Raw genomic sequence first — 44696 nt, forward strand, 5'->3', positions numbered from 1 at the left:
CGCATTTGTGATGACCCAGGATAACCAGATTATCTCGCTCAGCACCGAAGATGGCAGTAATTTATGGCAGGAATCGGGCTCTACCGCGCAAGCGGGCGTGTTTGGCGTGGCTGCCCCTGCCGCAGGTCAAGGGACCGTTATCGCCGGTTATAGTTCCGGGGAGCTGGCCGCATATCGCTATGAAAATGGCCGGACTTTGTGGTCGGATGCTCTGGCACGCACCTCGATCTCGACATCGGTGGGCGCGCTGACCGATATTGATGCCGATCCGATCATCGACCAGGGCCGGGTCTATGCGCTGGGCCAGGGCGGCCGGATGGCAGCCTATGAGCTGATTACGGGACAGCGCATCTGGGAAATTACCGTCGCGGGCATTTCAACACCGGCAATCGCTGGCGAGTGGATTTTCGCATTGACAGATGATGCACGGATGCTGGCGATCGCGCGTTCCACCGGCAAAATCCGCTGGATTACACAATTGCAGCGTTATGAGGATGTAAAAGACAGCGAGGGGCCGATTTTCTGGACCGGCCCCGTGCTCGCGGGCAATACGCTGTGGGCAGCCAGCACGGAGGGCGAAATTCACCGCTTGAGCGTGGGCGAGGGGTCAAGCAGTCTGTTTATGGATTTGAAGGAACCCGTGTCGCTCGCGCCGTTGGTGGCCAACCAGACCATGTATATACTCGATGATAGCGGGCGCATCACTGCGCTGCGTTGATATAGCCGGGTCGAGGGGCAGTCAGCCTCAATAGTACCGGTATTACCGATGCATTAACCGTTATCGGGTATGCGACAGGGCATGAGCCAGTCAGCACACCCCGCCCCGGCAACCGCTGCTTCGCGGCCTTCGCATAGCGGCTTGCCAGAAAGCGATGTATCGGCCGTTGTCGGTTTTGTCGGGCTGTTTGGTCTGATCCTATGGCTGCTATTCTGCCGTAATTACGCGCCGATCGCTGAAATGCTCGATCTGCCGGGACCGCGTGAACCGCTGTCTGGCCCCTATGCCTCGCTTGCGGCTTTGCTGTTTTCTGCCGGTCCGATGATCGCGTGGTCAATATGTGTAGACAAGGTCCATCGCCGCCCGTCCACCGGGATCGATTGGGACAATCCGCGCCCGATTGCGGCAATTAAAGACGTCACACTGGTCAAGATCACCGGATTGTGGGCGACCTGGGGAATTATCGGTTTCCTGTACGGCGCGGGGCGCTGGTATTGGGACGGGTCCTATCTGTTCGCGATGGACGTCATTGGCGCGGCGGCGATACCGCTATTTGTGCTGTCTATTCCTTACGTGCTGTGGATCGACCGTGTGATGATCAATCCGCGCGACCATGTGTGGCATTTCGGCGCAATGTTGCTCGGCCGCGAGGCGTATGATCCCGGCGAAGTGAAAAAGCACTGGCGGGCATGGATTATCAAAGGCTTTTTCTCCGCCTTTATGATTTCGATCCTGCCGGGCGGTTTTGCCTATGCGGTAACTGTCGATACGGCCGGAATCATCAGCGATCCGGTACGCTTTGGTCTGTTGATGATCCAGCTTCTGTTCCTGATCGATGTGCAGATCGGCACGGTCGGTTATCTGGTCACCATGCGCCCGCTTGACGCGCATATCCGCAGCGGCAACCCGTTTCTGGCGGGCTGGATGGCGGCGCTGATGTGCTATCCGCCGGTTGCCTATGCTTTCATGTCGGGCGGGATGATCGCTTATGAGATCAATACGCCCGGCTGGACCCACTGGCTCGCGGGCAATACCCCGCTGCTTTATATCTGGGCTGCGTGGCTCACGGCACTGACTGCGTTTTATGCGTGGGCGACGGTGGCGTTCGGCCTTCGTTTTTCCAACCTGACCTATCGCGGCGTTCTGACCAACGGGCCCTATCGCTATACCCGGCACCCTGCCTATCTGTCGAAAAACACCTTTTGGTGGTTTGCGACATTGCCGTTTTTGGTAACCAGCCATTCGATGGTCGATGTCATCCGCAACACATTCTTCCTCGGCTGCGTTAGCGCAATTTATTATTGGCGCGCCAAAACAGAAGAAGCGCATCTGCTGCAAGAGGATGCGAAATACCGCGAATATCACGCCTGGATGGAAGTCAATGGACCGATCACCAGCCGCCTCGCCAGAATGAAACGCATATTCCGCCCGCGCGGACCCGTGATCCAGCACCAACCGGCAGAATAAAGTCGCGGCGGGTCAGAAGCTGTATTTATAGACCCGCTTGACATCGCCGCCCCATTCGCCGTGATAGCGGTCGAGCAGACGCTGTGCCGGCGATTTGCCGGTTGAAACAATTTCATCAAGCGTTTCGAGGAAACCGGTTTCATTGTCTCCGCTGGTGTTCAGGCGCGCACGCGCCGACAGGCCTGCCCGCGCTATGCTGAGGACGTCCGCGCCAAGATCGCGCAATTTTCCGCCGCCGGGAACCGGCGTAGCCAAGCCGTCTTTCGGCACAGCGTTACGCAGTGCCTCGCGCTCCTCCATCGTCCAGTGCTTGACCAGATCCCACGCTGCATCCAGCGCCGCCTGATCGTATAGAATGCCGACCCAGAAAGCGGGCAGAGCACAGATCCGGCTCCACGGTCCGCCATCCGCGCCGCGCATTTCGAGAAAGCTTTTCAGTCGTACTTCCGGAAATGCGGTGGACAGGTGATCCCACCAATCGCTTTCGCGCGGCAGCTCGCCCGGCAGAACCGCCAATCGGCCGTTCATAAAGTCGCGAAAGCTATGCCCTGCCGCATCAATATATTTCCCGTCCCGAAATACAAAATACATCGGCACATCAAGCATGTAATCGACATAGCGGTCATATCCGAACCCGTCATCGAATACGAATGGCAGCATGCCGGTACGATGCGGATCAGTATCTGACCAGATATGGCTGCGATAAGAGAGGTATCCGTTGGGTTTGCCTTCGGTGAAGGGCGAGTTGGCAAACAGCGCAGTGGCGAGCGGTTGCAGCGCCAGGCTGGTGCGGAATTTCTTGGCCATATCGGCCTCTGATGCGTAATCCAGATTGACCTGAATGGTGCAGGTCCGCAGCATCATATCGAGGCCCAGATCACCGACCCTGGGCATATGGCGCAGCATGATGGCATAACGCCCCTTGGGCATGATCGGCAATTCCGCACGGGTTTTATCAGGCCACATGCCAAGGCCCAGAAAGCCAACCCCGCATTTCTCGCCAACCGCTTTCACTTGTTCCAGATGGCGGCCTGTCTCGGCGCAGGTTTCATGCAAATTATCCAGCGGCGCACCGGATAGTTCGAGCTGGCCCGCCGGTTCCAGGCTGACGGTCCCATCGGGCCCGCGCATGGCGATCACTTCGCCATTTTCCTCAACCGGCTCCCAGCCATAATCGGCCAGCGCCAGCAGCAGGTCGCGAATGCCGCCGCTCTCATTGTGCGACGGGGCGCGCAAATCATCGCGTTTGAAGACCAGCTTTTCATGTTCGGTGCCGATCCGCCAGTCGCTCTTTGGCTTCTCACCCGCTTGCATGGGCGCGGCCAACTGGTCGCGGTGTTCGATGAAGGGATCGGCGGCCCCGGATGCGTCTCGCGTGCTCATCCCTCCGCGTTAGGCAACCCAGCGCAAACTGACCAGAAAATTTGCGGCTCGGGCGAAATTTTGCCCCGTTATGGTGGCGGCTGCGATGGCATCGATCATTGAGGCTACCAATCGCCAGCCACGCCCATCCACAATGCGGTCGCCGCGATAGCAGCGGTTTCACCGCGCAGAATGCGCGGGCCTAGCGTAATCGGTTTAACCTCAGGATGGGCGAGTAACAGCGCACGTTCAGCATCATCAAATCCGCCTTCCGGCCCGGTTAACAATGCAGCGGGGCCGCGCGTATTACGAAACGTTTGATCCGCCGGTGCGCCGCCATTCTCATCGGCGAAAAACAGCGTCCGGCCTGCGGGCCAGCGTGCCAGAAATATGCTGAGTTTCTCAACCGGGGCCAGAGCAGGCAAGGCGGTCCGCGCGCATTGTTCCGCGGCCTCCGTTATGATCGACACCGCGCGGTCGGTGTTGAGTTTATCTGCAACGCAGCGGCGGGCAATAACCGGGCGGATTGCGCGAACGCCCAGTTCGGTCGCCTTTTCCAGCACCAGATCGAAGCGGTCTTTCTTAAGCAGGGCCGGACATAGCCAGAAATCGGGCACCTGTTCGCGCGGGCGCAATTGCTGCGTGACAGCCAGCGTCACGTCGCGTTTGCCAATGGAGGTAATGTCTGCCGCCCATTCGCCGGTCTGGTTATCACACAATATGACGATATCGCCCATTGTGACGCGCATCACACGCGACAGGTAATGCGCCGCGCTACCAGACAGTTCGACCAGGCTGCCGGGGTTCAATTGCTCCGTGACGAATAGTCGCGGCGCGCTTTTCGGGGGCCATGTCGGGGTTTTGGGCATTCTGCTCGCTCTTTATTTACACACAGCGCGCGAATTGGGCGCTTAGGAGGACACATATGCGTAGCGTATTTCTAGCACTAGCAGGCACAACTGCAATCTGCATCAGCGCCCCCGCAATGGCACAGGCCATCCCGCAAGGCACCTATGTCAATCAAGATGATAGCGCAAAATGGGTGTTCGGAGCGCGCACCGGCTCATTTATACAGTACAAATCAATCAACGGTAATCCCGGTGTAATCACGATTGAGTTCGAATATTCGGTGTCAGGCGGTATGATGACATATCGCCAAACGCGCATCTCTTTGACCGATCACCCGATGGCGCGTACGCAAACTCTGGACAAGACATCTACTGAACAGATTGAGATACGGCCGGATGCTATTGTTATTGGCGGGGCAATTTACCGCCGCTCCTAAACTCTAGTGTAGGGCGTATGGACAATGTATGGCGCCGCCATGAGCGATACGCCGCATTCTGATACGCCAGAGGGAATTGTCCCCGATACGCAGCATCGCGGGCTGATTGCGCGTTTGCCGCAAATGCCGCGTGATCTGGCGCAATTGGCCCGGTTTGATCGGCCGATTGGCTGGTGGCTGCTATTCTGGCCGTGTGTGTGGGGGGTATGGCTCACCGGAACGGGGCTGCAATGGCAATTGCTGTTGTGGTTTCTGCTGGGCAGTATCGCCATGCGCGGGGCGGGCTGCGTCTATAATGACATCGTTGATGCCGATCTGGACCGGCAAGTGGCGCGCACGGCGGCGCGGCCTGTGGCGAGCGGGCGGGTGAGCAAAAAAACCGCTTGGGCGTGGCTGCTCGCCTTATGTTTGATCGGGCTGGCAGTGTTATTACAGCTGCGGCTTGAGGCGCAAATTGTCGCTTTGGCTAGCGTCGCTCTGGTCGCGGCCTATCCGTTTATGAAGCGCATTACATGGTGGCCGCAGGCGTGGCTGGGCATGGTGTTCACATGGGGCTTGCTGACCGGGTGGAGCGCCATGCGCAGCGACCACCTGGATGCGCTCGCGGCGCTGTATGTCGGCTCTGCCCTGTGGGTGATCGGCTTTGATACGATCTATGCCTTGCAGGACCGGGAGGATGATGCGCTGGTCGGTATCCGGTCCAGCGCATTGCGATTGGGCGGCAAAGTGCGCGGCGGTGTGGCGTTATTTTATGGCGGGGCTGCTGGCCTATGGGCGCTGGCATTCTGGCTGCTTAGGCCTGACCCCGTTGCATTGCTGGCGCTGCTACCGGTTGCTGTGCATTTGTGCTGGCAAGTGATCACGCTGGATACCGAGGATGCGGCCAATCCGCTGGACCGGTTCCGGTCGAATCGTTTTGCGGGCGCTTTGATGGCTGCGGCGTGTTTTGTGGTGGGCAATGCGGGCGCCTGACAGGTTGTTCAAATAGCGGGCGACGCAGGATGATCTCATTCATAGCTGACCACCTCGAATTCGATCCCGTCCCAATCGTAGAAGTAGAACGTGCTCGGGCCTGGGTCATAGGTGCCATCATTGAAAGGCTCCAAAGCGGCATCCACCACCGTCTGCCGGGCTAGGTCGAGGTCAGTCACTTGAATGGCGATATGGTTAAGTGGTTGTCCCTTGGTGAAGCCACCGTGTGCCGCATCATTGGTATATAGAGCAAGATAATGTGTCTCGCTGCCGACATGGATCGTGTAACCGTCATTCATAGAAGGCCCCTCCCAGCGGATATGCCAACCGCATGATTTTTCAAAAAATGCTGCGCTGCGTTTGGGGTCGCTGACAGTGATATTGGCGTGCTCTAGTTTGGCGATTTGCATGGTGTTTCCTCTGGTTTAGCCGTGAGCGCATGATCAGCTGATCGCACTATGTGACGGCTGCGAATCATATCGCTCGCCAATTTTGCAACCTTAAGCTAAGGTGAGGTCAAGATATTTATTGATAAGGTCGAAACCGTGTCTGAAACATTGCCTAAAGCGCCAAGCGCAAGAGACTTTCTGCCAATCGGGGAACTTGCACGGCGGACGGGATTATCGGTTTCTGCGATCCGTTTTTATGAGGAAAAAGGATTGGTGCAGTCCATCCGTAGCAGCGGTAACCAGAGGCGTTTTTTGCGTGCTGACTTACGCCGGTTGAGCTTCATTCTGATTGCGCAAAAGCTGGGTCTGGCCTTGGGCGAGATTGAGTACGAGCTTGCCAAACTGCCACAAGGGCGCAATCCGACAGTGCGTGATTGGGCAAAGATCAGTGCCTCAATCCGCGCTCAGCTTGATGCAAAAATAGCTCTTTTGGAGCGGACCCGTGACCGGTTGGACGGATGCATTGGGTGCGGCTGCCTCAGTCTGAAAAAATGCCAGATATATAATAAGGCGGATAGTGCTGCTGAGAAGGGAGCAGGGCCGCAGCACGTTCTGTCGTGATTATTCCCTAATAATCAGGGCCCAGTTCAGGATCCAGATCGCGCGGGCGTTTGAAATGGACCAGCTTGCCGCAATCGGGTTTCAGATCCGCCCAATCATCAATATCCAGTTCAAACACTGCAAAGCTGGCAGTGGGATATTTGGTCGCTGCTGCGTCAAACAATGCGTTTTCCTGAGAGGGCGGCACCAGCATATAGAGCATCTCCTGCAAACAGGGATTATGCCCGGCCACCAATACCGTATCCGCGCCAGCCGCCAATTCGTGAATCACGTCAACAATCGTATCGGTGCTGGCCAGATAAAGCCGTTTATCGAACACCGGTTTTGCATCGGGCAGGGCAGCCTCTAGCGTGCGCTGCACCCGTTCGGCCGAACTCGCGACCAGCACATCCCAATTGAGCCCATATTCGCGAATATGCCGCCCGATCAGCTTGGCCCCTTTGCGCCCGCGATCATTCAGACCGCGGTCAAAATCGCGCGTGCCGATATCGTCCCAATCGGACTTGGCGTGGCGGAGGAGAGCAAGTTTTTTCAAAACGGAATCGAATCCTCATCAATATCAACCGCGCCAAAGGGCTGCGCGGGCTTGGCTGTACTGGAGACACCTTCTGCGACCCGTTGTAAAGCCTCCTCCAGCGTCAAACGTATGACAGGCGTGCCTTTGGGGAAAGCGGATAGCAGCCTGCTGGGGAAAGCGGAGGACAATACGATGAAGTGCCCGCGATCTTCCTTGGTACGGATCAGCCGCCCGAAAGCCTGCGCCAATCGCGCGCGGATCATCCGGTCATCATAGGCGCTGCCGCCATTTGCTGCCCGCCGCGCGCGGTGCAAAATGCTCGGCTTGGGCCACGGAACACCCTCCATCACTACGCAGCGCAGCGAATCGCCTGGCACATCGACCCCATCACGCAGGGCATCCGTGCCGAGCAGAGATGTACGCGCATCGTCGCGGAAAATGTCCACCAATGTGCCGGTATCAATGGGGTCGACATGCTGCGCGAATAGCGGCAGCCCCGCGCGCGCCAGCCGGTCTGCGATGCGCCCGTGGACCACCCGCAGCCGCCGGATTGCAGTGAACAGGCCGAGCACGCCTCCGCCTGCCGCCTCTATCAGCCGTGCATAGGCACCCGCCAATGCCGCCAGATCGCCGCGCTTTATGTCGGTTACGATCAATACCTCGGCGCGGTTGGCATAATCGAACGGGCTTTCTGCGGCAGAGAGGCGCGGCTGCACTTCGATATGCGGCGTTCCGCTTTGGGCAATCGCGCTGTCCCAGTCCTCACCATCGCGCAAAGTGGCGGAGGTCAGCATCACCCCGTGCGCGGGTTCCAGCACGACTTTGGCAAATGGCTTCATCGGGTCGAGCCAGCGCCGGTGGATCCCGATATCAAATTCGCGCGCATCACCGCGATCCACCGCCAGCCAATCGACAAATTCAGGATCAGCGGGGCCGCCCATTCGGCTTAGAAGCGATTCCCAGGCTGCGAGCAAATCGACCCGCCAGCCAAGCGACTGGCGCGCCCCCTCGATCCGCGCGCGGCCTTGCTGGTCGAGCCAGTCGGGGGAATCCTGCACCACAGCTTCCAGGCGCAGCCCCAGCTTGACCAAAGGCTGGCGTATCGCGGCCAAAGCCGTCTCCGCCTTGCCCGCCAATTCGATGAATTCGCCCGGCATTTGCGCGATTTCTGTTTCGATGCCGTAGCCCGCATCCTGCGCGCTCGATCCATTGGCGCTCTCATCGCGCGCATAGGTTACCGCGCGTACTGACGCGAGTAAACGTTCGAGCGGGCCGGACGGCTCCCCGTCATGCAGACGCTGGAGCCACCCGTCAGAGGGCAAAGCCTGTGCTGCCTCAATCGCCGCTTCGATCGCCGCTCCGCCATCATCATCGTAACTCGCCACATCGGCTAAACGCGCGGCAAGGCCCCGCCTGCGGCCCTTATTCTTGCGCTCTGGCCCAACAATCCAGCGGCGCAGTTCAATCGCTTCCTGTCCGGTCAGCGTGGCTGCAAAGGTTGAATCCGCGGCCTGGAAAACATGATGGCCCTCATCAAAAATAACCCGCGTGGGGCGCGGCGCATGGTCGCGCCCCCCGCCAAAACCAGATCGGGCAGCATTGACCATCACCAGCGCATGATTGGCAATGACCAGATCGGCCTGAGCAGAGGCGCGCGCGGAGCGTTCAATGAAGCATTTGCGGTAATGCGGGCACCCGGCATAGACGCATTCACCGCGCTGATCGGTCAGCGCCGCAATTCCGCGCTTGCGAAACAGAGTAGCCAGCCAGCCGGGCAAATCGCCGCCAATCATATCGCCGTCACGGGTAAAGCTGGCCCAGCGCGCCACCAATTGCGCCAATATTGCCGCGCGTCCACCAAACCCGCCTTGCAGCGCATCCTCCAGATTGAGCAGACAAAGGTAGTTCTCGCGCCCCTTGCGCACCACCACAGGCCGGGTGCCATCGGCGCGTGTATCAGGCCAGGCTTTGCCGCTTTCCGATTTTAACTGACGCTGGAGGTTTTTGGTAAAGGTGCTGACCCATACTGTCCCTTGCGCGGTGGCCGACCACAAGGACGCTGGTGCGAGATAGCCCAATGTCTTGCCAATACCGGTCCCGGCCTGGGCGAGCAGAACATGCGGCCGGCGCTGCGCATCGCGCGGGGCAAATACGCCGCCCACCGCTGTTGCATAGTGTTGCTGCCCGTCACGCGTTTCCGCGTGGATGCCGGTGAGATGATCGAGCTGGCCGATGATGGCCGCATCATCAATCTGTATTTGCGCGGGTTGCGGGCGGTCGGGCGCTTCTTCCCATTCAGGCAATTTGGCAAACAGCCACCGCTCTGCTTTATCGGGCCGCTTGATGTGGGGGCTCAGCACCTGCGCCCAGGGCCAACGCATTTTTGCCAGCGATTGCAGCGATGACCACGCACCGTCACGCTGGTGCCAATCATCACTCTCGCAGCGAAGCAGCATCGCCGCAGCCGCCGATTGCAGCAGCGCGGGTATTGTATTGTCACTTTCAGGCGCGGGCAGACCCAGCGCATCGGCCAATCCCTTGGGTGTGGGCACGCAAAACTGCGCAGGGTAAATGAACGCAAACAGTTCCAGAAGATCGAGCCCCGACAGATCAGGATAGCCCAGCCGTGTCGCCACCAGTGGCGCGTTGAGCATCAATACCGGCGTATCGGCCGCTGCCATGATGGCCTCGCCCTTGGAAAGCCCGCGCGTTGCGCCGGACCCATCACGCAGCCACGTTCCGGCATGGCTGGCATGCAATGCGGGCAGCGTGGAGGGGGCAGTATGAGCGGGGGGCGATGCCATCAGGAAAGCTATGGGAAGGGCGAAGCGGAAAGTAAATGAAGGGCAGGCTGCGGGTACACAATTGCTTCCCAATTTTCCTACTTGGCGACCAAATGATAGCGGCTAGCCCGATGAACTACCTGCGCATATTCTTCAAGATGATGGTCTATTGTCTCGGGCGCGCGGCCTGTTGGATCCAAAAGTCACACATTCGATTGAGGTTTCTTTCGCAATTGTCTGAATTGCATGGGGAAAATGCCAAAGGTCACATGTTAGGAAAAAGGTCTGATCGTCCCATTCCTACAGATGACGGTTTGGTTCTTCGCGCTTGCAACATTGGCCGAAGCGCGCAAAAGGCTCCTATATGACTGACACAGCATTGATCGACGCCGCCCGCAATTCCAAAGCATGGCCATTTCAGGAGGCGCAGCGTCTGCTGAAACGCTATCCGCAGGGCACCAAACCCGATGGCGCGCCGGTGCTGTTTGAAACAGGCTACGGCCCGTCTGGCGTGCCGCATATCGGCACCTTTCAGGAAGTGCTGCGCACCACCTTTGTGCGCCGTGCTTTCGAAGCGATGACCGGCGGTGCCCCCACGCGCCTGGTGGCATTCAGCGATGATATGGACGGCTTGCGCAAAGTGCCTGACAATGTCCCCAATCAGGCGATGCTGACCGAGCATCTGGGCAAACCGCTCAGCCGTATTCCCGACCCGTTTGAAAAATATGACAGCTTCGCCGCACATAATAATGCGATGCTGCGCGAATTCCTTGACCGGTTTGGGTTCGAATATGAATTCGTTGCCGGGTCAGACCGCTATAATTCGGGCGCGTTTGATGATGCGCTGAAAAACGTATTGCGCAGCAATCAGGCGATTCTTGATATTATGCTGCCGACCCTGCGGGCAGAGCGCGCGGCAACATACTCGCCGATTATGCCGATTAGCCCATCGACTGGCGTTGTCCTGCAAGTGCCGGTGGAGGTGATTGATGCCGATGCGGGCACTATCCGCTTTACCGATCAAGATGGGTCGGTGATCGAGCAATCGGCATTGGGCGGCCAATCCAAGCTGCAATGGAAAGTCGATTTCGCGATGCGCTGGGTTGCGCAGGGCGTCGATTATGAAATGTATGGCAAGGATTTGACCGATACCGGCGTGCAATCCGGCAAGATTGCGAAGGTGCTTGGCGGGCGCAAACCCGAAGGGCTGATTTACGAGCTGTTCCTCGATGAGAACGGCGAGAAAATCTCCAAATCGAAGGGCAATGGGCTGACGATTGAGGATTGGCTGAAATATGGCAGCGAGGAATCGCTTGGTTTCTACATATTTCCCAATCCCAAAAGCGCCAAGCAATTGCATGTCGGCGTGGTGCCGCGTGCAGTCGATGAATATTGGCAATTCCGCGAGCGTTTGACCGATCAGCCGCTGGATAAGCAATTGGGCAATCCGGCATGGCATTTGCTGCGCGCGAATGTGAAATTGGACGGCCCCGATGCACCGGGCGCAGGCGGCAGTCTGCCGGTGACATATGGCTTGCTGCTCAATCTGGTTGGCGTGCTGGGGGCGGAGGCCAGCCGCGAGCAGGTATGGTCGTATCTCGCCAATTATATTGACGATGCTGATCCGGCGGAGCATCCTGCGGTGGATGTTCTGGTTGGTTGCGCGCTCGCCTATAACCGTGATTTTGTCGCGCCGACTTTGAAAAAACGCGTGCCGTTGGCGAATGAAGCGGCGGCCTTGACCGCTCTCAATGCCAGGCTGGCCGATGTTGCTGAAGATACGTCGGCCGAAGATCTTCAGACGATGATCTACGAGATCGGCAAGCAGGAGGAGTTCGGATTCGAAAATCTGCGCGACTGGTTCCGCGCTCTTTATGAAACGTTGCTTGGGTCCGAACAGGGACCGCGTATGGGCAGCTTCATCGCGCTGTACGGCATCGCTAATTCACGCCGCTTGATTGAAGAGGCGATAAACGCATGAGGAAAGCGCGGCGCACGCCAGAGCAATTGGCTCGGCAATTATTGGGCCGTGAATTTACCGAGCTTGAGGAAGAAGAACGCAATGTCCTGATACGGGTTGCTAGCGGCACGTTGATCGGTCTGGATGCGGATGAACGGGCGCAGCATAATGCGGGCAGGGGTGACCGGATTGCTGATCGTGTTGCGGCTATTGGCGGTAGCTGGGCCTTTATCCTGACGTTCTTTGTCGTGCTGGTGAGTTGGATGGTCATCAATAGTCCAGCGTCCGAACATCTGGGTATCCCGGCATTTGACCAATATCCCTATATCTTCCTCAATCTGATGCTCTCAATGCTGGCTGCTATTCAAGCGCCGGTGATTATGATGAGCCAGAACCGGCAGGCGAAAAAAGACCGGATTGCTGCACGCCACGATTATGAGGTGAATTTACGCACACAATTGGAAATCATGCGGTTGGCCGAGAAGGTGGACCGAATACTGGACCATTTGGAAATAGAGGAGAGATAAAGGTAAGGTTGGTCGATCAGCCCCATTTGCGGGTGCGGTACCATTTGGTGATGATATATTTGGTGCCTTCTTCCACCGGAGTGCCCGCGTGGATGGTCTTTGGGTTGGGAATGCCGTCATGATCGGCGTTGTTCCAAGTCAACAACACACCTGGCTGGGGCGGAATGTTCATGCCCAGATCGGTGAAGCGGGTGGCGCCGCCCTTGGTGACCGCATTGAGGTAGATCATGGCAGTCCAGCTGCGCTGTCCACCATTTTTTCGTTCCATTTTCCAGTAATCCTGATCGGTGTAGAACCAGTCATTATGCGCCTTGAATTGCTGGCCGGGCAAATAACGCTGGCCCTGGATTGCCTCACCGCATTCCGCATTGATACCGAGAAAGTCGTCAATCCGCCGGCTGATGCCTGCTATGAAGGGATCATGCGGATCCAGATTACCGGAAAAGGATGTGCGAAAACCAGTGGCGTAATCCTGATCATACAGCTCGCTCGGCTTGGCAACGATATCTATCATTGTCACCAGCCGCGTGCATTCCGGTGCTGTCAGAAAGCCGCCAATGGCGTAGATTTCGGCATCGTCGGTCGGCACTTTATAGGCTTTTGGATCGGCCTGAAGGCGTTTTCTTACGGTGGTGCCCACGCGTTTCAGGGCATCACGATCCGGCACGGTAGCGGTTTTGGTCATGGCAGCGTTCTAGCATGCGTTGTTCCGGCTTCAAGCCGCAGTTTGCCGACCAATTGTGTGCTGCGGCCAATCTGTGGTAGTGAGATTATCAATGAGGGAGACGAGAGACTATGACCGCTTCGCTGCAGGCCCGCTATTCAAAGGGCGCGATGATATTTCACTGGAGTATCGCTATCGCCGTGATCGTAAACTGGCGGTTGGCAGAAGCGGCCGCGCATGCCGCGAAAGCAGATGCGGGCTGGTATATGGCTCAGCACAAAGCCATTGGCATTTCCATTTTGATACTGAGTATTGGCAGGCTGGCCTGGCGGCTTACTCACCCAGCACCGTCTCTGCCGGTGAACTATGCCGCATGGGAACGGATTTTGGCGAGGGGTTTGCATATAGTGTTCTATGTGATGCTGATCGGCCTGCCAATTGGCGGATGGCTCGCGAGCTCCTATTTTGGCAGGGGGGTGGATATGTTCGGGCTGTTTACCGTGCCCGCATTGCCGGTCAGCAGCGATCCGGAAATGGGCAAGACTGTTATTGGCTTTCATGGCACCGGCGCAGAAGCACTGGTTTATCTGGTTGCGCTGCATGTTCTGGGCGCGCTCAAGCACACATTCTATGACAGGGACGGCGGGATCTACCGGATGCTGCCATTTGGCAAAGCGGGTTGATCCAGCTTACAAAACGCTAACGCTCCGCCCGGTATGGGGCGGAGCGATGCGTTCTCGAGAGGCGTTTTGGTTAATAGAAGAAGTCGTGAATGACGTCCAAAACTTCACCGGTATAGGTGTTGACCAAAACAACATCGCCGTAATACCGGACCCAGCGATAGGGGCCGTACACTTCGGGTAGACGGTAAGTCCACGGGTCGTTGATCCAGTACCGGCTCCCGAAAAACGCGGTGTCAAAGAAAAAGCCGATGTTGATCCGGTTGTAGCGGTGATTACGGAATGGCGCGTAATAGCGCCCAAGGCGGAACGTATTGCGGTTATAGCGGCGATGGTTGTACCAATTATACCGGCTGTTGTTGCGCCACTGGTTTCGGTTCCAGCGGCGATAATCGCGGCGTGTCTGACGGTAGTCACGGCGGTCCGCGCGGCGATCACGGCGGAAATCACGGCGGTTGTCCCGGCGGATATCCTGGCGAGCCTCGCGGCGATTGTCCCGCCTTATCTCCCTGCGCGCGTCGCGCCGATCGAACCTGCGTGCATCGCGCCGCGCCTGATTGCGGACGCGGTTTATATTGGCAGTATTACCGCGGCGATCGGCGCTTTGATTGAAACGGCGCTGCGCGCGATCCTGCCGCCCGTCAATTCGGCGATTAATTGTGCGCTCAGAGCGGCGTTCGGCGCGGCGGTCATCACGTCGGGCTGCTCGCCTTTGTTGTGGCCGTTCGCGAGCGTCAACCTGTCTCTGGCGGCGGTTTGTGCGTTGCTCGCCGCGTCTGTCCTGGCGGGCCTCCGCTTGATTGCGCCGTGATTGTTGACGCGCTTGCTGGCGTTGGCCCCGGTTTTGCTGCCTGACTTGTTGGCGCTGGCCGCGATTGGATTGTCGCGCTTGCGACCGGTCCTGGCCGCTGCGTTCAGCGCGTTGGCTTTCTGCGGCAGATGCCTCGGGCGCGGGGACAGCGATAAATGCCATCGCCATAGCAAGGGCAGAGGCGCTGCCTGCGGTGAAAAATTCTTTAATGGTCATGCGGCTTCTCCAATTCGCTGCCGCGCCCACCATGCGGCCCTGTTGATAGCTGCGGTATAATTCAGATAAACTGACCTGAAACTGAACAAAGTGTAAATGCTTACGTTCATATTAATCGCTTTGCTAATGAACGCGGGCATCTATGGCTGATTGGTTGACATCGCCCGATTTCGGCCGTCAAGACCGCATCATGAAACTCACTTTCGAAGATGTCATCCAGGACATCACGGACCGCCTCACAGCCGGAGCGAACAGCCGCAAATCCGCCATGCATACCGCAGTAGTTGCAACGGCGGATTGCGATGTGCGGGTGATGGTGCTGCGCGAATATGATCCCGCATTGCGCCGGCTTCGCTTTCATACCGATGCGCGCAGTCCAAAAGTCGCCGTAATCCGCGATAATCCGCTGGTTTCGGTACTAGTCTATGATGCGGAGGCGAAAGTGCAAATCCGGATGCGCGGGCAGGGCATCGTCGCCACCACTTCGCCGCAGGCAGAAGCCGCCTGGGATGCGGCGACCAATTTTGCCAAGCGTTGCTATCTTGCGAAGGCTGGGCCGAGCAGCGTCAGCGCAGAGCAGACATCGGGGCTACCCGACTGGGCGGAGGGTATCAATCCGACAGATGCGCAGGTTGCGGATGCCCGGCAAAACTTTGCGCTGCTTTATGTCACCGTGACCGAATTTGACTGGCTGTACCTCGCCAATACCGGCCACCGACGTGCAAAAGTATCGGTTACGCCCGATCTGCCGGGTTGGACTGCCGATTGGCTCGTTCCCTAATCGCCACGAACAAATCACCGCGTTCAGGCGGCGCCAATATTTTTCAGCTTGGCCAGCAGACTTGCCTCATCAAACGGCTTGGTGACATATTCATCCGCGCCCGTATCAATTCCGCAGTGAATATCCATCGCCCCCGCCTTGGTCGTACAGAACACGACCTTGGGTTGCTGCGGAACCTTTAATGCGCGCAATGCGGCCAGGAATTCGATACCGGTCATGATCGGCATATCCCAGTCCAGAATCACCAGATCGGGCATTGTCATGAGGCATTTATCGAGCGCCTCCTGGCCGTTTTCGGCTTCGGCAACTCGGTAGCCGTGCGCTTCGACGATGTGCCGTGCGACTTTGCGGATCATCCGCGAATCATCCACCAGCAGGCAGTGCCGCTGCGGCCCGGCATATCCATCCGCCGGTGCAGGCTTCACCGCTGATACCCGGCGGCCATAGGTGGCAGGAACCTGAACCGGTTGCGCCGCAGATGTTGCCGGCGCTGCGCGCGTCACCGGTGCAATCGCTACGCCGTCTGCTTTGGGGGCGTTGCCATTTGCCTGTCCGGGCAAACCGTCCCGTTTAATCAGATTGTAAATGGGACGACCTCCCCCTGGTCTTTCACGGCCAGCGGCGAGCCTGCCAGTTCTTCCTCGCCCTCCGTTTTGCGGACATGAAGAAAGGGCACCCACACTTCGCCGTAATCGGCTTTCTGGTACCACAAATCGAGCACGTCATACGACGCCCAAAAACCGTTCGGGTTTTGCAAGCGCACACCTTCACCGATGCGAGGGACGACGGCGAATTTCAGCCGCTCGTTGGTCTGGTGTGTCTCGTTCTGAATTTCGATGTCGATCACGACTCTGCGCCCCTTTAATCTTGATCCGCGTGCTACGGGAAAATGCTTTCTGAAAAGCAAACAAAGTGTTGCGCGGCCATTAACCGTAAATTGAGGATTGGCCGGAGCAGGGGTAGGACAAGGCGTTGTTGGAAAGTGACGCTCCGCCTCCTTATCGGGCGGACAAAGGTGACACTGTGTCACTTTCGCGAGATCGCGAATTATCGTGTGTTTTTAGAGGGGTAAGGGGCAGGTTTTGAGCCGGACGGACACAGGAAGCGGTCGATTATGTGTGACTTTTGGACGGATGCCTGCCGCGCCTGCGGATGGCGTTAGAATGGTGCAATAACGATGGGAAAGAGCTGGGGCCGTTTCTAGCAGCCGCCCGGTGTGTAGGAAAATCGGGTATTGCTGTTTCGCGCAGAGAGCGCATGGGAAGTGGAAACGCAGAGATGTCTCGTCTTCGGTTCTCCGCGTCTTTGCCAAGGCCCAAACAGGTGCCAGATCGGACGAAACTGCATTCCGGATCGAGTCCGGGGCCAAAAAGTCATGAAGACACTATCTTCTCTCGTAAAGGCGGGAATCGAGAGCAATCGGTCACCACCCAGCCGCGATATGGTGTGTGGTCAGACTCGCTCGCTTTTGCCGGAATGACGATGCATAGTGATTTTTGACTCATGTGTATAATAGTGTTAATCGATACACATGAGAACCAATGTGGTCATTGACGATGCCTTGATGGCGGACGCGCTGAAAGCGAGCGGTTTGAATACCAAAAAAGCGGTTATCGAAGAGGCGCTGCGAAAGCTTGTATTGCTCAGGAAGCAGGCGAATATGCGTCAGTTGCGCGGCAAATTGGTATGGGATGATGATCTTGATTCGATGCATCAGGATTGATGATATTAATCGACTCAAGCGTTTGGATTGATTTTTTCAACGGCAAACCGACCGCAGAAACAGATTATCTCGATGCGATATTGGGCCATGCCGAAATTGTTGTTGGTGATTTGATACTGACAGAGGTTCTTCAGGGATTTCGCGATGACGGTGATTACTCGAGTGCCTGTTCCGCGTTCGAAGCTTTCAAAATCATCGCAATTTCTGACGCCATCATCGCTTTCAAAGCCGCCTCCAACTACCGGCTGCTTCGCAAGCGTGGTATAACTGTCCGCAGGACAATCGATACATTAATAGCAACGCGCTGCATTGAAGATGGAATTGAGTTGCTTTTTAGTGACCGCGACTTTGATCCGTTTGTCGAACATTTCGGCCTGAGAAACGCTTTGGTTGCAAGCAGCTGATTACCGACTGAGCTTCTTATACGCCAACCGCGTAGGCCGGTCCGCCGCATCACCCAGCCTACGCCGCTTGTCTTCTTCATATTCCGCGAAATTGCCTTCGAACCATTCGACGTGGCTGTCGCCTTCAAACGCCAGAATATGCGTCGCCAGACGGTCGAGGAAGAAACGGTCGTGCGAGATAACCACCGCGCAGCCAGCGAAGTTTTCCACCGCATCTTCCAGCGCGCGAAGGGTTTCCACGTCGAGATCGTTGGTCGGCTCGTCGAGCAGCAGCACATTGCCGCCTTCCTTGAGCATTTTCGCCATATGGACGCGGTTGCGTTCACCGCCCGATAGCTTGCCGACGACTTTCTGCTGGTCCGCGCCCTTGAAATTGAACGCGCCGACATAGGCACGTGTGCTCATGTCGTGGCCATTGACTTTCATATAGTCGAGTTCGTCGCTGACTTCCTGCCACACATTGTTTTTCGGGTTCAAATCATCGCGGCTTTGGTCAACGAAGCCCAGATGCACCGTCTCGCCGATTTCGATGGTACCGCTATCGGGGGTTTCCTGACCGGTGATCATTTTGAACAGGGTGGATTTGCCCGCGCCATTGGGGCCGATCACGCCCACGATGCCGCCCGGCGGGAGCATGAAGGACAGATCTTCAAACAGCAGCTTGTCGCCAAATGCCTTGGAGATACCCTTGGCTTCGATCACTTTACTGCCGAGGCGTTCGGGAACCTGGATAACGATCTGCGCTTTGCCCGGTTTGCGGTCCTGCTGCGCTTCCTGCAATTGTTCAAATTTGCGGATACGCGCTTTGGATTTGGTCTGGCGGCCTTTGGTGCCCTGACGTATCCACTCAAGCTCTTCGGCGAGCGCCTTCTGACGGCCGGAATCCTCACGGTCTTCCTGCGCCATCCGCTTGGCTTTCTTGTCGAGATAGGTCGAGTAATTGCCCTCATACGGATAGTAGGAACCGCGATCGAGTTCCAGAATCCATTCCACCACATTGTCGAGGAAATACCGGTCGTGCGTAATCATCAGCACAGCGCCGGCATATTCCTTCAGATGGTTTTCCAGCCATTCGACGCTTTCCGCATCAAGGTGGTTGGTCGGTTCGTCGAGCAGCAGAATGCCCGGTTTCTGAATCAGCAAGCGGGTGAGGGCGACGCGGCGGCGCTCACCGCCTGACAGGTTTTCAACCGATGAATCGGATGGCGGGCAGCGCAGCGCCTCCATCGCGATTTCGAGCTGGTTGTCGAGCGTCCATCCGTCGACCGCGTCAATTTTCTCCTGCAGCGCGCCCATTTCCTCGCCCAGCGCCTCAAAATCGGCATCCGGCTCGGCCATCTCGGCAGTCACGGCGTTGAACCGATCCACCATATCGGCCACATCGCGTGCGCCGTCTTTGACATTTTCGAGAACGGTCTTGCTGTTATCCAGCTCCGGCTCCTGCGCCAGATAGCCGACGGTGATATTTTCCCCCGCCCATGCTTCGCCGGTAATGTCGGTATCAAGCCCCGCCATGATCTTTATCAGTGTGGATTTGCCCGCGCCATTGGGCCCGACAATGCCGATTTTTGCGCCTTGGTAGAATTGCAGATTGATGTTCGACAAAACCGGCTTTTTCGCGCCGGGGAAAGTCTTGGTCATGTTCTTCATGACATATGCGTATTGCGCGGCCATCGTATCGGTCCTTCGGAGAGTATAATTCTGGTGGGTTGGATATACGCAGCAGATAGGGACTATGCATGCATCGGGCAAGCATGGCGTGTGGGGGGCACGGCGTGTGGGAGCATGTCCGGGGGCGGGGTAAGGTAAGGAGGGGCTTGGCTTTACGGTGCGGGCGCATTAGCACGCGTGACCATGAACAGAAAACGTCTCGCGCTGAGCGCCGCCGCCCTGTGTTTCACCATGCCAGCTTTGGCGGCTGCGCAAGTTCCCGACGGTGTCTATAAATATCCGGCGCAGGTGCAGGCGGACGAGGCGCTTATATCTGACGAAGCGGCTTGGGATTTTGTCGAGGGCATCACGACCGAAGTCGGACCGCGTCAGGCGGGAACAGAGGCCGAGGCGCGTGGCCGCGACTGGGCGGTCAAATGGCTGAAAGCGCGCAGCTTCGACAATGTCGCAGACGAACCGTTCATGATGGATACGTGGGTACCGGGTGATACGCATAAGGCCCAGATCACCAGCCCGTTCCCCCAGCCTTTCGTGATCCAGCCATTGGGCGGCAGCGCATCGACCGGGCCAGAGGGTATCGAGGCCGAAGTGGTGATGTTTGCGACAGTCGCGGAACTGAGTGCGGCGCCTGCGCGAAGTCTTGAGGGCAAGATCGCCTATATCAGCCATTCGATGACCCCCACGCAGGACGGATCGCAATATGGCTTTGCCGGGCCCGCGCGCTGGATCGGCGCGGGTATCGCCCAGTCCAAGGGCGCCATTGCCACAGTGATCAAATCCGTCGGAACAGACTATCACCGCAATCCGCATACGGGCGGGGCGACGTTCCGCCGCGCAGACGGATCAACCGATGTGGGCCGCGTGGTGCCGACACCGGCGGGCGCTTTGTCGCTTCCCGATGCTGCCAATCTGGAACGGATGTTTGAGCGTGCGGGTGACCGCACGATTACCATGAAACTGGTATTAACACCGGAGCGGCTGGGCATGACCCAAAGCGGCAATGTGGTGGGCGAGATTGCCGGGCGCGACCCGTCGCTGCCGCCGGTGCTGCTTGCGTGTCATCTGGACAGCTGGTGGAATTCGCCCGGTGCCTTTGATGACGGCGCGGGTTGCGGGATTGCTGCGGCCGCGGCGCTCAACGTGCAAAAGCATGGCCAACCCTTGCGGACCATTCGGGTGCTGCTGGCCGGTGCAGAGGAAGTCGGGCTGTTTGGCAGTACCGCCTATTCACAGGCGCATATAGATGAGCCTATCGGGGTCGCCTATGAAAGCGATTTCGGCGCGGACCGGATCTGGCGTTTTGAAAGCAATTTCCGCGATACCAACGCTTCGCTTCACGAACAGCTTGCCGCATCGGTTGCGCGTTTCGGCGTGGCGGATTCGACAATCGTGGCGCGGGGCGGGGCGGATATCAACATCGCCCGCGACCAGAAAACAGCGATCATTGATTTGCAACAGGATGGCACCCGCTATTTTGATCTGCATCACACACCCGATGATACTCTGGACAAGATTGATCGCGTGCAATTGCGCCAAAACGTCGCTGTGTGGACCCAGATTACCGGTATTCTCGCCAATTATGAGGGGTCAATTCAGGGAGACTGAAGCCGCTTCGCCCGCGCACGGTGACATGCTGGCCAAGCTGCCAGAGAAAGCGCCGGATGATAAAAAGGCCAGCGTCTGTTGAGGACGCTGGCCTTTTTGGTGCTTAGTGAGGGGAACTCACTTGGCGATCATGGCGATACCGGTGCGTCGTCATCATTATCGCCGCTAAGGGCAATGACGCCGCCTGCGACCGCAGCCAGGCCGAGGAGAATGGGCCACAGGCCAATACCATTACCGGCTTCCTCAACCGCAGCAGGGGCCGCCTGTGCAACAGCAGGTGCTGCGGGCTGAGTGACAGGTGTGGCCGGCTGCACCGCTGGCGCAGGTCCCTTAAGAGGCAGAACACAGCCTTGTGCGCCGGAGGTACACGGATTGCCCATCATCATGGTCATCTGCAGCAGCGAGGGAGATGTCGCTGCGAATGAAAATGCCGGAGCAGCATATGCGGCAGCGTTGGCCTGTGCGCCAACCGAACCAACGACCAAAAATGACGCCAATGCTGCGCTCGCCGCTTTCTTCAATATCATAATACACTCCTGAAATCACTTTGATGAGAACCGAACAATCTCGCTCACCGAGAGATGAAACATTGCCGGAATTAATAACCAGCCACCCAATAGGGCGATTCGGGCGGCGCCGTCCACCGCCAAGAGTGTAAATATTTGTCTACAATAAATGTAAATTAATGTATCCCTACGCAAATAGTTGCAAAATCATCGTCTGGCGGTTTGACAATTGCATGATGCGCGAACATTTCAGTGTGACGTCTGGCATGCACACCTGAAAAGTGTATGCCGTGCGCAAGAATTCACGGCGTTTGACTGTCTCAATATTAGGAGCAAAATATGCGAAGTCTGATTGTACTAACCGGCCTGGTGGGCGCGAGTATATCGCTTGCTGCACCAGCTGCGGCCCAAGCCAACCTGTCAGGGGAGGAGCTGCGCGGGCAAACTGTCGATGTTCTGTTTGCCGACGGAACCCGCAATGCGGTCTTTTTTGGCGGAGACAATAGTGCCGTGATCGCGGCCCCGTCGGGCCTGCGCTCGACCGGCACCTGGACCGCATCCGGCGGTAAAATCTGTTTGAATGCAGGCGGTGCCAGTGAATGTTGGGACTATGTCCGCCGCTTCACCGCCGGACAGGCCATGACACTCAATAGCAGCTGTAACGAAACATCGCAGTGGACTGCCCGATCGGTCAACGCACCGGTTCAGCAAGCCGCACCTGCGATCACCCGGGGTGAGCGGGGCTAAGCCGCATTGGGCGGCGCCCATCCTAACAGACGCCTGTGGACGGTATTGGCTTTCGGGCTGATGGCTCTACAGGCGTTTCCGGCTGCGGCATCAGACGCGGTGTCCGCATATGCGCCGGATGCCTCCACGCCGGACATGTCCGCTATCGGCGCAGGTGGCGACATGGTCTGGCCGGACGTTGAATGGGTCGCAGAAACCGAGAATTTTCTTCAGGTCCGCTTCCGCGAGGCGGCCAAGAATTTCGCCGCAGAGTGGGGAAACCTCCCGCAGGAGCGGCTATCGCCAGGGAGCATCTTACGGCCAGGCGCAGCCGGGGCCAGAGTGGATGCGGTGCGGCGAAGGCTGGGATTGCGGGAAACCGGGATTTTCGATGAGACGCTGGCTGGCAAAATATCGGCCTATCGCGCTGCGCATGATCTGCCCATTGGACGGCATATTGATGATCCGCTGATCCGCTCGCTCAATCTAGGCTTCGCGCATTATTCGCGGCAAATTGATCTCAACCTTCAGCGGCTGCGCCAATTGCCCGGCCGGTTGGGGAGCCGGTTTGTACTGGTCGACAGTGCGGCCCAGCAACTATTCATGTTTGACGGCGAGCAGATCGCCGGATCGATGAAAGTGGTGGTGGGTAAACCCAGCGACCAGACGCCATCACTGATGGGCAAAATCGACCGCGTCGTGCTCAATCCTTATTGGAATGTCCCGCCCGATCTCACTCAGACCCGCTACGCACCGCGGATATTGAGCGGCGGCGAACGCTACCTTGAAACACGCGGATTTGAAGCATTGTCGGACTGGTCCGACACTGCGCAGATTTTGCGCCATGATGCGGTCGACTGGAGATCGGTGGCATCGGGGCAGCAGGAATTGCGGTTACGCCAGCGGCCGGGACCGGGCAACGGGATGGGAACAATCAAATTCATGTTCCCCAACCAGCACGGTGTCTATCTGCATGATACGCCCAGCAAGGGGTTATTCGGCAAGGCGATCCGCGCATTCAGTGCCGGCTGTGTAAGGCTTGAAAAACCGTGGCAACTGGCCGACTGGTTGTTCGGTCACAGGCCCGCAACCCATAGCAGCCAGCCAGAACAATCGGTCAATCTGCCCGATACGGTGCCGATTTATATCGTCTATCTGACCGCCATGCCCAGCACGGACGGCTTCGATTTTCGCAGCGATATTTACGGGCGCGATACACCATAATCATTGCGTGACATGGTCATCATACAGGCCCGCAAATGTCCGCTATTTTCGCTGCGGTCAGGCGCTTTCGCGGCCATGAGCCGCTTGGCCTTGCTTTCCGCGCCGACTTCCCGCGCCAACTTCCCGCGCGGGCTTTCCCTTTTTTGGCAGCTTGTCATCGCGCGCTTTCAGGACTTGATCCAGCGATATATCTAAGCGGCGAGCCGAGCGAGCGTTGAACTGCGATGCGAAGAAGAACCGCTGGCTGATATGCCAAAACGAAATGATGGTCGGGGAGACAAGATTCGAACTTGCGACCCCCTGTACCCAAAACAGGTGCGCTACCAGGCTGCGCCACTCCCCGACTCTATCATTTCTCAATCCCGCTTGTGGAATTGAACCAGTTGGCATCTGGTGGGCCCGGAGGGATTCGAACCCCCGACCTAGCCGTTATGAGCGGCCAGCTCTAACCAACTGAGCTACAGGCCCGGAAGATGCCATACAGCGTCGCAGCGACTAGCGGGGGTATTCCGCCTGTGCAAGACAAGAAATGCACCGCGCTGCATAAAGCTTACTTTTGTATAGCGCCCAGCAACTCCTTTACTGTTGTGGGGCGCACTCCTCGCATATCCAGATATGTGTAAATCCGGCTCCACCAATCATACAGCTGCTCCAGATCGCGTGCATCGCGCACATAAGGCGTGTTGCCCGGCACAATCGATGGGCTGTGGAATGACAGAACCAGCAGCGGCAATTGGTCATCAATCGCAATATCGATACCGCGCAATGCCTCTTCAGCGGTGACGCCTTCTGGCGTGAGCGAAATCCGTTCCAGCAGGCCGAGATAGGATGCAAGGCCTGTCAATTGCGGCATTTTTGCCAGCATCGGATATAGCGCGCGTCCCTGTTTGCGCAGCATCCCGAAATAGACCGTCGTCAGCGGTAATTCCAGCAATTGCCTATCCGCATCGACCCAATAGGGGACCAGGGGGTGGTTACGGTAATCGGGACCGCCCGCTGCACTGTAATCAAAATTTGCGCGCACCGATGTATCAACCGTGATCCCGCCATTTTTCAGCATCTCCGCGCTGGATGGTCCCAAGCCGTAGCGGCCGGCCCGGTAAATCTGCGGCTCGGCAGCAAAGTTTGCGCGGATGGCATCGCGTAGCGCCAGAAATTTCCGCTCCGCCAGTTCTGGCGGCAAATTCCCGGTGAAACTGTTATGGCCGGTCACTTCCTCCTCAAACGGAGGATTGACCCAAGGGTGCAGCTGAATACCGATTTCCGCTTTGCCCGCAGCGAGCGGCCCGGCGAGTACTTCGCGCGCGGCATCCGATGTCGCGATCGGCCAGTCGATCAGATAGACGGGGCTGACCCCCATAGCTTCACAGAAGTCTTGGAATTCCGCCAGCTTCTCGACATGGCCAAGCCCGTGGCCGGTGGCGCGAAACGGACCGTCCCAGTCAAATTCTTCTTCAGTATCGACAGTGAGCAGGGAACGCGTGCCAAATTCCGGCGCGAAGATGGCGGCAGAACCGGATGGCGGCGGTGTCGTCATTGGCCGATCCAACTGCCTGTGCTCCCCTCAGCATCCGCCCGCAAATACAGGCAGCACAGCACATGTTACGCAGTGCCATTCGCCTGTTGCTGGCTAGGGGCCGCATTGTCGCTGGTCAATAGGGGGAGCGACAGGATCAGCCAATCATCCACACGCGCCAGATCGCCGCCAGCGCCGCGTGCTTCGGCGCGCGCCAGCCGCAGCGCGAAACCGGCCCCGAACATGCCCGCACTCAATACGCCGCCAGCGGGTTTGGGCGTTGTGGCGAAAATATCGGGAACGCTGCACAAACTCGCCGGGATTTCGCAGCATAGCCGCAGAGCGCCGCCATGCACGGCCAGTTCGACATGCACATGTTCGCCAGCACCCACCGCAGCAGCCAGATTGGCAAGGAACCGCCAGGCCAGTGCTTCGCCGTCCCCTCTGGCCATCGCGACCATCGGCGCATCAACCATACGAAATTCGAAAGTGGCATTTTTCGGTTTCAACACGGTTTGTAGCTGGTCGATCTGGCCGGAGACAATGGTTCCGAAATCGCACACGCCTGCTTCCATGTCGAGCGCGCCAGTTTCCAGCCTTGCCAGCCGGTCGAGTTCGTCAAAACCGGCCAGCATCCGGGCGCTATCCCCGGCAATATTGGCGGCCAGCGCACGATATTCATGCGGGGCGGGACCGAATAATTGTTGCTGGATAACCTCGGAAAACCCCTGAATGGCATTCACCGGAGTGCGCAATTCATGCAGCAACTGGCGCAGGCGGTCGGCCTCGAGTGATGCCGCGTCGTCGTCATTGTCGGCAGATAGCTCTGCTTCACGCCGGAATGTACCTGCATAGCCATAAAAATGGCCGTCCTGCTGGCGGAAGCGGGGAAAGGCATCGGCGATCCAATCGCCAGCGATCGCGGGCGCACCCGCCAGCGTCATACGCTGACCGGTCATGGGTTGGCGGAACCGCATCGCCAACCGTGCAGCATCATTGTTGAGCACCATGCCGATAAGTGACGGCGCAACCGCTTCGCTCGCCCAGTCAATCCGGCCAGCACCGTCGCATGTGAACGAAAATGCCGTCAGTTCAGCTTTGGCGTGTTCATCGGTCAGACCATCCAGAGGCAAATGCGGATCCGAGCGGGTATTGGGCGCATTGCCGCGCGCCTTGCGAAATTGTTCGATCCGCTGCACGAGCGCGCCGATCGCGCTGCTTTCGGGCAGGCTGGCGTTTTCGGCTTCGGACCCCTGCGTATCGGCATATTCTGTTTTGGCCCCATCAGGCTCGGCGCCACTTGGCTCGGCCTCATCTGCCTCGGCCCCATCAGGCTCGGCCCCATCCGTCTCAAGCGCGTCTGTTTCGAGCGCGTCTGGCCGGGGCAAACCGCGGTCCCGAATACCGAGCCGTTCGAGAACTGCATTGGTGGTGGCCCCCATATCCCCGCGTAGCCGCAGGAAACCGCGCGCCCGCACGGGAAGGCGGGGAATGAGCGTTGCCCATTCATCTTCGGTCAAATTCGCCCGCGCAAGAGCGGCGGCAGCGACTTCGGGCTCGTCTTCGGCCAGATGCGCCGCCAGCTCGGGATTGCGAAAGCGCAAACCGGGATCGTTGATCATTTCCGCGCGCTTGGCGGCGGGAATAGTCTCACCAAGTGCTGCAAGCCTTAACCACGCTGCTGCCCGCAGGCTCTGATCGCGCCCGCCTCTTGCGCCGCCCAGCAAATCCAGCAATTGGCGGAACTGCGTCCGCGCCGCGCGTTCGCCCGATGCGCGGTGGCGCAATACAGTGGCAAGGCGGTCGTCAAAGTGCATGGCGGCGGGGCGTTTCCTCAATCTGCGGCATGTCGGGCGAGCAAGTGTATGCGCCGGGGAAAACCACCGGTCGACCGGGGCATATCAGTTTCATGTGGGTAAGAAACGCAGCCCGCACGAAGCGTTGCAAAGCGGGACAATTGCTGTCAGGAATAATAATATTAGGCAGCACACCTTGACTGTGGCGTTTATATTGCCCGAATGCCGCGACACCTCGCACTTATGCCGTAAGGATATTTCGTATGGCCAATCTCGACGAAATTGATCGCAGTCTGCTGGCAGAATTGCAGGCGCAAGGCCGCGTGACCAATGTCGAACTGGCACAGCGTGTCGGCCTGACCGCGCCGCCCTGTCTGCGCCGGGTGCGCGCATTGGAGGATAACGGGGTTATCAAAGGCTACCACGCCGATCTCGATGCCTCGCAATTGGGTTTTGCGATCACCGTCTTCGCGATGGTCAGCCTGAAAAGCCAGGCCGAGAGCGCGTTAAAAGAATTTGAAGAGGCGATGCACGATCTGCCCGAGGTACGCGAAGTGCATATGCTCAATGGCGAGATCGACTTTATCCTGAAAGTCGTCAGCCGCGACTTGCAGAGCTTTCAGGAATTTTTGACCAGCAAGCTGACCCCTGCGCCCAATGTCGAAAGCGTGAAAACATCGCTGACCATCCGCACCAGCAAACATGAACCAGGGGTGCCGTTGGGTTGAGTGTAGGGTTTGATGGCACAGTACGGTTTCGTAGAGGGGCATTGCTGCTTGTTTATGTGATCAGTATTTTGACGTGTGCCGTGTTTCTGTTCGCTGCTTTCATACCAGATTTGTTGCATACGCTAGGAAATAGCCCGGCCCGCGGAGCAGGCCTGCTTTTGCTCTTGGATTCATTCACCTATGGCAGCGTGAACATTGCCGTGCTTATGATAGTGATGGTTTGCGTTTACAAAGTCGTACAAAGTTTTAGGAAGCTGCGCGATCCGGTTGCGGTTTACGCGACAAAAGACCATTTCGGATTTCATGCAACTTTACGTCATCATGATGTATTTTTCACAGAGATTTTGGACATTACCCATCAATCGGGTGCGCTCAAGTAAGACTTATGGATTACGAGCTCGGTTGGAGGCCGAAAGGTTGTGAAGAATGTAGATGAATCAGATGCGAAAAAGATAATTGAATTTTTTCAATTGCTTAAGTCTTCCGCTTAGCCAGATATTCTTCCAGCCATTTGATCGTGTAATCACCGTTCAAAATGTCATCTTGGCGGATCAGTTCCTGATGCAGCGGGATTGAGGTTTTGACGCCTTCCACCACCATTTCCTCCAGCGCGCGGCGCAGGCGCATGATGCAGCCTTCGCGGTTACGGCCATAGACGATCAGCTTAGCGATCATGGAATCGTAATAGGGCGGAATTCTATAGCCCGCATACAGCCCGCTATCGACGCGCACATGCATACCGCCCGCCGCGTGATATGCGGTAACCTGGCCGGGTGAGGGGGCAAACGTGAACGGGTCTTCCGCGTTGATGCGGCATTCGATTGCGTGCCCGCTAAACACGATCTCGTCCTGCTTGACCGATAGGGGTTTACCGTCAGCAATGCGGATCTGTTCGCGCACCAGATCGACGCCGGTAATCATCTCGGTGACAGGGTGCTCAACCTGCAAACGGGTATTCATTTCAATGAAATAGAACGCGCCATCTTCCCACAGGAATTCGATGGTACCTGCGCCGCGATATCCCATATCAGCCATCGCGTCCGCGCAGATTTTGCCCATCCGGCCGCGCTCTTCATCGGACAAAACGGGCGAGGGCGCTTCTTCGAAGACCTTCTGGTGGCGGCGCTGCAATGAGCAGTCACGCTCACCCAGATGGATCGCATTGCCCTTGCCATCACCAAACACCTGAAATTCGATATGGCGCGGATTGCCGAGATATTTCTCAAGATACACGGTCGCATCGCCAAAGGCGGCGGCAGCTTCTGTGCCGGCGGCTTGCATCAAAGATGCCAGCTGATCTTCGCTTTCGCAGACTTTCATTCCGCGACCACCGCCGCCCGAGGCCGCCTTGATAATAACGGGATAGCCGATGTCATGCGCGATCTTGGCGGCCTCTGCCGGATCGCTGATCGCTCCCTCCGAACCCGGCACCAGCGGCAGGCCGAGTGCGCCAGCGGTTTTTTTCGCCATCACCTTGTCGCCCATTGTCCGGATATGCTCCGGCTTGGGGCCGATCCAGGCGATATCATGCGCCTCGACAATTTCGGCGAATTTCTCGTTCTCGGATAAAAAGCCGTAGCCGGGATGGATCGCATCGCACTGCGCGATTTCAGCCGCCGAGATAATCGCAGCGGTGTTGAGATAGCTTTCAGCTGCGGCGGGCGGGCCGATACAGACCGCATGATCGGCAAGCCGCACATGCATGGCATCGGCATCTGCGGTGGAATGTACCGCCACGGTCTGGATACCCATTTCATGCGCCGCACGGTGGATACGCAGAGCAATCTCGCCGCGATTGGCAATCAGAATTCGGGAAATACCCATCAGCCGATAACGACCAGTGGTTGGTCAAATTCGATCGGCTGCGCGTTCTCGACCAGGATCGCTTTGACCGTACCTGATGTGTCGGCGGTGATCGGATTCATCACTTTCATCGCTTCCACGATCAGCAATGTGTCCCCTTCTTTGACAGTGGCACCCACACTGATGAAGTCGGGCGCGTTGGGTTCGGGCGCGAGATAGACGGTGCCCACCATCGGCGATTTGAGCGCATTTGCATGCGTGTCACCATTATCCGCTTCGGGGGCGGGTACCGGCGCGCCTGTTGCAGGGTGAGTGACAGGGGCAGAGTGAGTGACAGGGGCAGGGCTAGAGGCGGGGGCAGCTGCCGCAGCAATCATCTGGGGCGGCGGAGCCATAGCTGCGATGCCACCTGCGCGAGAGACGCGGATTTTGCGTTCTCCGTCCTCGACTTCGATTTCCGTCAATCCGGTATGTCCCAGCATATCCGCCAGTTCACGCACCAGTTTGGTATCGACGTTCATGCCAGGCTTGCGCCCGCCTGCGCCCTTGGTTTCGGCCATATGTGCCCCATCAGTGCTGACGCTCCACGCAGGGAGCGGTGTTTAATCAAACACCGGCCTATGCAAGCCGCGACGCAGAAGAGCAAGCAAAAGCCGCGTGATCGGCCGCGTCAATTCGCCTTGATTACAGCTTTGCCGCAGCGTCAAGCGCGGCAATATAGGACTGCGCGCCCAGACCTTGCACCGTTTCCACCGCCGCCATGCCGACATAGGAATGATGGCGAAACTCCTCGCGGGTGGAGGGATCGGACACATGCACTTCGATCACCGGCGTACGAATGGCGCGGATCGCATCAAGCAGCGCGATGGAGGTGTGCGTGTAAGCCCCGGCATTGAGCAATACCGCCTTCGCGCCCTCGGCCTGCGCCTCATGCAGCCAGTCGACCAGATGCCCCTCATGATTGGACTGGCGCAGATCAATGTCCAGACCCAGCTCTCGCCCGCGATCCTCCAGCATTCCGGCAATATCGTCGAGCGTATCGGACCCGTAAATATCCGGCTCGCGCATACCGAGCAGATTGAGATTGGGGCCGTTGAGGACGTAGACGGTGTTGGTCATTCACCGCCGATAGCGCAGCATCACCCTATCTGTCGACGCCCTTCACCTTGCCCCACTGCCGTGCGGCCGTATAACCCAGATATCCTGTTCCAAACAGAGCATAAAGCGGCTCCGGCAATCCGCCGAGATAGGCGTTCATGCCCGATGCGATGTCGCTTGCGGTTGCCGGGCTGAATGCGGACAGGATGCCCATCGGCAAAGCGGTCAGCAGCAGCACATACATGACATAGAGGAAGCTGGGGCGGGCGCGGCTGGTCCACGGGTCTTTGGAATTGGCCTCCGCCACAATCGCGGACAAGCGCGCTTCGATGGATTGCAGCTCGTGCGTACCTTCCAATTTGAGCAGTTCCAGCTTAGCCCTGGCGCGCGCTTCCTTGTCGGGGATAATCTTGTCGATCAGCGATGCGATCGGGCCGATGAGGGATTCGAGTAATGCCATAGGGTGCGCTCCAGCGATCAGATTCGCAGCAGTGCTAACCAAATGGGTTCGTGTAGGAAAATTATTTCCCCGTTTAGGCGCTAGCCAGCAATGCCCTGGCAAGTTCGAGATGCGGGCGGTCCAGCATCGTGCCGTTCAGCCCAACCGTTCCTGCGCCGGGACTGGCTTCGAAGGCGGCGATGATGGTGCGGGCGTGGTCCAGTTCTTCCGCGCTGGGAGTGAAAGCTTCGTTGATCACCGGCACTTGTGCAGGGTGGATCGCCAGCATGCCGCGATACCCCTGGCTGCGGACCATCAATGCGCGCGTTTTGAGCCCGTCCAGATCGCGAAAATCGGACTGGATGGTTTCAATCGGAGCGGCTCCGGCGGCCACTGCACCGACAAGGCACAGGCTCCGCGCCAGTTCGAAAGTTGGCATATACTGGCCATTGGCTTGGAATTGCACGCGGGCACCAAGAGCTGAGGATAAATCCTCCGCGCCCCAGCTCATCGCGGCAAGGCGCGGCGCGCCCGCATAGCTGCCTGCGCAAAACATGGCTTTGGGTGTTTCGGTAACCAATGCAGCGACTTTGGTCGATCCGGCATCAATACCGTGTGTATTTTCAAGCCGCGTCAGCACCGCGTCCAATGTCTCGACATCCTCTTTACCCTCGGCTTTGGGCAAGAAAATTCCGCCCGGCGCGGCAGGCATGATGGCGTCCAGATCGGCCAGCGCCTCATTACCGGAGAGCGGATTGATGCGTACCCAGAGCCGCGCCGTGTCGCTGCGCGCGGTCAGGAAATCATGCACCAATCGCCGGGCCGCCGGTTTGCTGTCCGGCATGACAGAATCTTCCAGGTCAAGCAGCACAATATCGGCGTCACCATCGGCGGCCTTGCCCATTTTCCGTTCGCTATCCCCGGGGGCAAATAACCAGGAGCGCATTTTGATGGGGGTGGGTGATATGTCTGTCATGCTGCCATCAATATACAAACGCGGCGTTGCCGCAATGTCAGTGATGAAACGGCAGGCCTGCATGGCCTTGGATTGCGCGCGCCCTTGCCTTTTCACCGCGCTGTGCATAAGCCTGAGGATTGTTACACGTGTTTACAGCCGGTCACATCGGTTTACATGCATCTGCGGAACATATCTGTAGTGATCTTCCCGTCATATTTGACGAATAGGAGAAGCAGAATGTTAAGCCTTATCATCGGCATGGCAGCAATCATTACGGCGGCGGTCACGGCAATGGTTTTGGTTGATGGTTTGCGCGGCTGCTACCAGCGATACCGGGTATTAACCTTGCAAGTGAATGCGATGCATCCGGCCTGTTCCGCACCAACATCGCCCATCCGGGTCTGTGATCTTGCCAAGCTGCCGCTCAGGCAGGCAGCAGCAACCCAATCGCTGCAATCTGCCTGAGGAATATCCACTGGTCGGGACGATAGGATTCGAACCTACGGCCCCTACACCCCCAGTGTAGTGCGCTACCAGACTGCGCCACGTCCCGATCCGGTGGATGCCGCGCCTATAGGTCGCCATATTCCTGCACGCAAGAATAATTGGCCCGTTTCCGCGCGATAAAGCAGTGGGGAACGGGGTGTTTGCTGCGTTGTGCGCTCCTTGCATTGCTGCTAGGCGCACCCACTTATTCACTCGGATAAAGCGATTGCTGGCTTTGCCGCGCATGAAGCATGCATCCGGAACGACAATTTTTGGGATCATACGCAACGATGCTCTACCTTCTCACTGCCGCTGTTGGCGCCGCTGAGGCACCTCCCGCTTGGATCCAGTTTCTGCCTTTGGTCGGTATGGGCCTTATTTTCTGGTTTTTGATCATCCGTCCGCAAATGAAGCGGCAAAAAGAACATCAGGCGAAAGTCGCATCGATGAAAAAGGGTGACAGGGTTGTCACCGCAGGCGGACTTGTCGGCAAGGTTATGAAGGTTGATGATGATTATGCCGATCTGGAAATCGCCCAGGGCGTCCGCGTCAAAGCCGTCAAGAACACCATTGGCGATATTATCCCGCCAGCGGGCAAAGCGGCCAACGATTAACCACCGGCCACCGGATTTGAGCCTGCTAATTTAGGGATGGGGCTGCGCGACAATGCTTGAATTTCCAACGTGGAAAAAAATTTGGCTGTGGGGACTGGCTCTGGTGATGGCGTTGGCGGCGATGCCATCTCTGTTCAGCGCCGGTAATCTCAGCTGGCCCGATGCCTTGCCGAACCCGACGGTAAATCTCGGTCTCGATTTGGCGGGCGGCAGCCATATTTTGCTGGAGGCAGAGCCGGAGCAGGTCGTTGCCCAGCGCCTTGAGAACATGGAAGAGGGCGTGCGCACCGTATTGCGTCAGGCGGAACCGCGCATCCGTTTCGGGGATGTTTCGACCCGCGACGGCCAGCTCAGCCTGCTGCTCGATAGTGCCAGCGATGTTGACCGCGCCCGCGAGGAAATCCTGCCATTGATGAACGGCACCGGCCTGATCCAGGAATGGACGCTGGAGGTGGTTGATGAAACGCGCCTCATCCTGACGCAAACCGATGACGGGGCAGACAATGCTGTCACTCAGGCGATGGACAGCGCGACCGAAGTCGTCCGTAAACGGATTGATGCTCTTGGCACGCGTGAGCCGACCATCATCCGTCAGGGTGACACGCGGATTGTGGTCCAGGTTCCCGGGCTGCAGGATCCTGAAGAATTGAAAGCCTTGCTTGGTCAGACCGCCAGCCTGGAGTTTAAACTGGTCGATCTGACGGCGCTGCCGACCGACGTGGCGGCTGGGATTGCCCCTCCGGGTAGCCAGATTTTTCCTTTCGCCGATGATTCGCCGCAAGCGGGGACATCCATCGCCGTGCGCCGTTTGGGCGGCATCAAAGGTGACAATCTGACAAACGCTCAGCAATCGGTCGATCCGCAGACCAATGAAGCCGTTGTGTCGATCCAGTTTGACCAGCAAGGCGGCGCGAAATTCGCGCAGTTGACAGAGCAGAACGTCAATAAGCCATTTGCGATTATCCTTGATGGCAAAGTCCTGTCTGCGCCAAATATTAACGAGCCCATTCGCGGCGGCAGCGCGCAGATTTCAGGTAGCTTCACGACCGAATCCGCCAACCAATTGGCGATTTCCTTGCGGTCGGGCGCATTGCCGGTGGACCTGACCGTGGTTGAAGAACGTACCGTCGGGCCAGACCTCGGCGCGGATTCTATCAAGCGCGGCATGATTGCGATGATGATCGGCTCGGTCGCTGTGATCGCGCTGATGATCGCCAGCTATGGCAGGTTCGGTGTCTATGCCACGGTAGCTTTGTTCTTTAACGTGTTGATGTTGCTGGGTATCATGGCCATCGGCAATACCACTTTGACATTGCCCGGTATCGCCGGATTTGTGCTAACCATCGGTGCGGCGGTGGATGCCAATGTCCTGATTAACGAACGCATACGCGAAGAACGAAAACGCGGGCGGCGCGTAATCGCTGCTGTTGAAACCGGTTACAAGGAAGCCAGCCGCGCGATTTATGATGCGAACATCACCAACTTTATCGCTGGAGTACTGCTGTTCCTGTTTGGCTCCGGCCCGATCCGGGGCTTTGCGATCGTGCTGATTGTCGGCCTGTTCACCAGCGTATTTACCGCTGTATTCCTGACCCGCATGTGGGTCGCCGGATGGCTTCGCAAAGCCCGCCCGCAAGACTTGAACGTATAAAGGGGAGACTGACCATGCGACTGCTAAAACTTGTCCCCGAAGATACCAATATCAAATTCCTGAAATGGCGTGTGCCGTTTTATATCGTCAGCGTGTTACTGATGATTGCAAGCTGGGGGTTGGTGGCCGTACAGGGCCTCAATTACGGCGTTGATTTTGCCGGCGGTCAGGAAATCCGCGCCACATTCGTGGGTGAAGAAACCGCACCAATCACGGAATTGCGCCAAACCGTGGCGGCACTGGATGAGGTGGAAGACCCGGTTATTCAACGCTTTGGCGAGGTCAACCAGGTTTCCATCCGAGTCAAACTGCCGCCAGAGGCAGAAGGCGATCCCGGATTTGCCAATGCAATGACTGACCGGATTACCGAAGCCATGCAGGCTGGCCATCCAGATGTTCGCATAGACGGGGTCGATTCGGTATCCGGCAAGGTTTCCGGCGAATTTCGCAACGATGCCGGGTGGGCGCTGCTGGCGGCGATGATGATGGTCGCGCTGTACATCTGGATCCGGTTTGAATGGCAATTTGGGGTTGGCGCCCTGTTTGCTCTGGTCCACGATGTGTCGCTCACTCTGGGATTTTTCGCGGTTACGCAGCTGGAGTTCAGCCTGCAGATTATTGCCGCGATCTTGGCGATTATCGGCTATTCCTTGAACGATACGATTGTGGTCTATGACCGTATTCGGGAAAATCTGAAGAAATACCGCAAAATGCCGCTGCCCGAATTGCTCGACCTGTCCGTAAACGAGACTTTGGCGCGCACGATCATGACGTCGTTGACGTTGTTTGTCGCCTTGATTGCTCTGCTGTTAATCGGTCCGGCAAGCCTGTTTGGTCTGGTTGCCGCGATCACACTGGGTCTGTTTATCGGTACCTACAGCTCGGTATATATGGCGGCGCCGATCCTTATCTGGCTGGGGGTCAATTCCGACAGCTTCGTGCCCGAAGAAACGGTTGCGGATAAGCAGGAACGGCTGGCTCGCGGCGAAATGTAAGCCCGTTTCCCGGCCCTGACCCTAGCTGATCAGGCGTGTGTAATAATGCGACAGCTTTTCCGCATTGGCCTGCCAGCTGAACTGCTCGGCCATTGCTGCAACGGCTGCGCGCGGCGGGCGATTGGCCAGTATTTGCTGCAATCCTGCGGTGACCGCTTCCAGCGACCGGTCCACGATCAGCCCGGCATCCTCCGACGTAACAAGTTCACGCGCACCACCTGCGTCACAGATGACCAGCGGGGTACCGCACGCAAGCGCCTCCACCCATGCATTGGCCAGGCCTTCATTGGCCGACGGCAGCACCATCGCATCAGCCGCAGATAGAATAACCGGCAATATATCGTGATCGACCGAACCCAGGAAAAAGACCCGGTCATCCACTTTCAGATCAAACGCCAGATTGCGCAAATGGCGTTCATCCTGCCCATTGCCGATCAGCAGCAATCGTGCGTCGGGAATGCTGGGGAGCGCGCCGAGCGCCATATCCTGCCCTTTGCGTTCGATCAGTGCCCCGACAGAGACGAAAAGCGGCTTCTTCTCGGGCAGATCAATGCCCAATCGCCTGCCCAGCATGGTGCGCATACCGTCATGGTCCAGCGGACGGAAGCGGTCGCGGTCAAGGCCGGTATAATGCACCGAAATCTTGTCCAGTGACATGCCGATACGGTCCATATCGCGGGCGAGAGCCTTGGACACAGCAAGCAACCCGGTGGCGCGTTCTGCAGCTTCCAGCATTTGATCGAGAGCGAAATGTTTCTGGCCCCAGAAACTGATGTCCGATCCGCGCGCTTTGATCGAGCATGGCAAACCAAGTTGTTCGGCAATCCAGGCCGCTGCGGGGCCATCAGGATAGAAAAATTGTGCGTCGATAAGATCAAACGGATGCTCGGCATGGAGACGTTCCACCAGCGGCAAAATCTTGCGGCCAATTACGCCCGGATTAATGCGCGCACCGATATTGGGGATGAGAGTGAAGCAGGGGCGGTGCACCTTCACGCCGGTCTCCACCCCATCGGTTGCGGCGGCAACCAGGGGTTTGTACCGGCCCAGCGCGAGCGGCGGAATGCCGATCGGATTGATCACGGTCACATCCCATTCGCCGCGCGCGGCCAATGCCTCCAGCGAGCGCGCCACAAAGGTGCCAAAGCGCGGCATGTGGGAATTGGGGTACAGCGTCGAGATAGACAGCACCCGTCTGGGGCCGATTGTATGCCCTGGTATCATAGCGGACGCACCAGCATTTCAGCCACGGCAATCCACGGCGGATTATCAACAATCTGTTGTTTCTGTCCCAGTCCTGGCGGCAGTATTCCGACCAAAGCGGCCTGACGGTCGATCAGACGGCCAAAGGCAAAACGGCCGGCCTTGCGCGGGACCAACACGTCGCGATTTATCGCGCGGGCGGCATGTTCTGTTTCGATCTGCCGCAACCATAACTGGTCGCCCGCACGATACTCGCCCGCGCTGGCCGCGACGGTCAGAACCATCAAAGCACCGTCCCCGGCCAGTTCGGTAGGCGGTAAGGCATCACGCGGTGCCGTAAGAGCCTCCGCCCCTGCATCGGTCAGTTCCGCGACAATCTGTGCCGTCTGCGCAGTATCGGACCGCACCAGCATCTGCGGATCAATCTCGAGCGCAGCAGCGATCCGGTCCATCCATTTGACAGAGAGATTGCGCATACCCGTTTCCAACCGCCCGATGGTCTGAGCGGTCGTGGGGGGCGCGCACGCCTGCGCCACATCGGCCAGTGTCATACCTTTGGCTTTACGGATATCACGGATGCGGTTGATCATCGGACTGCCTTGTCAGGGAAACGCTATGCAAACCATATTGGTTTTTATCTTTCCTACAACAATGCCGATTTGGCAAGGAGTGATTCGGCACATTGTGGGAGCAACCATGCAGCGAAAAATTATTGAACGCGAATTGACGAGCGAGGGGCCAAAGCGGGATGGCGGGCGGCGCAAGGGTAGGCGCAGTGTCGCGGTCAATCTGGCGGAATCGCCTTTATCCTGGCTTCATTCCCGGGGGCATATTGATAACCGGCTGTTTGATGCAGGCGAACGGCTCCGCGCAGATTACGAAAATGCACTCTTAAGCGCCAGCCTGACGATGCGCTGGGACCCGGTCCGCATCGCCGGTCCAGCTGGTGATACCGGGCTGTCACCAACCGAACGGCAGATCGCGGCCAAACAGCGGTTTGACGGGGCGATTGCGCAGGCGGGCAGTGGTTTGTCGGACATTTTATGGCGCGTGGTATGCGCGGGCGAAGGTTTGCCCGATGCCGAAAAAGTGCTCGCCTGGCCTGCGCGCAGCGGGAAGCTGGTTTTGAAACTTGCGTTGGAAAGAGTGGCGGATTTTTACCGGATCAAATGATCCGCGCAGCAATCATCGAGCGCAATTCAGGCAGAACATTCTCACCAAACCACGGGTGCTTTTTTGCCCATATGCGGCTGCGCCATGCCGGATGGGGGATGGGGAAATAGTCAGGCAGAAACGTTTCAAAAGCGCGGACGCGCTCCGTCATTGACAGTGACCGGGCGGCGGGTAGGTAATGCGCCTGAGCATATGTGCCAACCAGGACTGTCAGGCGATCAGTTGGCAATTGCGCCATAATCCGGCCATGCCATAACGGCGCGCATTCGGTACGCGGGGGCTTGTCTCCGCCCGATGCTTTACCGGGATAGCAGAAACCCATCGGTACAAGCGCGACCTGCTGTGGATCGTACAGTTGAGCGTCGGTGAGGCCGGTCCAGTCGCGCAGCCGGTCACCGCTGGCATCATCCCACGGGATACCGCTTTTGTGGACTTTTGATCCGGGCGCTTGGCCGATGATGACAATTTGGGCGGCGGGTGAGAATTGCACGATTGGCCGGACGCCGCCGGGCAGATGGCTGGCGCATATGGTACAATCGCGGATTTGCTGATGCAGTGCGCTCAATTCAACCTTCGACCATTTCGGCAAGCTCTAGCCAGCGTTCCTCGGCTGCGTCTTTTTCCGCATGTGCATTTTCAAGCCCCTTGTTGATATTGGCGAATTTCTGCGGATCACTGGTGTAGAGGTCCGGGTCGGCCAGGATCGCTTCGCCTTTGGCAATCGCAGCGTCCAGTTCCGCGATCCGGGCTGGCAGCATCTTGTAATCGCGCTGGTCCTTATAGCTCAGCTTGGTGCTTTTCGGCGCGGATTTGGCGGGCGTGGGCGTAGCTGGCTTAGCGGCATCAGAACGCGGCTTAGCGGGTGCAGAGCGTTTCTGACGCTTGGCTTCCCAGTCCTCATATCCGCCCGCGACACTATCGACAAAGCCGCTCCCATCGAGGCCCAGCGTCAGCGTTACGGTCCGGTCCAGAAAATCGCGGTCGTGGCTGACGATGAGGACGGTTCCGTCATAATCGGCGATAACTTCTTGCAGCAGATCGAGCGTTTCCAGATCGAGATCATTGGTCGGTTCATCCAGCACCAGCAAATTGGACTTCCGCGAAAACTCGCGCGCCAATAGCAGCCGTGACCGCTCGCCGCCCGACATGGTCGAAACATTGGTATCGATCAGGCCAGGATCAAACAGAAATTCCTTGAGGTATCCTTTCACATGTTTGCGCACCCCGCGCACGTCGATCCAGTCGCTCCCTTCGGCCAGTACATCGCGCACCGATTTGTCCGGCGTAAGCAAAGCGCGCTGCTGGTCGATCGTCACACCGGTTAGCGTTTTGGCGATAGTAACCGATCCTGTATCCGGCCTGATTTCACCGGTGAGCAGTTTCAGCAAAGTGGTTTTACCCGCCCCGTTTGACCCGACGACACCGATCCTGTCGCCGCGCTGGATGCGGAGAGAGAAATCGCGGATGATGGTCCGGGCAGTCTGCCCGCTGCCGTAGGATTTGGACACTTTATCAGCGACAATAACCGCTTTGGATTTATTGCTATCGTCGCTTTCCAGACCGAGCTTGGCCGCGCCGGCGGGATTGATCATCGCCGCGCGCTGCGCCCGCATCTGCCACAATTTTTCAAGCCGTCCCTGATTGCGTTTGCGGCGCGCAGTCACGCCGCGTTCCAGCCAATGCGCTTCCAATTTCAGCCTGGCATCCAGCTTCTGCGCCGCGCGCGCTTCTTCGGCATAGACCTGCGCTTCCCACGCATCATATCCGCCGAAACCGACATCCTTGCGCCGCAAGGCTCCGCGATCCAGCCAGATTGTCGCATTGGTAAGGCGTTTCAGGAATGTCCGGTCGTGGCTGATAGTCACAAATGCGCCCTTATAGCCCCCCAGCCATCCTTCGAGCCATTCGATAGCGTCCAGATCGAGATGGTTGGTGGGTTCATCCATCAACAGCAAATCGGGATCCTGCGCCAGCGCGCGGGCGATAGCGGCGCGGCGTTTCTCACCCCCGCTTGCGCCCTGCGAGGGGGTCGTCATATCGATGCCGAGCTGGCCGGCGATTGCGTCCACCTCATATTCTTCGGGCGGATGCTCGCCCGCCAGAGCGAAATCCATCAGCGTGTCAAATGCTGCGACATCGGGTTCCTGTTCCAGCACCACAATGCGTGTGCCGGGTTTGACTTTACGCGCCCCCTTATCGGGTTCGAGATGGTCATTGATCAGCCGGAACAAAGTGGTTTTGCCCGCACCGTTGCGGCCAATCAGCGCGAGCCGGTCGCGCGGGCCGATATGCAAATCCAGCCCTTCAAACAGCCACCGCCCGCCGATCTGCAGACCGATATTTTCAAGACTGAGAAGCGGGGGCTGGGCCATAGTCTGGCGCTTAGCGATGCCAGATCGCTGCGACAAGCAGCTTGGGCCGATCTTGCTGGACTGCGGTTCAGCTTGCGGCAAGCGCGCAGTCTGCACTAGGCAGCGCATATTGTGGGAGAATAGTTGTGATCCGTTACGCCTTACCAGTACTTATGTCCGCTTTGATCGGAAGCCCGCTTGCCGCTGCGGAGGTGCAGATCCAGTCTGCGGGTCCGGTGGTGGAACTGACCATATCGGAGCAGGTCAAGGCTGCGCCTGATATAGCAACGGTGAGCGCGGGCGTTTCGTCAGAAGCGCCGACCGCTGTGCGCGCGATGGCAGATAATGCGGCAGCTATGACAACGGTCATTGCGCGCATGAAGTCGCTTGGAATTGAGGAGAAGGATATTCAAACATCGGGCATCAATCTGAATGCCCAATATGATTATGACCGCACTTCCAAGCGGCAAATCTTCCGTGCTTATAGAGTGTCCAATCGGGTCACTGTGATCTTGCGCGACGTGTCGGAAACAGGCGCAGTATTGGATGCGCTGGTCGCGGCCGGCGCGACCGATATTGGCGGACCGGATTTTTCCATCAGCGATGATACAATGGCCAAGGCACAGGCGCGCAAGGCTGCAATGGACACCGCCCGGGCGCGTGCGAGCGAATATGCGGGCTGGGCAGGATATTCGGGCATCCGTCTGCTGGAAGTGAGCGAGGCAGTATCGTCCAATCGGCCGGTTCCAGTGATGGCCGCACGTTCTGCGGATGCGATTACGGTGGAGGCAACACCGGTAGAGCCCGGTATGGTTGGCACCGGCGTCACGGTGACTGTCAAATATGAGATGACGCAACAGGCCCGGTAACAGGCCCGGTAACAGGCCCGGTAACAGGCAGCATGTGCTCAGTGGAGTTACGCAGTTTATTCACGGCGTGTTCAATGGATGCCAAATATGCAGTATTTTACGATGATAAAACGCCTTCCCATTATCGCCGCAGCCGTGCTGGCTGCTTCAGGCCTGACACCGGCAATGGCGCAGTCACAGCCGCGCACGGATCAAGGAGAGGCGCGCAAGGAAATGCAGGCGGGCAACGTATTGTCGCTGCGCGAAATTGAACGGCGCGTTCTGCCGGGCATGCGCGGTGCGGAGTATCTTGGCCCGGCCTATGATTCTATCGCGATGGCCTACCGCCTGAAATTCATCCGTGACGGGCGTGTGACGTTTGTTGATGTGGATGCGCGCACCGGGCGGATATTGCGCCGCAGCCAATAAATATCCGATCATCTGAGGATTTGACCGGTGAGGAAACAGCGCAAGATTTACCCGATGAGTTGACGCATTTGCAGCAAACGACCACTTAGCAGGCACGATTAAATCCGGGCAATCTTCAGGGGACCTGAAAAACGATGCGATTACTGATTGTTGAGGACGAGCCGACACTCGGCCAGCAGCTCAAAACCACTTTGGAACAGACCGGTTACGCAGTGGATCTGTCCACCGATGGCGAAGACGGCCATTTTCTTGGTTCGACCGAGGATTATGACGCGGTTATCCTCGATCTCGGTCTGCCCGAAATCGACGGGCTGACAGTGCTGGGCATGTGGCGCAAGGAAGGCCGGACATTCCCGGTTCTGGTCCTGACCGCACGCGACAGCTGGTCGGATAAAGTCGCCGGCCTTGATGCGGGCGCGGATGACTATCTCGCCAAACCATTCCAGACAGAGGAACTTATTGCCCGTCTGCGTGCGCTGATCCGCCGCGCATCGGGCAATACATCATCAGAACTTACCGCTGGGCAAGTCCGCCTCGATACCCGGTCCGGCCGGGTCACGTTGTCGGGAGAACCGGTGAAACTGACCGCGCAGGAATATAAGCTGCTTAGCTATCTGATGCATCACAAGGGCAAGGTTGTCAGCCGGACGGAGTTGATTGAGCATATTTACGATCAGGATTTTGACCGCGATTCCAACACTATCGAAGTGTTCGTTACGCGTATCCGCAAAAAACTGGGTGCAGAGGTGATTACGACCATTCGCGGGCTGGGCTACAGCCTCGATGATCCTGACGAGACGCCGCGAGCGACCTGATATGAACGCGCCCGAAAGTCTTCTGGTCCCCAAATCTGCAACAGGGGGAACACCAGACATCACCGGGCGCGTGTTCCCATCACCGGCTGCGGTATCGACGGCTGGCAGCTTTGCTTCGCCTGATACAGGCAGCCTGTCGCGACGGATGATGATCATCGCGGCGGGCTGGATACTCATCCTGCTGCTCGGCGGCGGCTTTGCTTTGGACCGGGCACTGAAGAACGTGGTCGAGCGCAATTTTGACGAACAGCTCGAATATATGCTCACCGGTATGATCGCCTCGGCAGAGGTGGGGCCGGATGGCGAAGTGCTGTTCTATCGCACTTTGGGTGACCAGAAATTCCTTGAACCCAATAGCGGCCTGTACTGGCAGATCAGCGGAGCGGGGCATGAGGATTGGCCCTCTCGCAGTCTGTGGGATCGCAGTCTGCAATTGCAGGAAGAGCATTTTGATGCGGAGCCGCATTATTACGATAGCGAGCAATTCGCACGCGAACCGTTGCGGATCGTTGAACGGAGCATCATTCTGCCTGGCAGCGATACCCAGTGGACTTTTGCCGTTGCCTCCGCGCGCGCCGATCTCGATGCTCAGATTCTTCAGTTTCGTTCGATCCTGATCTGGTCGTTTGCGGTGCTTGGCCTGGGGCTGTTCGTGATGGCGGCCTTGCAAAGCTATTACGGGCTGCGGCCATTGCGGCGTATCCGCATGGCGATCCAGCGTATCCGCACCACCGGCAATAACCGCGTCACCGACCCGTTGCCGCATGAAGTGCAGCCTCTGGTTGAAGAACTGAATATGCTGCTCGAACATTCAGAGAAGCAAGCGGAAGAGGCGCGCACGCATGCGGGCAATCTTGCCCATGCGCTGAAAACGCCGCTGACGGTGGTGAACAATGCCGCCACTGCCCGCGCGCCCGATTTGCCCGATACGGTAATCCGTGAAGCGACCACTATGCGCCGCCATGTCGATCATCACCTCGCCCGCGCGCGCGCCGTTGGCCGCCGCGCCGTGGGTATGGCGCGCACCCCGGTATGCGACAGCGTAGAGGCGGTGCGGCGCGCGATTGAGCGGCTCTATCCCAGCGTCCGTTTCGATATTGACGGCAAGCGTCAGGCCGAAGTGTCGATCGAGCGGCAGGACCTTGATGAGATCCTCGGCAATCTGATCGAAAACGCGGCAAAATATGGCGGCGGCAGCGTGTTTGTAACGGTTGATGCGGAAGACGGATCGGATCAATGTGTTATCTGGGTGGAGGATGACGGGATGGGTATTCCGCCCGACAAACGCACCGAGATATTTGATCGCGGGGCGCGGCTGGATACCGGCAAGCCGGGCACCGGGCTGGGCCTTGCGATTGTGCGTGATGTGGCCGAGATTTACGGCGGCGGCGTGACACTTGAAGAAAGCGAGGATCTGGGCGGCCTGATGGTCAGGCTCAGCCTGCCGCGCGCAGCCTGAACATACGTTTCAACGCCAGTTCACAGACCATTCAATTCACCGCCTTCAAAGACCGTCTCACCAGGCGGACGATGTCTTATGGAGCGAATCGATGCCGATCAAAATATCAGGTAGAATTGTGCACTATACCGTGTTGGCATCTGCCATGCTCTCGCTCAGCGGATGCGTGGTTTATGATGCCTATGGCGATGATCAATATTATGGCAGCGGGTATGATCCGTACTACCAGCCAGGCTTCGCCTATTCCTATTTCGGCTGGTATGATGATTATTATTATCCTGGTATAGGCACGATTGTTTATGACCGGTTTGGCCGGCGCTATACCTGGAATAATCGCCAGAGCGCGTTTTGGAGAGAGCGGGCACGGCGGCATTACCGCAGCAATAACGATGCCCGGTGGGACCATTATCAGCGCGGCGATGACGGCCAATATCGTGACCGCCGCAATCGCGGCGACAGATATCGTGATGGATGGCGGCGCGGCGGGGAAGCGCGCGGTGATGATACAGCAGGCCGCGCAGACCGGCGCGACCGCCGCCGCGGCGGAGGCGCCAGTGCGGATACAAACCGGGGCGGCAACCCGGACAACGCCCGCAGCGGCGGACGCAGAGATCGCGGCGCTGCAACCGCTCAGCCCCCTGTAAGCCGGGGCAGTCAGGTCCGCCAGCGCCCACCTGCGCCGCCGCAGCCAGCACAAACGCGCGCCCGGCGGCCATCTGCGC

The 44696-nt window shown here is 57.9% G+C and carries 48 protein-coding genes and 3 tRNA genes (1 of these 51 running past the window's edge); 26 read left to right on the forward strand and 25 right to left on the reverse strand.

What is annotated here, in order from left to right; genetic code table 11:
• Both WA922_RS03510 and WA922_RS03515 read left to right on the forward strand, forming a co-directional pair.
• A protein-coding gene (locus WA922_RS03510; RefSeq protein WP_424770287.1) for a PQQ-binding-like beta-propeller repeat protein crosses the window boundary here: on the forward strand, positions 1–718 show its 3' portion. 635 nt of this gene lie to the left of the window's left edge; 718 of the gene's 1353 nt are visible here — the last part of the coding sequence; its start codon lies beyond the left edge, outside the window; the stop codon is at positions 716–718.
• An 81-nt stretch (positions 719–799) separates the two neighbouring features.
• Positions 800–2185 carry a methyltransferase family protein gene (locus WA922_RS03515; protein WP_424770288.1) on the forward strand — a complete coding sequence of 462 codons (1386 nt, stop codon included), beginning with the start codon at positions 800–802 and terminating at the stop codon, positions 2183–2185.
• Between the two features lie 12 nt (positions 2186–2197).
• Here WA922_RS03515 and WA922_RS03520 read toward each other — a convergent pair whose 3' ends face one another.
• A complete protein-coding gene (locus WA922_RS03520; protein WP_424770289.1) occupies positions 2198–3568 on the reverse strand; it encodes a glutamate--cysteine ligase in 1371 nt (456 codons plus the stop codon).
• A gap of 104 nt (positions 3569–3672) precedes the next feature.
• Positions 3673–4416 (reverse strand): 16S rRNA (uracil(1498)-N(3))-methyltransferase, encoded by a 744-nt coding sequence (locus WA922_RS03525; RefSeq protein WP_424770290.1) that lies wholly within the window; start codon positions 4414–4416, stop codon positions 3673–3675.
• A 56-nt stretch (positions 4417–4472) separates the two neighbouring features.
• Between WA922_RS03525 and WA922_RS03530 the strand changes: the two genes are divergently transcribed.
• Together WA922_RS03530 and ubiA are read left to right on the forward strand one after the other, a co-directional pair.
• Positions 4473–4832, forward strand: a complete 360-nt coding sequence (locus WA922_RS03530) for a hypothetical protein (protein ID WP_424770291.1) — start codon at positions 4473–4475, stop codon at positions 4830–4832.
• 39 nt (positions 4833–4871) lie between these two features.
• Complete coding sequence (gene ubiA, locus WA922_RS03535) at positions 4872–5804, forward strand: 4-hydroxybenzoate octaprenyltransferase (RefSeq protein ID WP_424770292.1); 933 nt, start codon at positions 4872–4874, stop codon at positions 5802–5804.
• Between the two features lie 35 nt (positions 5805–5839).
• Here the strand turns inward: ubiA and WA922_RS03540 are convergent, their stop codons facing one another.
• Positions 5840–6214: a VOC family protein gene (locus tag WA922_RS03540; protein ID WP_424770293.1), complete on the reverse strand. Its 375-nt coding sequence runs from the start codon at positions 6212–6214 to the stop codon at positions 5840–5842.
• Between the two features lie 135 nt (positions 6215–6349).
• On the opposite strand from WA922_RS03540, the gene soxR reads away from it, so the two are divergent.
• Positions 6350–6814 (forward strand): redox-sensitive transcriptional activator SoxR, encoded by a 465-nt coding sequence (gene soxR / locus WA922_RS03545; protein WP_424770294.1) that lies wholly within the window; start codon positions 6350–6352, stop codon positions 6812–6814.
• Positions 6815–6821: 7 nt separating this feature from the next.
• On the opposite strand, the gene WA922_RS03550 is transcribed toward soxR, so the two are convergent.
• Together WA922_RS03550 and WA922_RS03555 are read right to left on the reverse strand one after the other, a co-directional pair.
• Complete coding sequence (locus WA922_RS03550) at positions 6822–7349, reverse strand: SixA phosphatase family protein (protein WP_424770295.1); 528 nt, start codon at positions 7347–7349, stop codon at positions 6822–6824.
• Entirely contained in the window at positions 7346–10135 is a 2790-nt protein-coding gene (locus WA922_RS03555; RefSeq protein ID WP_424770296.1) for an ATP-dependent DNA helicase, read from the reverse strand. The genes WA922_RS03550 and WA922_RS03555 overlap by 4 nt, the downstream gene beginning before the upstream one ends.
• 343 nt (positions 10136–10478) lie before the next feature.
• Here WA922_RS03555 and WA922_RS03560 point away from each other — a divergent pair, with 343 nt between their 5' ends.
• Together WA922_RS03560 and WA922_RS03565 are read left to right on the forward strand one after the other, a co-directional pair.
• Positions 10479–12095, forward strand: coding sequence for a lysine--tRNA ligase (locus WA922_RS03560; protein ID WP_424770297.1), 1617 nt, complete (start codon positions 10479–10481; stop codon positions 12093–12095).
• Positions 12092–12601 (forward strand): DUF1003 domain-containing protein, encoded by a 510-nt coding sequence (locus tag WA922_RS03565; protein ID WP_424770298.1) that lies wholly within the window; start codon positions 12092–12094, stop codon positions 12599–12601. Before WA922_RS03560 ends, WA922_RS03565 begins: the two co-directional genes overlap by 4 nt.
• Positions 12602–12617: 16 nt before the next feature.
• Here WA922_RS03565 and WA922_RS03570 read toward each other — a convergent pair whose 3' ends face one another.
• On the reverse strand, positions 12618–13286 hold the full coding sequence (locus WA922_RS03570; protein WP_424770299.1) for a prolyl hydroxylase family protein: 669 nt from the start codon (positions 13284–13286) through the stop codon (positions 12618–12620).
• Positions 13287–13396: 110 nt separating this feature from the next.
• On the opposite strand from WA922_RS03570, the gene WA922_RS03575 reads away from it, so the two are divergent.
• Positions 13397–13948 (forward strand): cytochrome b, encoded by a 552-nt coding sequence (locus WA922_RS03575; RefSeq protein ID WP_424770300.1) that lies wholly within the window; start codon positions 13397–13399, stop codon positions 13946–13948.
• Positions 13949–14018: 70 nt separating this feature from the next.
• Here the strand turns inward: WA922_RS03575 and WA922_RS03580 are convergent, their stop codons facing one another.
• A complete protein-coding gene (locus WA922_RS03580) occupies positions 14019–14972 on the reverse strand; it encodes an RcnB family protein (RefSeq protein WP_424770301.1) in 954 nt (317 codons plus the stop codon).
• A gap of 142 nt (positions 14973–15114) precedes the next feature.
• Here WA922_RS03580 and WA922_RS03585 point away from each other — a divergent pair, with 142 nt between their 5' ends.
• Entirely contained in the window at positions 15115–15753 is a 639-nt protein-coding gene (locus WA922_RS03585; protein ID WP_424770302.1) for a pyridoxamine 5'-phosphate oxidase family protein, read from the forward strand.
• A 23-nt stretch (positions 15754–15776) separates the two neighbouring features.
• On the opposite strand, the gene WA922_RS03590 is transcribed toward WA922_RS03585, so the two are convergent.
• Both WA922_RS03590 and WA922_RS03595 read right to left on the reverse strand, forming a co-directional pair.
• The gene (locus tag WA922_RS03590) at positions 15777–16178 is read right to left on the reverse strand and encodes a response regulator (RefSeq protein WP_424770342.1); all 402 of its coding nucleotides are present in this window, start codon (positions 16176–16178) and stop codon (positions 15777–15779) included.
• Between the two features lie 149 nt (positions 16179–16327).
• Positions 16328–16600 (reverse strand): hypothetical protein, encoded by a 273-nt coding sequence (locus WA922_RS03595; RefSeq protein ID WP_424770303.1) that lies wholly within the window; start codon positions 16598–16600, stop codon positions 16328–16330.
• Between the two features lie 684 nt (positions 16601–17284).
• Between WA922_RS03595 and WA922_RS03600 the strand changes: the two genes are divergently transcribed.
• Positions 17285–17476, forward strand: coding sequence for a type II toxin-antitoxin system VapB family antitoxin (locus tag WA922_RS03600; protein ID WP_424770304.1), 192 nt, complete (start codon positions 17285–17287; stop codon positions 17474–17476).
• Entirely contained in the window at positions 17476–17880 is a 405-nt protein-coding gene (gene vapC, locus WA922_RS03605) for a type II toxin-antitoxin system VapC family toxin (RefSeq protein WP_424770305.1), read from the forward strand. The genes WA922_RS03600 and vapC overlap by 1 nt, the downstream gene beginning before the upstream one ends.
• On the opposite strand, the gene ettA is transcribed toward vapC, so the two are convergent.
• Positions 17881–19554: an energy-dependent translational throttle protein EttA gene (ettA, locus tag WA922_RS03610; RefSeq protein WP_424770306.1), complete on the reverse strand. Its 1674-nt coding sequence runs from the start codon at positions 19552–19554 to the stop codon at positions 17881–17883.
• Positions 19555–19734: 180 nt separating this feature from the next.
• Between ettA and WA922_RS03615 the strand changes: the two genes are divergently transcribed.
• The gene (locus WA922_RS03615) at positions 19735–21156 is read left to right on the forward strand and encodes a M28 family peptidase (RefSeq protein WP_424770307.1); all 1422 of its coding nucleotides are present in this window, start codon (positions 19735–19737) and stop codon (positions 21154–21156) included.
• A gap of 128 nt (positions 21157–21284) precedes the next feature.
• On the opposite strand, the gene WA922_RS03620 is transcribed toward WA922_RS03615, so the two are convergent.
• Positions 21285–21683, reverse strand: coding sequence for a hypothetical protein (locus WA922_RS03620; RefSeq protein ID WP_424770308.1), 399 nt, complete (start codon positions 21681–21683; stop codon positions 21285–21287).
• Between the two features lie 318 nt (positions 21684–22001).
• Between WA922_RS03620 and WA922_RS03625 the strand changes: the two genes are divergently transcribed.
• Both WA922_RS03625 and WA922_RS03630 read left to right on the forward strand, forming a co-directional pair.
• Positions 22002–22409, forward strand: a complete 408-nt coding sequence (locus WA922_RS03625) for a hypothetical protein (protein ID WP_424770309.1) — start codon at positions 22002–22004, stop codon at positions 22407–22409.
• 60 nt (positions 22410–22469) lie between these two features.
• On the forward strand, positions 22470–23612 hold the full coding sequence (locus WA922_RS03630; RefSeq protein ID WP_424770310.1) for a L,D-transpeptidase family protein: 1143 nt from the start codon (positions 22470–22472) through the stop codon (positions 23610–23612).
• Between the two features lie 266 nt (positions 23613–23878).
• Here WA922_RS03630 and WA922_RS03635 read toward each other — a convergent pair.
• The 4 genes from WA922_RS03635 to WA922_RS03650 all read right to left on the reverse strand — a co-directional run bounded on the left by WA922_RS03635 (position 23879) and on the right by WA922_RS03650 (position 26945).
• Positions 23879–23955 (reverse strand) — tRNA-Pro (locus WA922_RS03635).
• A 48-nt stretch (positions 23956–24003) separates the two neighbouring features.
• Positions 24004–24080: transfer RNA gene (locus WA922_RS03640), tRNA-Ile, on the reverse strand.
• 82 nt (positions 24081–24162) lie between these two features.
• Positions 24163–25149, reverse strand: coding sequence for a polysaccharide deacetylase family protein (locus tag WA922_RS03645; protein WP_424770311.1), 987 nt, complete (start codon positions 25147–25149; stop codon positions 24163–24165).
• Between the two features lie 65 nt (positions 25150–25214).
• Positions 25215–26945, reverse strand: coding sequence for a histidine kinase dimerization/phospho-acceptor domain-containing protein (locus WA922_RS03650; RefSeq protein WP_424770312.1), 1731 nt, complete (start codon positions 26943–26945; stop codon positions 25215–25217).
• A 242-nt stretch (positions 26946–27187) separates the two neighbouring features.
• On the opposite strand from WA922_RS03650, the gene WA922_RS03655 reads away from it, so the two are divergent.
• Both WA922_RS03655 and WA922_RS03660 read left to right on the forward strand, forming a co-directional pair.
• The gene (locus tag WA922_RS03655) at positions 27188–27652 is read left to right on the forward strand and encodes an Lrp/AsnC family transcriptional regulator (RefSeq protein ID WP_424770313.1); all 465 of its coding nucleotides are present in this window, start codon (positions 27188–27190) and stop codon (positions 27650–27652) included.
• On the forward strand, positions 27649–28032 hold the full coding sequence (locus tag WA922_RS03660) for a hypothetical protein (protein ID WP_424770314.1): 384 nt from the start codon (positions 27649–27651) through the stop codon (positions 28030–28032). The genes WA922_RS03655 and WA922_RS03660 overlap by 4 nt, the downstream gene beginning before the upstream one ends.
• 94 nt (positions 28033–28126) lie before the next feature.
• Here the strand turns inward: WA922_RS03660 and accC are convergent, their stop codons facing one another.
• The 5 genes from accC to WA922_RS03685 form a co-directional block, all read right to left on the reverse strand.
• Positions 28127–29476, reverse strand: a complete 1350-nt coding sequence (gene accC / locus WA922_RS03665) for an acetyl-CoA carboxylase biotin carboxylase subunit (RefSeq protein WP_424770315.1) — start codon at positions 29474–29476, stop codon at positions 28127–28129.
• Entirely contained in the window at positions 29476–30015 is a 540-nt protein-coding gene (gene accB / locus WA922_RS03670) for an acetyl-CoA carboxylase biotin carboxyl carrier protein (protein WP_424770316.1), read from the reverse strand. Before accB ends, accC begins: the two co-directional genes overlap by 1 nt.
• A 124-nt stretch (positions 30016–30139) precedes the next feature.
• On the reverse strand, positions 30140–30574 hold the full coding sequence (locus WA922_RS03675; RefSeq protein ID WP_424770317.1) for a type II 3-dehydroquinate dehydratase: 435 nt from the start codon (positions 30572–30574) through the stop codon (positions 30140–30142).
• Between the two features lie 25 nt (positions 30575–30599).
• On the reverse strand, positions 30600–31013 hold the full coding sequence (locus WA922_RS03680) for a holin family protein (RefSeq protein ID WP_424770318.1): 414 nt from the start codon (positions 31011–31013) through the stop codon (positions 30600–30602).
• Between the two features lie 73 nt (positions 31014–31086).
• Complete coding sequence (locus tag WA922_RS03685) at positions 31087–31968, reverse strand: HpcH/HpaI aldolase/citrate lyase family protein (RefSeq protein WP_424770319.1); 882 nt, start codon at positions 31966–31968, stop codon at positions 31087–31089.
• A 219-nt stretch (positions 31969–32187) separates the two neighbouring features.
• On the opposite strand from WA922_RS03685, the gene WA922_RS03690 reads away from it, so the two are divergent.
• A complete protein-coding gene (locus WA922_RS03690) occupies positions 32188–32415 on the forward strand; it encodes a hypothetical protein (protein ID WP_424770320.1) in 228 nt (75 codons plus the stop codon).
• A gap of 11 nt (positions 32416–32426) precedes the next feature.
• Here WA922_RS03690 and WA922_RS03695 read toward each other — a convergent pair.
• Positions 32427–32503: transfer RNA gene (locus tag WA922_RS03695), tRNA-Pro, on the reverse strand.
• 223 nt (positions 32504–32726) lie between these two features.
• Between WA922_RS03695 and yajC the strand changes: the two genes are divergently transcribed.
• The 3 genes from yajC to secF are packed head-to-tail and all read left to right on the forward strand — an operon-like array spanning position 32727 to position 35696.
• Complete coding sequence (yajC, locus tag WA922_RS03700; RefSeq protein ID WP_424770321.1) at positions 32727–33050, forward strand: preprotein translocase subunit YajC; 324 nt, start codon at positions 32727–32729, stop codon at positions 33048–33050.
• A 52-nt stretch (positions 33051–33102) separates the two neighbouring features.
• A complete protein-coding gene (gene secD / locus WA922_RS03705; protein WP_424770322.1) occupies positions 33103–34701 on the forward strand; it encodes a protein translocase subunit SecD in 1599 nt (532 codons plus the stop codon).
• A 14-nt stretch (positions 34702–34715) separates the two neighbouring features.
• Positions 34716–35696: a protein translocase subunit SecF gene (secF, locus tag WA922_RS03710; protein ID WP_424770323.1), complete on the forward strand. Its 981-nt coding sequence runs from the start codon at positions 34716–34718 to the stop codon at positions 35694–35696.
• Between the two features lie 21 nt (positions 35697–35717).
• On the opposite strand, the gene WA922_RS03715 is transcribed toward secF, so the two are convergent.
• Positions 35718–36851 (reverse strand): glycosyltransferase, encoded by a 1134-nt coding sequence (locus WA922_RS03715; protein WP_424770324.1) that lies wholly within the window; start codon positions 36849–36851, stop codon positions 35718–35720.
• A gap of 65 nt (positions 36852–36916) precedes the next feature.
• Positions 36917–37489 (reverse strand): helix-turn-helix domain-containing protein, encoded by a 573-nt coding sequence (locus WA922_RS03720; RefSeq protein WP_424770325.1) that lies wholly within the window; start codon positions 37487–37489, stop codon positions 36917–36919.
• A gap of 106 nt (positions 37490–37595) precedes the next feature.
• On the opposite strand from WA922_RS03720, the gene WA922_RS03725 reads away from it, so the two are divergent.
• Positions 37596–38072, forward strand: coding sequence for a DUF6456 domain-containing protein (locus WA922_RS03725; RefSeq protein WP_424770326.1), 477 nt, complete (start codon positions 37596–37598; stop codon positions 38070–38072).
• On the opposite strand, the gene WA922_RS03730 is transcribed toward WA922_RS03725, so the two are convergent.
• Both WA922_RS03730 and WA922_RS03735 read right to left on the reverse strand, forming a co-directional pair.
• Positions 38065–38637, reverse strand: a complete 573-nt coding sequence (locus tag WA922_RS03730; protein WP_424770327.1) for a uracil-DNA glycosylase family protein — start codon at positions 38635–38637, stop codon at positions 38065–38067. The genes WA922_RS03725 and WA922_RS03730 overlap by 8 nt on opposite strands.
• Before the next feature lies 1 nt (position 38638).
• Complete coding sequence (locus tag WA922_RS03735; protein WP_424770328.1) at positions 38639–40444, reverse strand: ABC-F family ATP-binding cassette domain-containing protein; 1806 nt, start codon at positions 40442–40444, stop codon at positions 38639–38641.
• 152 nt (positions 40445–40596) lie between these two features.
• Between WA922_RS03735 and WA922_RS03740 the strand changes: the two genes are divergently transcribed.
• The 5 genes from WA922_RS03740 to WA922_RS03760 all read left to right on the forward strand — a co-directional run.
• Entirely contained in the window at positions 40597–41292 is a 696-nt protein-coding gene (locus WA922_RS03740; RefSeq protein WP_424770329.1) for an SIMPL domain-containing protein, read from the forward strand.
• An 87-nt stretch (positions 41293–41379) separates the two neighbouring features.
• Complete coding sequence (locus WA922_RS03745) at positions 41380–41700, forward strand: hypothetical protein (RefSeq protein ID WP_424770330.1); 321 nt, start codon at positions 41380–41382, stop codon at positions 41698–41700.
• Between the two features lie 134 nt (positions 41701–41834).
• Positions 41835–42515, forward strand: coding sequence for a response regulator transcription factor (locus WA922_RS03750; RefSeq protein ID WP_424770331.1), 681 nt, complete (start codon positions 41835–41837; stop codon positions 42513–42515).
• Between the two features lies 1 nt (position 42516).
• A complete protein-coding gene (locus WA922_RS03755) occupies positions 42517–43974 on the forward strand; it encodes a sensor histidine kinase (RefSeq protein ID WP_424770332.1) in 1458 nt (485 codons plus the stop codon).
• A 91-nt stretch (positions 43975–44065) separates the two neighbouring features.
• Positions 44066–44696: hypothetical protein (locus WA922_RS03760; RefSeq protein ID WP_424770333.1), on the forward strand; the 631-nt coding region annotated here is incomplete at its 3' end.

This window comes from Pontixanthobacter sp. (genome assembly GCF_049682855.1).
Classification (GTDB): Bacteria; Pseudomonadota; Alphaproteobacteria; order Sphingomonadales; family Sphingomonadaceae; genus Pontixanthobacter.

Coding starts and splice junctions, on each gene's coding strand:
- WA922_RS03515 (WP_424770288.1), top strand. CDS start 800: ATGAGCCAGTCAGCACACCCCGCCCCGGCAACCGCTGCTTCGCGGCCT.
- WA922_RS03520 (WP_424770289.1), bottom strand. CDS start 3,568: ATGAGCACGCGAGACGCATCCGGGGCCGCCGATCCCTTCATCGAACAC.
- WA922_RS03525 (WP_424770290.1), bottom strand. CDS start 4,416: ATGCCCAAAACCCCGACATGGCCCCCGAAAAGCGCGCCGCGACTATTC.
- WA922_RS03530 (WP_424770291.1), top strand. CDS start 4,473: ATGCGTAGCGTATTTCTAGCACTAGCAGGCACAACTGCAATCTGCATC.
- ubiA (WP_424770292.1), top strand. CDS start 4,872: ATGAGCGATACGCCGCATTCTGATACGCCAGAGGGAATTGTCCCCGAT.
- WA922_RS03540 (WP_424770293.1), bottom strand. CDS start 6,214: ATGCAAATCGCCAAACTAGAGCACGCCAATATCACTGTCAGCGACCCC.
- WA922_RS03555 (WP_424770296.1), bottom strand. CDS start 10,135: ATGGCATCGCCCCCCGCTCATACTGCCCCCTCCACGCTGCCCGCATTG.
- WA922_RS03560 (WP_424770297.1), top strand. CDS start 10,479: ATGACTGACACAGCATTGATCGACGCCGCCCGCAATTCCAAAGCATGG.
- WA922_RS03565 (WP_424770298.1), top strand. CDS start 12,092: ATGAGGAAAGCGCGGCGCACGCCAGAGCAATTGGCTCGGCAATTATTG.
- WA922_RS03570 (WP_424770299.1), bottom strand. CDS start 13,286: ATGACCAAAACCGCTACCGTGCCGGATCGTGATGCCCTGAAACGCGTG.
- WA922_RS03575 (WP_424770300.1), top strand. CDS start 13,397: ATGACCGCTTCGCTGCAGGCCCGCTATTCAAAGGGCGCGATGATATTT.
- WA922_RS03580 (WP_424770301.1), bottom strand. CDS start 14,972: ATGACCATTAAAGAATTTTTCACCGCAGGCAGCGCCTCTGCCCTTGCT.
- WA922_RS03585 (WP_424770302.1), top strand. CDS start 15,115: ATGGCTGATTGGTTGACATCGCCCGATTTCGGCCGTCAAGACCGCATC.
- WA922_RS03600 (WP_424770304.1), top strand. CDS start 17,285: ATGAGAACCAATGTGGTCATTGACGATGCCTTGATGGCGGACGCGCTG.
- vapC (WP_424770305.1), top strand. CDS start 17,476: ATGATATTAATCGACTCAAGCGTTTGGATTGATTTTTTCAACGGCAAA.
- ettA (WP_424770306.1), bottom strand. CDS start 19,554: ATGGCCGCGCAATACGCATATGTCATGAAGAACATGACCAAGACTTTC.
- WA922_RS03615 (WP_424770307.1), top strand. CDS start 19,735: ATGAACAGAAAACGTCTCGCGCTGAGCGCCGCCGCCCTGTGTTTCACC.
- WA922_RS03620 (WP_424770308.1), bottom strand. CDS start 21,683: ATGATATTGAAGAAAGCGGCGAGCGCAGCATTGGCGTCATTTTTGGTC.
- WA922_RS03625 (WP_424770309.1), top strand. CDS start 22,002: ATGCGAAGTCTGATTGTACTAACCGGCCTGGTGGGCGCGAGTATATCG.
- WA922_RS03630 (WP_424770310.1), top strand. CDS start 22,470: ATGGCTCTACAGGCGTTTCCGGCTGCGGCATCAGACGCGGTGTCCGCA.
- WA922_RS03645 (WP_424770311.1), bottom strand. CDS start 25,149: ATGACGACACCGCCGCCATCCGGTTCTGCCGCCATCTTCGCGCCGGAA.
- WA922_RS03650 (WP_424770312.1), bottom strand. CDS start 26,945: ATGCACTTTGACGACCGCCTTGCCACTGTATTGCGCCACCGCGCATCG.
- WA922_RS03655 (WP_424770313.1), top strand. CDS start 27,188: ATGGCCAATCTCGACGAAATTGATCGCAGTCTGCTGGCAGAATTGCAG.
- accC (WP_424770315.1), bottom strand. CDS start 29,476: ATGGGTATTTCCCGAATTCTGATTGCCAATCGCGGCGAGATTGCTCTG.
- accB (WP_424770316.1), bottom strand. CDS start 30,015: ATGGCCGAAACCAAGGGCGCAGGCGGGCGCAAGCCTGGCATGAACGTC.
- WA922_RS03675 (WP_424770317.1), bottom strand. CDS start 30,574: ATGACCAACACCGTCTACGTCCTCAACGGCCCCAATCTCAATCTGCTC.
- WA922_RS03680 (WP_424770318.1), bottom strand. CDS start 31,013: ATGGCATTACTCGAATCCCTCATCGGCCCGATCGCATCGCTGATCGAC.
- WA922_RS03685 (WP_424770319.1), bottom strand. CDS start 31,968: ATGACAGACATATCACCCACCCCCATCAAAATGCGCTCCTGGTTATTT.
- WA922_RS03690 (WP_424770320.1), top strand. CDS start 32,188: ATGTTAAGCCTTATCATCGGCATGGCAGCAATCATTACGGCGGCGGTC.
- yajC (WP_424770321.1), top strand. CDS start 32,727: ATGCTCTACCTTCTCACTGCCGCTGTTGGCGCCGCTGAGGCACCTCCC.
- secD (WP_424770322.1), top strand. CDS start 33,103: ATGCTTGAATTTCCAACGTGGAAAAAAATTTGGCTGTGGGGACTGGCT.
- secF (WP_424770323.1), top strand. CDS start 34,716: ATGCGACTGCTAAAACTTGTCCCCGAAGATACCAATATCAAATTCCTG.
- WA922_RS03715 (WP_424770324.1), bottom strand. CDS start 36,851: ATGCCGCGCTTTGGCACCTTTGTGGCGCGCTCGCTGGAGGCATTGGCC.
- WA922_RS03720 (WP_424770325.1), bottom strand. CDS start 37,489: ATGATCAACCGCATCCGTGATATCCGTAAAGCCAAAGGTATGACACTG.
- WA922_RS03725 (WP_424770326.1), top strand. CDS start 37,596: ATGCAGCGAAAAATTATTGAACGCGAATTGACGAGCGAGGGGCCAAAG.
- WA922_RS03735 (WP_424770328.1), bottom strand. CDS start 40,444: ATGGCCCAGCCCCCGCTTCTCAGTCTTGAAAATATCGGTCTGCAGATC.
- WA922_RS03740 (WP_424770329.1), top strand. CDS start 40,597: ATGTCCGCTTTGATCGGAAGCCCGCTTGCCGCTGCGGAGGTGCAGATC.
- WA922_RS03745 (WP_424770330.1), top strand. CDS start 41,380: ATGCAGTATTTTACGATGATAAAACGCCTTCCCATTATCGCCGCAGCC.
- WA922_RS03750 (WP_424770331.1), top strand. CDS start 41,835: ATGCGATTACTGATTGTTGAGGACGAGCCGACACTCGGCCAGCAGCTC.
- WA922_RS03755 (WP_424770332.1), top strand. CDS start 42,517: ATGAACGCGCCCGAAAGTCTTCTGGTCCCCAAATCTGCAACAGGGGGA.